Origin of the sequence: Streptomyces sediminimaris (genome assembly GCF_047049295.1) — a bacterium.
In the GTDB taxonomy this organism is placed as follows: Bacteria; Actinomycetota; Actinomycetes; order Streptomycetales; family Streptomycetaceae; genus Streptomyces; species Streptomyces sediminimaris.
In genome coordinates this window covers 3,079,143-3,136,321 of sequence record NZ_JBJWOT010000001.1, presented here as the reverse complement: position 1 = coordinate 3,136,321, position 57,179 = coordinate 3,079,143, and the positions used below count along the sequence as shown (strand labels likewise).

General features: G+C 73.2%; 47 protein-coding genes, 1 tRNA gene and 1 pseudogene (2 of these 49 cut by a window edge). 27 read left to right on the top strand and 22 right to left on the bottom strand.

Going from position 1 to position 57,179, the window contains the following annotated elements:
- Positions 1-1,237: the 3' portion of an SF1B family DNA helicase RecD2 gene (recD2, locus tag ACJ9NR_RS14515; RefSeq protein ID WP_412487976.1), read on the top strand. Its footprint begins 992 nt before the window's first position; the window shows 1,237 of its 2,229 coding nt (coding positions 993-2,229); its start codon lies beyond the left edge, outside the window; its stop codon occupies positions 1,235-1,237.
- Positions 1,238-1,488: 251 nt separating this feature from the next.
- Positions 1,489-2,778, top strand: a complete 1,290-nt coding sequence (locus ACJ9NR_RS14510) for a citrate synthase (RefSeq protein ID WP_412487975.1) — start codon at positions 1,489-1,491, stop codon at positions 2,776-2,778.
- A gap of 806 nt (positions 2,779-3,584) precedes the next feature.
- Here ACJ9NR_RS14510 and ACJ9NR_RS14505 read toward each other — a convergent pair.
- The 3 genes from ACJ9NR_RS14505 to ACJ9NR_RS14495 all read right to left on the bottom strand — a co-directional run bounded on the left by ACJ9NR_RS14505 (position 3,585) and on the right by ACJ9NR_RS14495 (position 7,093).
- Entirely contained in the window at positions 3,585-5,891 is a 2,307-nt protein-coding gene (locus ACJ9NR_RS14505) for a heavy metal translocating P-type ATPase (protein ID WP_412487974.1), read from the bottom strand.
- Between the two features lie 20 nt (positions 5,892-5,911).
- Positions 5,912-6,151: a heavy-metal-associated domain-containing protein gene (locus ACJ9NR_RS14500; protein WP_412487973.1), complete on the bottom strand. Its 240-nt coding sequence runs from the start codon at positions 6,149-6,151 to the stop codon at positions 5,912-5,914.
- A gap of 237 nt (positions 6,152-6,388) precedes the next feature.
- A complete protein-coding gene (locus ACJ9NR_RS14495) occupies positions 6,389-7,093 on the bottom strand; it encodes a TetR/AcrR family transcriptional regulator (protein ID WP_412488830.1) in 705 nt (234 codons plus the stop codon).
- Positions 7,094-7,247: 154 nt separating this feature from the next.
- Here ACJ9NR_RS14495 and ACJ9NR_RS14490 point away from each other — a divergent pair, with 154 nt between their 5' ends.
- On the top strand, positions 7,248-9,530 hold the full coding sequence (locus tag ACJ9NR_RS14490; protein WP_412487972.1) for an MMPL family transporter: 2,283 nt from the start codon (positions 7,248-7,250) through the stop codon (positions 9,528-9,530).
- On the top strand, positions 9,481-10,524 hold the full coding sequence (locus ACJ9NR_RS14485; RefSeq protein WP_412487971.1) for a zinc-dependent alcohol dehydrogenase family protein: 1,044 nt from the start codon (positions 9,481-9,483) through the stop codon (positions 10,522-10,524). Before ACJ9NR_RS14490 ends, ACJ9NR_RS14485 begins: the two co-directional genes overlap by 50 nt.
- On the opposite strand, the gene ACJ9NR_RS14480 is transcribed toward ACJ9NR_RS14485, so the two are convergent.
- The 4 genes from ACJ9NR_RS14480 to ACJ9NR_RS14465 all read right to left on the bottom strand — a co-directional run bounded on the left by ACJ9NR_RS14480 (position 10,505) and on the right by ACJ9NR_RS14465 (position 13,997).
- Entirely contained in the window at positions 10,505-11,071 is a 567-nt protein-coding gene (locus ACJ9NR_RS14480) for a GNAT family N-acetyltransferase (protein WP_412487970.1), read from the bottom strand. The genes ACJ9NR_RS14485 and ACJ9NR_RS14480 overlap by 20 nt on opposite strands.
- 81 nt (positions 11,072-11,152) lie before the next feature.
- Positions 11,153-11,353 carry a helix-turn-helix transcriptional regulator gene (locus ACJ9NR_RS14475; protein WP_412487969.1) on the bottom strand — a complete coding sequence of 67 codons (201 nt, stop codon included), beginning with the start codon at positions 11,351-11,353 and terminating at the stop codon, positions 11,153-11,155.
- Positions 11,354-11,827: 474 nt separating this feature from the next.
- Entirely contained in the window at positions 11,828-12,799 is a 972-nt protein-coding gene (locus tag ACJ9NR_RS14470; RefSeq protein ID WP_412487968.1) for an AraC family transcriptional regulator, read from the bottom strand.
- 271 nt (positions 12,800-13,070) lie between these two features.
- Positions 13,071-13,997, bottom strand: a complete 927-nt coding sequence (locus ACJ9NR_RS14465) for a sugar phosphate isomerase/epimerase family protein (RefSeq protein WP_412487967.1) — start codon at positions 13,995-13,997, stop codon at positions 13,071-13,073.
- A gap of 125 nt (positions 13,998-14,122) precedes the next feature.
- Here ACJ9NR_RS14465 and iolC point away from each other — a divergent pair, with 125 nt between their 5' ends.
- The 5 genes and pseudogenes from iolC (at position 14,123) to mmsA (ending at position 19,826) form a co-directional block, all read left to right on the top strand.
- The gene (gene iolC, locus ACJ9NR_RS14460) at positions 14,123-15,073 is read left to right on the top strand and encodes a 5-dehydro-2-deoxygluconokinase (RefSeq protein WP_412487966.1); all 951 of its coding nucleotides are present in this window, start codon (positions 14,123-14,125) and stop codon (positions 15,071-15,073) included.
- An 80-nt stretch (positions 15,074-15,153) separates the two neighbouring features.
- On the top strand, positions 15,154-16,029 hold the full coding sequence (locus ACJ9NR_RS14455) for a Cgl0159 family (beta/alpha)8-fold protein (RefSeq protein WP_412488829.1): 876 nt from the start codon (positions 15,154-15,156) through the stop codon (positions 16,027-16,029).
- 7 nt (positions 16,030-16,036) lie between these two features.
- Positions 16,037-16,357, top strand: a pseudogene (locus ACJ9NR_RS14450) (5-deoxy-glucuronate isomerase); the annotation flags it as partial.
- Positions 16,358-16,416: 59 nt separating this feature from the next.
- Positions 16,417-18,309 (top strand): 3D-(3,5/4)-trihydroxycyclohexane-1,2-dione acylhydrolase (decyclizing), encoded by a 1,893-nt coding sequence (gene iolD / locus ACJ9NR_RS14445; protein WP_412487965.1) that lies wholly within the window; start codon positions 16,417-16,419, stop codon positions 18,307-18,309.
- A gap of 14 nt (positions 18,310-18,323) precedes the next feature.
- Positions 18,324-19,826, top strand: coding sequence for a CoA-acylating methylmalonate-semialdehyde dehydrogenase (gene mmsA / locus ACJ9NR_RS14440; RefSeq protein ID WP_412487964.1), 1,503 nt, complete (start codon positions 18,324-18,326; stop codon positions 19,824-19,826).
- A gap of 86 nt (positions 19,827-19,912) precedes the next feature.
- Here the strand turns inward: mmsA and ACJ9NR_RS14435 are convergent, their stop codons facing one another.
- Positions 19,913-20,752 (bottom strand): SCO4651 family lipoprotein, encoded by an 840-nt coding sequence (locus ACJ9NR_RS14435; protein WP_412487963.1) that lies wholly within the window; start codon positions 20,750-20,752, stop codon positions 19,913-19,915.
- Positions 20,753-21,021: 269 nt separating this feature from the next.
- Between ACJ9NR_RS14435 and ACJ9NR_RS14430 the strand changes: the two genes are divergently transcribed.
- The 4 genes from ACJ9NR_RS14430 to ACJ9NR_RS14415 all read left to right on the top strand — a co-directional run bounded on the left by ACJ9NR_RS14430 (position 21,022) and on the right by ACJ9NR_RS14415 (position 28,039).
- Positions 21,022-23,808 carry a CocE/NonD family hydrolase gene (locus tag ACJ9NR_RS14430; protein WP_412487962.1) on the top strand — a complete coding sequence of 929 codons (2,787 nt, stop codon included), beginning with the start codon at positions 21,022-21,024 and terminating at the stop codon, positions 23,806-23,808.
- The gene (locus tag ACJ9NR_RS14425) at positions 23,805-24,671 is read left to right on the top strand and encodes an ABC transporter permease (RefSeq protein ID WP_412487961.1); all 867 of its coding nucleotides are present in this window, start codon (positions 23,805-23,807) and stop codon (positions 24,669-24,671) included. Before ACJ9NR_RS14430 ends, ACJ9NR_RS14425 begins: the two co-directional genes overlap by 4 nt.
- Positions 24,672-24,744: 73 nt before the next feature.
- The gene (locus ACJ9NR_RS14420) at positions 24,745-26,688 is read left to right on the top strand and encodes an AMP-dependent synthetase/ligase (RefSeq protein ID WP_412487960.1); all 1,944 of its coding nucleotides are present in this window, start codon (positions 24,745-24,747) and stop codon (positions 26,686-26,688) included.
- 121 nt (positions 26,689-26,809) lie between these two features.
- Positions 26,810-28,039 (top strand): glycoside hydrolase family 26 protein, encoded by a 1,230-nt coding sequence (locus tag ACJ9NR_RS14415; RefSeq protein ID WP_412487959.1) that lies wholly within the window; start codon positions 26,810-26,812, stop codon positions 28,037-28,039.
- A 3-nt stretch (positions 28,040-28,042) separates the two neighbouring features.
- Here the strand turns inward: ACJ9NR_RS14415 and ACJ9NR_RS14410 are convergent, their stop codons facing one another.
- Genes ACJ9NR_RS14410 through ACJ9NR_RS14375 form a run of 8 tightly spaced genes read right to left on the bottom strand, consistent with a single transcriptional unit; the run spans position 28,043 to position 37,359 of the window.
- Entirely contained in the window at positions 28,043-29,152 is a 1,110-nt protein-coding gene (locus tag ACJ9NR_RS14410) for a GNAT family N-acetyltransferase (RefSeq protein WP_412487958.1), read from the bottom strand.
- Entirely contained in the window at positions 29,149-29,817 is a 669-nt protein-coding gene (locus tag ACJ9NR_RS14405) for a YveK family protein (protein WP_412487957.1), read from the bottom strand. Before ACJ9NR_RS14405 ends, ACJ9NR_RS14410 begins: the two co-directional genes overlap by 4 nt.
- Entirely contained in the window at positions 29,814-30,956 is a 1,143-nt protein-coding gene (locus ACJ9NR_RS14400) for a glycosyltransferase (protein ID WP_412487956.1), read from the bottom strand. Before ACJ9NR_RS14400 ends, ACJ9NR_RS14405 begins: the two co-directional genes overlap by 4 nt.
- Positions 30,953-31,744, bottom strand: a complete 792-nt coding sequence (locus ACJ9NR_RS14395; RefSeq protein WP_412487955.1) for a polysaccharide deacetylase family protein — start codon at positions 31,742-31,744, stop codon at positions 30,953-30,955. Before ACJ9NR_RS14395 ends, ACJ9NR_RS14400 begins: the two co-directional genes overlap by 4 nt.
- Entirely contained in the window at positions 31,734-33,425 is a 1,692-nt protein-coding gene (locus tag ACJ9NR_RS14390) for a lipid II flippase MurJ (protein ID WP_412487954.1), read from the bottom strand. Before ACJ9NR_RS14390 ends, ACJ9NR_RS14395 begins: the two co-directional genes overlap by 11 nt.
- The gene (locus tag ACJ9NR_RS14385; RefSeq protein ID WP_412487953.1) at positions 33,422-34,750 is read right to left on the bottom strand and encodes an O-antigen ligase family protein; all 1,329 of its coding nucleotides are present in this window, start codon (positions 34,748-34,750) and stop codon (positions 33,422-33,424) included. The genes ACJ9NR_RS14390 and ACJ9NR_RS14385 overlap by 4 nt, the downstream gene beginning before the upstream one ends.
- Before the next feature lie 6 nt (positions 34,751-34,756).
- A complete protein-coding gene (locus tag ACJ9NR_RS14380; RefSeq protein ID WP_412487952.1) occupies positions 34,757-36,214 on the bottom strand; it encodes an exopolysaccharide biosynthesis polyprenyl glycosylphosphotransferase in 1,458 nt (485 codons plus the stop codon).
- A gap of 20 nt (positions 36,215-36,234) precedes the next feature.
- On the bottom strand, positions 36,235-37,359 hold the full coding sequence (locus ACJ9NR_RS14375) for a glycosyltransferase (RefSeq protein WP_412487951.1): 1,125 nt from the start codon (positions 37,357-37,359) through the stop codon (positions 36,235-36,237).
- Positions 37,360-37,718: 359 nt separating this feature from the next.
- Here ACJ9NR_RS14375 and ACJ9NR_RS14370 point away from each other — a divergent pair, with 359 nt between their 5' ends.
- Positions 37,719-38,048, top strand: coding sequence for a hypothetical protein (locus ACJ9NR_RS14370; RefSeq protein WP_412487950.1), 330 nt, complete (start codon positions 37,719-37,721; stop codon positions 38,046-38,048).
- Positions 38,049-38,479: 431 nt separating this feature from the next.
- On the opposite strand, the gene ACJ9NR_RS14365 is transcribed toward ACJ9NR_RS14370, so the two are convergent.
- The 4 genes from ACJ9NR_RS14365 to ACJ9NR_RS14350 form a co-directional block, all read right to left on the bottom strand.
- On the bottom strand, positions 38,480-38,800 hold the full coding sequence (locus ACJ9NR_RS14365; RefSeq protein WP_412487949.1) for a hypothetical protein: 321 nt from the start codon (positions 38,798-38,800) through the stop codon (positions 38,480-38,482).
- Positions 38,801-38,859: 59 nt separating this feature from the next.
- Entirely contained in the window at positions 38,860-39,177 is a 318-nt protein-coding gene (locus ACJ9NR_RS14360) for a hypothetical protein (RefSeq protein WP_412487948.1), read from the bottom strand.
- A 62-nt stretch (positions 39,178-39,239) separates the two neighbouring features.
- Complete coding sequence (locus tag ACJ9NR_RS14355; RefSeq protein WP_412487947.1) at positions 39,240-39,560, bottom strand: hypothetical protein; 321 nt, start codon at positions 39,558-39,560, stop codon at positions 39,240-39,242.
- A gap of 457 nt (positions 39,561-40,017) precedes the next feature.
- Positions 40,018-40,404 carry a hypothetical protein gene (locus ACJ9NR_RS14350; RefSeq protein WP_412487946.1) on the bottom strand — a complete coding sequence of 129 codons (387 nt, stop codon included), beginning with the start codon at positions 40,402-40,404 and terminating at the stop codon, positions 40,018-40,020.
- Between the two features lie 274 nt (positions 40,405-40,678).
- Here ACJ9NR_RS14350 and ACJ9NR_RS14345 point away from each other — a divergent pair, with 274 nt between their 5' ends.
- The 5 genes from ACJ9NR_RS14345 (at position 40,679) to ACJ9NR_RS14325 (ending at position 44,580) form a co-directional block, all read left to right on the top strand.
- Positions 40,679-41,434, top strand: a complete 756-nt coding sequence (locus ACJ9NR_RS14345; RefSeq protein ID WP_412487945.1) for a glycoside hydrolase family 16 protein — start codon at positions 40,679-40,681, stop codon at positions 41,432-41,434.
- Positions 41,435-41,539: 105 nt separating this feature from the next.
- On the top strand, positions 41,540-42,223 hold the full coding sequence (locus tag ACJ9NR_RS14340; protein ID WP_412487944.1) for a hypothetical protein: 684 nt from the start codon (positions 41,540-41,542) through the stop codon (positions 42,221-42,223).
- A 261-nt stretch (positions 42,224-42,484) separates the two neighbouring features.
- Complete coding sequence (locus tag ACJ9NR_RS14335; RefSeq protein WP_412487943.1) at positions 42,485-42,988, top strand: DUF5949 family protein; 504 nt, start codon at positions 42,485-42,487, stop codon at positions 42,986-42,988.
- A 223-nt stretch (positions 42,989-43,211) separates the two neighbouring features.
- Positions 43,212-43,727, top strand: a complete 516-nt coding sequence (locus tag ACJ9NR_RS14330; protein WP_412487942.1) for a tyrosinase family oxidase copper chaperone — start codon at positions 43,212-43,214, stop codon at positions 43,725-43,727.
- Entirely contained in the window at positions 43,711-44,580 is an 870-nt protein-coding gene (locus tag ACJ9NR_RS14325; protein WP_412487941.1) for a tyrosinase family protein, read from the top strand. The genes ACJ9NR_RS14330 and ACJ9NR_RS14325 overlap by 17 nt, the downstream gene beginning before the upstream one ends.
- A 15-nt stretch (positions 44,581-44,595) precedes the next feature.
- Here the strand turns inward: ACJ9NR_RS14325 and ACJ9NR_RS14320 are convergent, their stop codons facing one another.
- On the bottom strand, positions 44,596-45,555 hold the full coding sequence (locus tag ACJ9NR_RS14320; protein WP_412487940.1) for a D-2-hydroxyacid dehydrogenase family protein: 960 nt from the start codon (positions 45,553-45,555) through the stop codon (positions 44,596-44,598).
- Between the two features lie 369 nt (positions 45,556-45,924).
- On the opposite strand from ACJ9NR_RS14320, the gene ACJ9NR_RS14315 reads away from it, so the two are divergent.
- The 4 genes from ACJ9NR_RS14315 (at position 45,925) to ACJ9NR_RS14300 (ending at position 51,310) form a co-directional block, all read left to right on the top strand.
- Positions 45,925-46,287, top strand: a complete 363-nt coding sequence (locus ACJ9NR_RS14315; RefSeq protein ID WP_412487939.1) for an ArsR/SmtB family transcription factor — start codon at positions 45,925-45,927, stop codon at positions 46,285-46,287.
- Positions 46,280-49,003, top strand: coding sequence for a magnesium-translocating P-type ATPase (gene mgtA, locus ACJ9NR_RS14310; protein ID WP_412487938.1), 2,724 nt, complete (start codon positions 46,280-46,282; stop codon positions 49,001-49,003). The genes ACJ9NR_RS14315 and mgtA overlap by 8 nt, the downstream gene beginning before the upstream one ends.
- Before the next feature lie 84 nt (positions 49,004-49,087).
- On the top strand, positions 49,088-49,288 hold the full coding sequence (gene tatA, locus ACJ9NR_RS14305) for a Sec-independent protein translocase subunit TatA (protein ID WP_412487937.1): 201 nt from the start codon (positions 49,088-49,090) through the stop codon (positions 49,286-49,288).
- Positions 49,289-49,513: 225 nt separating this feature from the next.
- Complete coding sequence (locus ACJ9NR_RS14300; RefSeq protein WP_491074818.1) at positions 49,514-51,310, top strand: LCP family protein; 1,797 nt, start codon at positions 49,514-49,516, stop codon at positions 51,308-51,310.
- A gap of 89 nt (positions 51,311-51,399) precedes the next feature.
- On the opposite strand, the gene ACJ9NR_RS14295 is transcribed toward ACJ9NR_RS14300, so the two are convergent.
- Positions 51,400-51,472, bottom strand: a tRNA-Arg gene (locus ACJ9NR_RS14295).
- 320 nt (positions 51,473-51,792) lie between these two features.
- Between ACJ9NR_RS14295 and ACJ9NR_RS14290 the strand changes: the two genes are divergently transcribed.
- From ACJ9NR_RS14290 to ACJ9NR_RS14275, 4 genes are all read left to right on the top strand, one after another.
- On the top strand, positions 51,793-53,400 hold the full coding sequence (locus ACJ9NR_RS14290; protein WP_412487936.1) for a dynamin family protein: 1,608 nt from the start codon (positions 51,793-51,795) through the stop codon (positions 53,398-53,400).
- 288 nt (positions 53,401-53,688) lie between these two features.
- On the top strand, positions 53,689-55,872 hold the full coding sequence (locus ACJ9NR_RS14285; protein ID WP_412487935.1) for a GTPase: 2,184 nt from the start codon (positions 53,689-53,691) through the stop codon (positions 55,870-55,872).
- A 302-nt stretch (positions 55,873-56,174) separates the two neighbouring features.
- Positions 56,175-56,651 carry a single-stranded DNA-binding protein gene (locus ACJ9NR_RS14280; RefSeq protein WP_412487934.1) on the top strand — a complete coding sequence of 159 codons (477 nt, stop codon included), beginning with the start codon at positions 56,175-56,177 and terminating at the stop codon, positions 56,649-56,651.
- 259 nt (positions 56,652-56,910) lie between these two features.
- Positions 56,911-57,179, top strand: partial view of a Cys-Gln thioester bond-forming surface protein gene (locus ACJ9NR_RS14275; RefSeq protein ID WP_412487933.1) — the beginning only. Its footprint extends 1,147 nt past the window's final position; 269 of the gene's 1,416 nt are visible here — the first part of the coding sequence; the start codon lies at positions 56,911-56,913; its stop codon lies off the right edge, out of view.

Genomic DNA, 57,179 nt, shown 5'->3' with positions numbered 1-57,179 from the left:
CTGGCTGAGGGGCCGGACGGGCGCGGACCTCGCCCCGGAGCAGGAGGCCGCCGTCAAGCTCGCGCTGACCCAGAAGGTCGCCGTGCTGACCGGCGGTCCCGGCTGCGGCAAGTCCTTCACCGTCCGCTCGGTCGTGGAGCTGGCCCGCGCCAAGAAGGCGCGGGTCGTCCTCGCGGCCCCCACCGGCCGCGCCGCCAAGCGCCTCGCCGAGCTCACCGGCGCCGAGGCGTCCACCGTCCACCGCCTGCTGGAGCTCAAGCCCGGCGGTGACGCGGCGTACGACAAGGACCGCCCCCTCCCGGCCGACCTGGTGGTCGTCGACGAGGCCTCCATGCTGGACCTGCTGCTCGCCAACAAGCTGGTCAAGGCGGTGGCGCCGGGCGCCCACCTGCTCTTCGTCGGGGACGTCGACCAGCTGCCCAGCGTCGGCGCCGGCGAGGTCCTGCGCGACCTGCTCGCCGACGGCAGCCCGATTCCCTCCGTGCGCCTCACCCGCGTCTTCCGCCAGGCCCAGCAGTCCGGTGTGGTGACGAACGCGCACCGCATCAACTCCGGCCACCACCCGGTCACCGACGGCATGAAGGACTTCTTCCTCTTCGTCGAGGACGACACCGAGGAGGCCGGGCGGCTCACCGTGGACGTGGCCGCCCGCCGTGTCCCCGCCAGATTCGGCCTCGACCCGCGCCGGGACGTCCAGGTGCTCGCCCCCATGCACCGCGGCCCGGCCGGCGCCGGCACGCTCAACGGCCTGCTCCAGCAGGCGATCACCCCTGGCCGGCCCGACCTTCCCGAGAAGCGGTTCGGCGGCCGTGTCTTCCGCGTCGGCGACAAGGTCACCCAGATTCGCAACAATTACGAGAAGGGCACCAACGGTGTCTTCAACGGCACCGTCGGCGTGGTCACCGCGCTCGACCCGGTCGACCAGCGCCTGACGGTGCTGACCGACGAGGACGAGGAGGTTCCGTACGAATTCGACGAACTGGACGAACTGGCTCACGCGTACGCGGTGACCATTCACCGCTCGCAGGGCAGTGAATATCCGGCGGTGGTGATCCCGGTCACCACGAGCGCCTGGATGATGCTCCAGCGCAACCTGCTCTACACGGCGGTCACCCGGGCCAAGAAGCTGGTCGTCCTCGTCGGCTCGCGCAAGGCGATCGGTCAGGCGGTGCGCACGGTGTCCGCGGGACGGCGCTGTACGGCACTCGACTTCCGGCTCGCTCCCAGGCCCCTGTGAGAGCGCTTGCGGCCCCGGTGGCGCCTCCACGGGACAGCCGTCGCGAGAAATGATCGATCAAATGAGTCACGAAGGTCACAGAGCACTTCCGGATGGGGAATCAAGGGGGCAGGATGGGCAAGTTGGCGGCACTCAGTGCCGCCGATAGGCCCGATGGTCGACCCCGAGTGCACTCTCCTGAGCCAATTGGGGGATGGTAGAGACAGTCAGGGCAACCTCGAAGATGAGGCACTACGTCGGTGAGGGAAGACGTGAGCGACAACTCTGTAGTACTGCGGTACGGCGACGGTGAGTACACCTACCCGGTGATCGACAGCACCGTCGGCGACAAGGGCTTCGACATCGGGAAGCTCCGCGCCCAGACCGGTCTGGTGACGCTGGACAGCGGTTACGGCAACACCGCCGCCTATAAATCCGCGATCACCTACCTCGACGGCGAGGCGGGCATTCTCCGGTACCGCGGCTACCCGATCGAGCAGCTGGCGGAGCGCTCCACCTTCCTGGAGGTCGCCTACCTGCTGATCAACGGCGAGCTGCCGACGGTCGACGAGCTCACCTCGTTCAAGAACGAGATCACGCAGCACACCCTGCTGCACGAGGACGTCAAGAACTTCTACAAGGGCTTCCCGCGCGACGCCCACCCGATGGCCATGCTGTCCTCGGTGGTCTCGGCGCTGTCCACGTTCTACCAGGACAGCCACAACCCCTTCGACGAGCGGCAGCGCAACCTCTCCACCATCCGCCTGCTCGCCAAGCTACCGACGATCGCGGCGTACGCGTACAAGAAGTCGATCGGCCACCCGTTCGTCTACCCGCGCAACGACCTCGGCTACGTCGAGAACTTCCTGCGCATGACCTTCTCGGTCCCGGCCCAGGACTACGACCTCGACCCGGTCGTGGTCTCCGCCCTCGACAAGCTCCTCATCCTGCACGCCGACCACGAGCAGAACTGCTCCACGTCGACGGTGCGCCTGGTGGGCTCGTCGCAGGCCAACATGTTCGCGTCGATCTCGGCCGGCATCAACGCCCTGTGGGGCCCGCTGCACGGCGGTGCCAACCAGTCGGTGCTGGAGATGCTCGAGGGCATCCAGGCCGGCGGCGGCGACGTCGACTCCTTCATCCGCAAGGTGAAGAACAAGGAGGACGGCGTCCGGCTGATGGGCTTCGGCCACCGGGTCTACAAGAACTTCGACCCGCGCGCGAAGATCATCAAGGCGGCGGCGCACGACGTCCTCTCCGCTCTCGGCAAGTCCGACGAGCTGCTGGACATCGCGCTGAAGCTGGAGGAGCACGCGCTCTCCGACGACTACTTCGTCTCGCGCAGCCTCTACCCGAACGTCGACTTCTACACCGGCCTGATCTACCGCGCCATGGGCTTCCCGACCGAGATGTTCACGGTCCTGTTCGCCCTCGGCCGGCTGCCCGGCTGGATCGCCCAGTGGCACGAGATGATCAAGGAGCCCGGCTCCCGCATCGGCCGTCCCCGCCAGATCTACACGGGCGTCGTCGAGCGCGACTTCGTACCGGTGGAGGAGCGCTGACCCCTGCCGGTGGTTCAGCCGCGCTCTTCGTGACCCTGTGTTCAGAGCCCTTCCGTCTGTGCGGCGGGAGGGCTTTGCGCCGGTCGGGGCGCGGCGGAAGGTCCTCGGCGCTTCTCGATCGGGGCGATCGGGGCGATCGGCGCGATCGGCGCGGTGGGGGTGATCGGGGCGGTCGGGACGATCGCGGGCTCGCTGTATGAGGCCGGTCGCGGGCTCGCCGTATCAGGGGCGCGCGGGGGCCCGCCATGAGCGGTCGCGCGGTTCCCCGCGCCCCGGCGGTGCTGCGGCGAGCCGGCTTCGGGAGCGCGCGGACGCAGAAGGCGCCCCGGCGCCGGTCCCCCCACGGGCCGACGTCCAGGGCGCCTTCCCATGTCCCGGTGCGGATTCCCCCCACGGGATCCGGCCGGGCGTCTGCGAGGACAGCGCCTGAATCGCTGTTCTGTGCGGTCTGCCGGGACAGCGCACGCACGGGAGGGCCGCTCAAAGCTCCCCGGTGTACGTGCCCCGGCAACGCACCTCTGAGGAAGTCCCCCAAGACATCCCCAGATGCCAGGAAACGCCCCCCAAGACGCTGCCTGACATCGTCAACTTAGACCTTCGTACCCCTTCAATGGTTACGTTCACATCACTGTGATCTGCGTCTCTTGCATATGTCCGTTAGATGAGCAAGAGCCCCGATACGGCGATCGGGGCTCAAGCGTAAGGAAGATGCGCGAGCCTTGTGAAGAGCTTATGTGAGCCTGGCCCCGGACTCCAGAGGTGCTCTTGCTCCGAGTTCGCCTAACCGCCGGTAACTTTCCGGCGGTTCAGCTGAACGTCCGCAGCCGCAGGCTGTTCGTCACCACGAACACCGAGGAGAAGGCCATCGCGGCTCCCGCGATCATCGGGTTCAGCAGTCCGGCCGCGGCCAGCGGCAGCGCCGCGACGTTGTAGCCGAAGGCCCACAGGAGATTGCCCCTGATCGTGGCCAGCGTCCTGCGTGACAGCCGGATCGCGTCCGCGGCCACCCGCAGATCCCCGCGCACCAGCGTCAGGTCGCCGGCCTCGATCGCCGCGTCCGTACCGGTGCCCATCGCCAGACCCAGATCGGCGGTGGCCAGCGCGGCCGCGTCGTTGACCCCGTCGCCGACCATCGCGACGCACCGGCCCTCGGCCTGCAGCCGCCGTACGGCCTCGACCTTCTCCTCGGGCAGGACCTCCGCGATCACCTGCTCGATCCCGACCGAGTGCGCCACCGCCTCGGCCACCGCCCGGTTGTCCCCGGTCAGCAGCACGGGCGTGAGGCCCAGGGCGCGCAGTTCGCGCACCGCCTCGGCGCTGGTCTCCTTGACCGCGTCGGCGACGGTGACGACACCGCGTGCCACCCCGTCCCAGCCGACCACCACGGCCGTACGTCCGTCGCGCTCGGCCGCGGCCTTGGCGCTGGCCAGCTCCGGCGGCAGTTCCGCGGCGTACTCGGCGAGCCGCCCCACGGACACCTCACGGCCCTCCACGCGACCGCGTACGCCCCGGCCGGGCACGTTCTCGAACTCCGCGACCTCGGGAAGCTGTCCGGCCGTCCCCGAGCCGTCGGCCGGGGTGGCCCCGGTCGCGCTCCGCTCGGCGGCACCCAGGGCGATCGCCCGGGCGACGGGGTGCTCGGAGGCGTGCTCGACGGCGCCCGCGAGCCGCAGCACCTCCGCCTCCTCGGCGCCGTCGGCGACGTACACCTCCTGGAGGGTCATCCGGCCGGTGGTGACCGTGCCGGTCTTGTCGAGCACGACGGTGTCGACGCGGCGCGTGGACTCCAGGACCTCGGGGCCCTTGATGAGGATGCCGAGCTGGGCGCCGCGTCCCGTGCCCACCAGCAGCGCCGTGGGTGTGGCCAGGCCCAGTGCGCACGGGCAGGCGATGATCAGTACGGCGACGGCGGCGGTGAACGCGCCGACCGTGTCGCCGGTGACGCCGAGCCAGGTGCCGAACGTCGCGACGGCGATGAGCATGACGACCGGGACGAAGACCGCCGAGATCCGGTCGGCGAGCCGCTGCACCTCGGCCTTGCCGTTCTGCGCGTCCTCCACCAGCTTCGCCATCCGCGCCAGCTGTGTGTCGGCGCCCACGCGCGTGGCTTCGACGACGAGCCGGCCCCCGGCGTTGACCGTGGCCCCGGTGACGGTGTCACCCACGGTCACGTCCACCGGCACCGACTCGCCGGTCAGCATCGAGGCGTCCACGGCGGAGCTGCCCTCGACGACGGTGCCGTCGGTGGCGATCTTCTCCCCGGGCCGTGCGACGAAACGGTCCCCGACGGCCAGCTGGGAGACGGGGATGCGGGTCTCGCGGCCGTCGCGCAGTACGGCCACGTCCTTGGCGCCCAGCTCCAGCAGCGCGCGCAGCGCCGCCCCCGCCCGTCGCTTGGAGCGGGCCTCCAGATAGCGGCCGAGCAGGATGAAGGAGACCACCCCGGCGGCGACCTCGAGATAGATCGTGGAGGCGCCGTCCGCGCGGGAGACGGTGAAACTGAACTCGTCCCGCATGCCGGGCACGCCCGCGTCACCGAAGAACAGCGCCCACAGCGACCAGCCGAACGCCGCCAGCGTGCCGACGGAGACCAGGGTGTCCATGGTGGCCGCGCCGTGCCGGGCGTTCGTCCAGGCCGCCCGGTGGAAGGGCAGCCCGCCCCAGACGACGACCGGCGACGCGAGGGTGAGCGCCAGCCACTGCCAGTTGTCGAACTGCAGGGCGGGCACCATCGACAGCAGCACCACGGGGAGCGCGAGCAGGACGGAGATGGTGAACCGCTGCCGGTAGGAGGCGAGTTCGGGGTCTTCTTCGGGAGCCTCCTGCGCGGCGGGCTCCTCCTGGGGCGGGGCCGGCTCCTCTGCCGTGTACCCCGTCTTGACGACGGTGGCGATCAGGTCGGCGACCTGCGTGTCCGCGGGGAAGGTGATCCGCGCCTTCTCCGTGGCGTAGTTCACCGTGGCCGTGACGCCGTCCATGCGGTTGAGCTTCTTCTCGACGCGTGCCGCGCAGGAGGCGCAGGTCATCCCGCCGATGAGCAGCTCGACCTCGGAGGCGTCCGCGGCCGCGGGTATCGGTGTCGGTGCCGGTGTCTTGGTCGTGGTGCTGGTCATCTGGGATACCCGGATCGTGGTCAGATCTGGCCGACGAGCTCGTAGCCGGCCTCGTCGACCGCGGCACGTACGGCGGCCTCGTCGAGCGGGGCCGCGGAGACGACGGTGACCTCGCCGGACGAGGCGACGGCCGTCACGGAGGTGACACCGGGAAGTTCGGAGATCTCGCCGGAGACGGCGCCTTCGCAGTGTCCGCAGGTCATTCCGGTCACCTTGTAGACGGTGGTGACGGTACCCGGGGTGCCGGTCTGGGAGCTCATGTCGTTCTCCTCGTCGAGGCGTGTGCGATCTTGCGGTACGTACGGGGTCCATGGGGGCCCCACCACTCTCAGAGTATACCCCTAGGGGGTACTTTTCCATCGAGGCGCCCGCGCGTCGGGAGGCGGCTCGCCGGTCGGGCGGTCGCGGTCGTGGCGGTGCCCGCGGTGGCGTCCGGGGGTGCCCGCCGTGGCGTCCGGTGGTGCCCGCCGTGGTGTCAGGCAGGGTCCTCGGCGGTGTCAGGTGGCGTCCGTGATGGTGTCCGTGGTGCCGAGCCGGTCGCCGACCAGGGGGCCGAGGTAGCCGATCAGGACCTTCTTGATCTCCTCGATGTACGCGTCACGCTCGGCGCCCTCATGGGCGAGGATCAGCTCCAGGCCCGCCTTGTACATCCCGAGGCAGACGTGCGCGGTGCGCGTGACGTCGGCCGGCCGGGCGTCCGGCAGCAGCGAGAAGAGCAGGTCCTCGACCCGGGAGACCAGCGTCGCGTGCAGGGCGTCGTGTTCCTCGGCGATCCGGCCCGGGATGTCGGGTCCGTGCATCAGCGCGAAGAACACCGGGTGGTCGCAGTTGAAGGCGATGAACCGGTCGACGGCCGCTCCGACCGCCTCCTCCAGCGGGGTCGCCGGGTCGACCGGGGCGAGGGCCTCGCCGTACGCCTCCCGCATCTCGTGCATCAGCCGGTCGCCCAGCTCGATCGCGATCGCTTCCTTGTTCGGGAAGAACTGGTAGAGCGTGCCGGGTGAGACGCCCGCCTCGCGGGCGATCGCGTTGGTGCTGGCGGCCGTATAGCCCGTGGTGCAGAAGACCGAGGCCGCGGCGTCGAGGAGCTGGGCGATACGGCGCTCACCCCGGGCCTGGCGGCGGCGGGGCTGCCCCTTCTGCGGGCCGTCCTTCTGCGGGCCGTCCTTCTGCGCGCGGTCCTTCTGCGGGCTGTCCTTCAGTGCGTTGTCCTTCTGTGCGTTGTCGGGCACGCGTTATCCCCAGATCTCCGAACGCCGTTGACAAACGCGAGCGGTCACTCGCATTCTAGGGAAACGCGAGTGATCTCTCGTGTTTCCAGTCTATGGTTTTCCACGGTGAAGGGGACACCGCACGATGACCGAAGTCAACAAGCCACCACACCTGGGCGGCTGGACCCGCTTCGTCACCGCCCGCCCGCGGTTGTCGCTGCTCGCCGCCCTCCTGATCACCGCTCTCGCCGTGCTGGCCGGCAGCGGGGTCGCCGACCGTCTGGGCAGCGGCGGCTGGGAGGACCCGGACGCCCAGTCGACCTACGCGACCAAGGCGCTGGAGCGGGAGTTCCCCGCCTCCCAGCCCAACCTCCTGCTGCTCGTCGACTCCGGCCGTTCGTCGGTGGACGACCCGGCGGTGGCCGCCGAGGCGCGGCGCCTCACCGCACGCCTGGCGGGCGAGAAGGGCGTCACGGGCGTCGGCTCCTACTGGCAGTCCAAGTCGCCCGCGCTGCGTGCCGAGGACGGCCACGAGGCACTGATCGCCGCGCACATCACGGGCGACGAGAACGCGATGGGCAGGACCCTGGACCGCATCGCGCCCTCCTTCCGGGGTGCGCACGGGCCGGTGGAGGTCAAGGTCGGCGGCATCGTCGCCGTGCGGCACGAGATGCAGACGACCATCAAGGAGGACCTGACCCGCGCCGAGCTGATCGCCCTGCCGGTGACCCTCGTGCTGCTGGTGATGGTCTTCGGCAGCGCGATCGCCGCGCTGCTGCCGCTGGGCATCGGCATCGTCGCGATCCTGGGGACGAACGCCGTACTGCGCGGTCTGACGGAGTTCACCGACGTGTCCGTGTTCGCGCTGAACCTCACCACCGCCCTCGGCCTCGGACTCGCCATCGACTACGCCCTGTTCATCGTCCGGCGCTTCCGTGAGGAGCTGTCCGCCGGGGCCGAACCGCTGCCCGCCGTGGCGACCACCCTGCGCACCGCCGGGCGTACGGTCCTCTTCTCGGCGCTCACGGTGGCCGTCTCCCTGGCCGCGATGCTGCTCTTCCCGCAGTACTTCCTGCGGTCCTTCGCCTACGCCGGCATCGCCGTGGTGCTGCTGGCCGCCGCGGCCGCGCTGATCCTGCTCCCCGCGGCGCTGGTCCTGCTGGGAGACCGGGTCAACTCCCTGGATCTACGGCATCTGCTGCGGCGCGGGCGTCCGGTGCGGACCTCCGGCGAGCAGGGCACGGCCTGGGCGCGGGCGGCGGCCCTGGTCATGCGCCGGGCCCCGATCTTCGCCGCGGCGACCACCGCCGTCCTGATCGTCCTCGGGCTGCCCTTCCTGGGCGTGCGGTTCGGCACCGCCGACGACCGCCAGCTGCCCTCGGGCGCCGAGTCGCACGTCGTGCAGCAGCACCTGCGTGACGGCTTCCCGGGCAGCCCCGGCGGTGGCCTGGAGGTGCTCGCGGAGGGAAAGGCGACACCGGCCCGGTACGCGGCCTACAAGGAGCGCGTCGCGGACCTGCCCGGTGTGCTGCGGGTCGACGGCCCGCTGGTGAAGGGCCGGTCGGCCTACTTCACCGTGCAGCCGAAGGGCGAGGCCGTCGGCGACACGGCCCAGCGGCTGGTGGGCGAGCTGCGCGCCACGGACGCCCCGTTCGACACCAAGGTGACCGGCACGGCCGCCGTCCTGGTCGACTCCAAGCACGCGATAGCCGAGCGCCTGCCCTGGGCGGCCGTCTTCATCGCCGTCGTCACCCTGCTCCTGGTCTTCCTGCTGACGGGCAGCGTGCTGATACCGGTCCAGGCGGTGGTGCTGAACGCGCTCAGCCTGAGCGCCATGTTCGGCGCGGTGGTCTGGGTCTTCCAGGACGGCCATCTCTCCGGCCTGCTCGGCTTCACCAGCCCCGGCTCCATCGAGACCACGCTGCCGGTCCTGATGTTCTGCGTCGCCTTCGGCCTCTCCATGGACTACGGCGTCTTCCTGCTCTCGCGCATCAAGGAGGAGCACGACCGGACCGGCGACCACAACGCCGCGGTCCGGCACGGCCTGCAGCGGACCGGAGGGCTGATCACGGCGGCGGCGGTGATCCTGGCCGTGGTGATGGTCGCGATAGGCACCTCGCGGGTGACCAACACCAAGATGCTCGGGCTGGGCATCGCCCTGGCGGTCCTGATGGACGCGATGATCGTACGGAGCCTGCTGGTCCCGGCGGTGATGCGGCTGACGGGCCGTGCGACCTGGTGGGCCCCGGGTCCGCTGCGGCGCTTCCACGAGCGGTTCGGGATGAGCGAGGGGGGCGATGAGCGTCCCGGCGGCGGCGCGGGGGAGCGCGCGGCCGGTCACGATGTACCCGCAGAGTCAGTCGGTGAGGGGAGCGCAGATGCGGGCAGTGGTGTTCGAGCGGTACGGGAACCGGCCCGACGTACGTGAGGTACCCGACCCTCGGCCCGCCGGCCACGGGGTGGTCGTGCGGGTCGAGGCCACCGGCCTCTGCCGCAGCGACTGGCACGGCTGGCAGGGCCACGACCCCGACATCACCCTCCCTCACGTACCGGGCCATGAGCTCGCCGGCGTGGTGGAGACGGTCGGCGCCGGCGTGCACAACTGGCGCCCCGGCGACCGCGTCACCGTCCCCTTCGTCTGCGCCTGCGGGACCTGCGGAGCGTGCGCGGCAGGCGACCGGCAGGTGTGCGAGCGGCAGACGCAGCCCGGCTTCACGCACTGGGGATCGTTCGCCCAGTACGTGGCGCTGGACCACGCCGACGTGAACCTCGTCGCCGTGCCCCGGGAGCTGTCCTTCGCCACGGCGGCGGCGCTGGGCTGCCGGTTCGCCACGGCGTTCCGGGCCGTGGTGCAGCAGGGCCGGGTGGCGGCGGGGGAGTGGGTCGCGGTGCACGGCTGCGGAGGGGTGGGCCTGTCCGCGGTGATGATCGCGGCGGCGGCGGGGGCGCGGGTGGTCGCGGTGGACGTCTCGCCGCGGGCACTGGATCTGGCGCGGACGTTCGGCGCGGCGGAGTGCCTGGACGCCTCCGCGACGCCGGACACGGCCGAGGCGGTCCGCGAACTGACCGGTGGGGGAGCGCAGTTGTCCCTCGACGCCCTGGGATCGCCGGCCACCTGCGCCGCCTCGGTGAACGGCCTGCGCCGCCGGGGCCGGCACGTCCAGGTGGGTCTGCTCCCCTCGCCGACCGGTACGACCCCTGTGCCGATGGCCCGCGCGATCGCCCTGGAACTCGAACTCCTCGGCAGCCACGGCATGGCGGCGCACACCTATCCGCCGATGCTGGAGCTGGTCAGGGCGGGCGTGCTCCGTCCCGATCTGCTGGTCACCTCGACCATCCCCCTGGACGCGACCCCCGCGGCGCTGGCGGCGATGGGGACGGCGCCGGGAGCGGGCGTGACGGTCATCGAGCCGTGGAGCTGAGGGCGGCCCAGTTTCGGTCGAGGATGCCCATGATCACCTCGTCGACCCACCGGCCGTCCCGCAGCCGTACCTCCCGCCGGACGCCCTCGACCACGAAGCCGACCTTCTCGTACACGCGCAGGGCACGGTGATTGTGGCCGTACGCCTCCAACTGGATGCGGTGCAGGGAGAGGTGCTCGAAGCCGTACCCGACGATGAGCCGGGTCGCCTCGGTGCCCAGCCCGCGGCCGCGGCCGCGGGGGCCGAGGAGCGTGCGGAAGTTGCAGCTGCGGGCGCCGGGGTCCCACTCGTTGAGGACCACTTCGCCGAGGAGCTCGCCGGTGGCGGGGTCGGTGACGGCGAGGTCGAGCCGGTCGGGTGCGGTGGCACGGGCGCCGTAGAGGGAGCGCAGGCGTTCCGGGGACAGCTGCGTGGACGGCTCGAACGTGAAGCGGACGACCTCGGGGTCCTGGATGATCTCCCAGATCGCGTCGGCGTCGGCCGCGGTGAAGGGGCGCAGTGCGGTCTTCTGGCCGGTCAGGACGGGTTTCGCGGAGAAGTTGTTCATCGGACGACTGTGCCCCACCGGCCGGGCGGGGCACAGCGGGTTTTCCAGGGACGGTCGGTTGTGCGGGGACTGCCGTGGAGGTCAGTCGTCTCTGCGGCCGCGGTTGCCGGGCCTGGAGGCGACCCACGCGCGGACCGTGTCGGCGAACCAGAAGGGCTTGCCGCCCTCGACGTGGTCGGGCGGGGGCAGCAGCCCGTGCTTGCGGTAGGACCGCACGGTGTCCGGCTGCACCTTGATGTGCGCCGCGATCTCCTTGTACGACCAGAGCCTTCGGTCGGTCATGGGTAGCACCTCCCTGCGCGCGCCGCGGGGTCGGCCTGGGGGCGGCCGTCGGGGGAGCCGGGCGCTGCGCTGGCGATCACAAAGCCTGTGCCCCCGTCAACGAGGGGACCTGAAGGGAGGGCAGGGTCTGTGGGGCGGGTGTGACGCGGGACCCGCGTACACGGGACATGCGTGACACGAGGGGGGCGTTTGTGACACGAGTGCTGCAAAGGCGTGTGCGGGCTCGAAGGCGCGGCGCGTTGACAACGGGGTCGTGGCAATGCCGCGTTGACGGTTCGCGGCGGCCGGGAAGGCGGGGTCGGCGCGGCGAGGTGAACCCGCCGGGCAAGGTGGACCGGACCCGCTGCGCCGGGCCCGGCCCCCTGGCTCCCCCGGCTCCCCCGGTTTCCCGTCCCCGGGACGTGCCGTCGTTCCCGAGGACGTGCCGTCGGTGACTTCCCCCCCGGGATCACCGGCCGGAAGATCAGCGTGCATTCAGCGAACCTCGCCGGTCTTGGAAAAAACCGCACTTCGTGAGGATGTGAGCAACAGGCTCGTCGCCTCGCCGGTCATCCGGTCGGCCGCCGGAACCATCGGCTGCGACACGGGCGGGATCGTCCGCGCCGTCGTGAACTCGCGGGGAGTGCACCCCGTCATCGCCCTGAACTCCCCGCTCAGATGGGCCTGGTCGTAGAAACCGCAGATCGCCGCGGTCTCCGCCTGCCCGTGTCCCTGCGTCAGCAGCCGCCGTGCCCGCTGCAACCGCAGCACCCGGGCGGCGACCTTCGGACCGAGCCCGATCTGCTCCCGGAACCGGTTCTCCAGGTGCCGTACGCTCCAGCCCACCTCGTCGGCCAGCAGCCGTACCGGCACCGAGCCCCAGGTCCGCACCAGCTCCGACCAGGCCCGTACGACCCCCGCGGAGCTCGGTGTCCCGGCCAGCGACCAGCGTGTCAGCTCGTCGTCCAGCAGAGTGAACCGGTCCTGCCAGGTCGGCAGCGCGGCCAGTGCGGCGGACAGTTCACCGATGCTGCGCCGGTGGCCGGCGCCCTTGGGGCCGCCGAGGACGTGCGGCAGGTCGTCGGGGTCGACGGTGCGGTCGGTGAGCTCGTACTGCGGTACGCCGAACAGCGTGAACGCCGCCCACGGCATGAGCAGCACCTCGATGCCGGACAGGCGCCCGCCGTGCTCGCCGACGGCCGGTGTGGTCGTCGGCCCCGAGAACACCGAGACGAGCGTGGCCGGGGGCCTCCCCGGGCGGGTGATGCGCACCGGCTCCTCGAACCCGAGCAGCAGCGTCGCCGCCCCGATCGGCGCCTCCAGCCGACGCCGCGGCCGGTTCAGCGCCAGCCGCACCCCGCGATAACTGATCACGCCGGGCCGCAACCGGGGATGCGGCCGCGCCGCCACGCTCTCCCAGGCCCCCCAGGGCCCGCGCCCGGACCGGACCAGCACCCCGTCCGCCATGCGCTCCTCCCGCGCCCGCCCCAAGAGAGGGCACCCATCGTGCTATGGCGCGTACGGTGCCGCCAGGGGCTCGGCGCCGCGTCGACACGCGGCTCCGCCACGCGGACCCGAACGCCTGGACCGGCCGCAGGCCGCGCCCGCCACACGGCCCGCACCCGCACCCGAGCCGCGCCGGAACCCGCGCCCGAGCCGCGCCCGCCACACGGCCCGCACCGCACCGCACCCGCGCGGGAGGCCGCACCCGCGCACGAGCCGCACCGTCCCGGAAGGGCTACGCCCCGCAGGACCGCAGGAACGCCCGGGTCCGCCGGGCGATGGGCAACGGTGCGTCCGGCTCGCAGGGATACATGTCCTGTTCGACGATCGCGAACAGGTCGACCCCCAGCTTCCGCGCGGCGTCGAGCACCGGCTCCAGCGCGGGCACGCCCGCCGGGGGCTCGCACATGACCCCCTGGGCGACGGCGGGCCCGAACGGCGTCCCCTTGGCCCGCACCTCCGCCAGGATCCCCGGGTCCACCTGCTTGAGGTGCAGGTACCCGATCCGCTCGCCGTAGGTCTCGATCAGCTTGACGCTGTCGCCGCCGCAGTACGCGTAGTGCCCGGTGTCCAGGCACAGCGACACGACGTCGGAGTCGGTGCCGTCGAGGAAGCGGACGACGTTCTCCTCGCTGTCGATGTGCGTGTCGGCGTGCGGGTGCACCACGATCCGCAGCCCGTACTCCTCCCGCACCCGACGCCCCAGCCGCTCCGTCAGGGAGTTGAGGTCGCGCCACTGCCCGGGCGTCAGCGTGTCGGGCTCCAGTACCTCACCGGTCTTGTCGTCCCGCCAGAAGGACGGGATGACCACCAGGTGGGACGCCCCCATCGCCTGCGCGAGGGCGGCGTTGTCGGCGACGTGCGCCCAGGTCTTGTCCCACACGGCCTCGCCGTGGTGCAGGCCGGTGAAGACGGTGCCGGCCGACACCTTCAGGCCGCGCCGGGCCGTCTCCTCGGTGAGGACGGCCGGATCGGTCGGCAGGTACCCGTACGGACCGAGCTCGATCCACTCGTAGCCCGAGTCCGCCACCTCGTCGAGGAAGCGCTGCCACGGGACCTGGCGCGGGTCGTCGGGAAACCAGACGCCCCAGGAGTCGGGCGCCGAACCGACGCGGATTCGGGAAGGACCGGAAGATGGTGATGGAGGTGACAACGGCGTCATGGCCGCCAGCGTGCGGGTCCCGGCGAGGGGTGTCAAGGTCTGGTCCGAATGTCTGGACAAAACATTGACAGGGCTCCGTGCGCGGGGCTAGAAACCGGGGAGAGAGACGCAACGAAGGGAAGCCGATGGCGTACGACCTGATCACCATGGGGCGGATCGGGGTGGACCTCTATCCGCTCCAGACCGGCGTGCCGCTGCCGCAGGTGACGAGCTTCGGCAAGTTCCTCGGCGGCTCGGCGAGCAACGTCGCGGTGGCCGCCGCCCGCCTCGGGCACCGCACCGCGGTGATCACGCGCACCGGTGACGACCCCTTCGGCAGCTATCTGCACGAGGCCCTGCGGGGCTTCGGCGTCGACGACCGCTGGGTCACCCCGGTCCCGGGCCTGCCGACCCCGGTCACCTTCTGCGAGATCTTCCCGCCGGACGACTTCCCGCTGTACTTCTACCGCCGGCCCAAGGCCCCCGACCTGGAGATCGACGCCCACGAGCTCGACCTCGACGCCATCCGCGAGACCCGCGTCTTCTGGATCACCGGCACCGGACTGAGCGAGGAACCGAGTCGTACGGCGACACTGGCGGCCCTCGCCCACCGGGCCAAGTCCGGCACCACGGTCTTCGACCTCGACTGGCGCCCCATGTTCTGGAAGGACCCGGCGGCAGCCCGCCCCTTCTACCAGGAGGCCCTGCGCCACACCACCGTCGCGGTCGGCAACCTCGACGAGGTGGAGGTCGCCACCGGAGTGCGCGAACCACGCGCCGCCGCCCAGGCCCTGCTGGACGCGGGTTGCGAACTCGCCGTCGTCAAGCAGGGCCCCAAGGGCGTCCTCGCCGTCGACAGCGAGGGCGAGTCCGCCGAGGTGCCGCCGCTGCCGGTCAGCGTCCTCAACGGCCTCGGCGCCGGCGACGCCTTCGGCGGCTCGCTCTGCGACGGCCTGCTCGCGGGCCGGGACCTGGAGACGGTCATGCGGCGCGCCAACGCGGCGGGCGCGATCGTCGCCTCCCGCCTGGAGTGCTCCTCCGCGATGCCGACCGCCGACGAGATCGATGCCGCCCTCGAGGCCGGAGCGGTGCTGTGAGGGCCGGCCGGGTCACGGGCGCCCACCACGAAGGCGCCCACGGCGCCCCCCTCGGCGGCGAGGGCGCCGGACACGCCCGCGTGGACATCCGCGAGCTCGTCCGCATCCGTACGCACCACCCCGAGGCCGTGGCCGAGGCGGCCGCCCGCCGCGCCCGCAGGCCGCTCGTGGGCGGCTCGGGGCGGCTGATGATCGTCGCCGCCGATCACCCGGCCCGCGGCGCGCTCGGCGTCGGCGAGCGCGGATTCGCCATGGCCAACCGCGCCGACCTGCTGCGGCGCCTGTGCCTCGCGCTCTCCCGCCCCGGCGTCGACGGCGTCCTCGCCACCGCCGACATCCTCGACGACCTGCTCCTGCTCGGCGCGCTGGAGAACAAGGTCGTCATGGGCTCGATGAACCGAGGAGGCCTGCAGGGCGCGAGCTTCGAACTCGACGACCGCTTCACCGGCCACCGCGCGCAGGACATCGAGCGCCTCGGCTTCGACGCGGGCAAGCTGCTGCTGCGCATCGACTACACCGACCCGGGCTCGCTGACCACGCTGGAGTCCACCGCGCGCGCCATCGACGACATGGCCGCGCGCCGGCTCCCCGTCTTCGTCGAGCCGTTCGTCAGCCACCGCACGCAGGAGGGGAGACTGCGCAACGACCTGTCCGCCGAGGCCGTCACCAAGTCCATCGCCATCGCCTCGGGCCTGGGCGGCACCTCGGCGTACACCTGGCTCAAACTGCCCGTCACCGAGAACCCCGACGACATGGCCGAGGTCATGCAGACCTCCACGCTGCCCGCGGTGCTGCTGGGCGGTGAGGTCGGCGACGACCAGGACGGCGCGTACGAGAAGTGGCGCGGCGCGCTCCAGCTTCCCACCGTCCGGGGGCTGGTGGTCGGCCGCTCGCTGCTGTACCCGCCGGACGGCGACGTGGCCGCCGCCGTCGACACCGCCGTAGGACTGCTGTGAGGGGCTGATGACCGCGGGCGAGCTGTGCGCCGGGAGGAACGTGCTTCCGCCGCGAGGCGGATGTACGGTACAGCCGACCCGTGACATAACGGACGGAGAGTTCCAACTCCCGGGCGGGGGAAGAGTATTCGGGTCGGCCTCCGGCCTCGCGTACGTTCCCCCTGCCGCCCGGGCCCAGATCGCCTCCGGCGCGGAAGGCCGCTTCGCCCTGGCAGGAGCGAAGTGCGAGCGACGACTCCCCGCCCGCTACGGCCCCGCGCCGGAGGTCCCGAACGGTTCCGTCCGCCGGCGCGTATCTCCCTCCCGTGGGGGCGGATCCCGCGTCCGGCGACGGAAGCGGCGGATCCGCCTCCATCCGGCCCACGCACAAGGCACTGGGGGTTACCGATGACTCCGACCACCTCGACGGCGCGGCTGACGGTCGCACAGGCGCTGGTGCGCTTCCTGGCCGTCCAGTACACCGAGCGCGACGGCGTACGGCAGCGGCTGATCGGCGCGACCTGGGGCGTCCTCGGCCACGGCAACGTGGCGGGGATCGGCCAGGCGCTCGTCGAGTACGCGGCCGACATGCCGTACCACCAGGGCCGCAACGAGCAGGCCATGGTGCACGCGGCGGTCGGCTACGCCCGGCAGTCGGGCCGCCTGTCCGCGCACGCCGTGACGACCTCCATCGGCCCGGGCGCGACCAACCTGGTGACGGGCGCCGCCCTCGCCACCGTCAACCACCTCCCGGTCCTGCTGCTGCCCGGCGACGTCTTCGCCACCCGCCCCGCCGACCCGGTCCTGCAGCAGCTGGAGGCCCCCGGCGCGGGCGACGTGTCGGTCAACGACTGCCTGCGCCCGGTGTCGACGTACTTCGACCGCGTCACCCGGCCCGAACAGCTCGTTCCGGCGGCCCTGCAGGCCATGCGGGTCCTCACCGACCCCGTGCAGACCGGCGCGGTGACCCTGGCGCTTCCGCAGGACGTCCAGGCGGAGGCGTACGACTGGCCCGGGGAGTTCTTCGCCGAGCGCACCTGGGTCGTGCGCCGCCCGGGCGCCGACCCGACCGAACTCGCCGAGGCGGTGACCGCGGTCCGCTCCGCGCGCAGGCCGCTGGTCGTCGCCGGTGGCGGGGTGCACCACAGCCGCGCCGAGGAGGCCCTCGCCGAGTTCGCGGCCGGCACCGGCATCCCCGTCGCCTCCACCCAGGCCGGCAAGGGCTCGCTGCGCTGGGACCATCCCCAGGACGTCGGCGGCATCGGCCACACCGGCACGGCCACGGCCGACGAACTCGCCCGCACCGCCGACCTGGTGATCGGCGTCGGCACCCGCTGGACCGACTTCACCACCGCCTCCGGCACCCTCTTCACCGGCGCGGGCGTCCGCTTCCTCAACCTCAACATCGCGCCCTACGACGGGCACAAGCTCGCCGGCCTGCCGCTGATCGCGGACGCCCGCAGCGGGCTGCAGGAGCTGACGGCGGCCCTGGGCACGCACGCGCACCGCGTCCCGGCCTCCTACGTCGCCGAGTACACCGAGGACAAGGAGCGCTGGGAGCAGCGCGTCGACGCCTGCTACGAGGCCGACGAGCCGGACGTGCGCCCGACCCAGCCGCAGGTGCTCGGCGCCCTGGACGCGGTCGTGGACGACACGGACGTGATCGTCAACGCGGCCGGTTCCCTCCCGGGCGACCTGCACAAGCTGTGGCGGGCGCGCTCGCGGGACCAGTACCACCTGGAGTACGGCTACTCCTGCATGGGCTACGAGATACCGGCCGCGATCGGCGTGAAGCTGGCGGCGCCCGACCGTCCGGTGTGGGCGCTGGTCGGCGACGGCACCTATCTGATGATGCCGACGGAGATCGTCACCGCCGTGCAGGAGGGCGTCGCGATCAAGGTCCTGCTGGTCCAGAACCACGGGTACGCGTCCATCGGCGGCCTCTCCGAGTCGGTGGGCGGCGAGCGGTTCGCCACCGCGTACCGGTTCCGCTCGGACGACGGTACGTACACCGGGGCGCCGCTGCCGGTGGACCTCGCCGCCAACGCGGCCAGCCTGGGCATGCGCGTGCTGCGCGCCAGGACCGTCGCCGATCTGCACGAGGCGCTGGCGCGGGCCCGCGCCGCCGACACTCCCACATGTGTCTACGTCGAGACCGAAACGGCCGACACTGTGTCGGGCCCGCCGCCCGCCCAGGCCTGGTGGGATGTACCCGTGGCCGAGACCGCGACCCGACCGTCGGCGGTCAAGGCCCGGGAGCTGTACGAACGGCACGTCTCCACCCGACGCCGCCATCTGTGAAGGAGCAACTGGGCATGACGAAGATCGTCAACCACTGGATCGGCGGCAAGACCGTCGAGGGCGCGTCGGGTACGTACGGGCCGGTCACCGACCCGGCGACCGGCGCGGTCACCACGAAGGTCGCGTTCGCGTCGGCCGACGAGGTGGACGCCGCGGTCGCCGCCGCGAAGGACGCCTTCGCCTCCTGGGGGCAGTCCTCGCTGGCCAGGCGCACCGAGATCCTGTTCAGGTTCCGCGCGCTGCTGGACGCCAACCGGGACGCGATCGCGGAGCTGATCACCGCCGAGCACGGCAAGGTGCACTCCGACGCGCTGGGCGAGGTGGCCCGCGGCCTGGAGATCGTCGACCTGGCCTGCGGCATCAACGTCCAGCTCAAGGGCGAGCTGTCCACGCAGGTCGCCAGCCGGGTGGACGTCGCGTCGATCCGCCAGCCGCTCGGTGTCGTGGCGGGCATCACCCCGTTCAACTTCCCGGCCATGGTGCCGATGTGGATGTTCCCGCTCGCCATCGCGTGCGGCAACACCTTCGTGCTCAAGCCCTCCGAGAAGGACCCGTCGGCGTCCATGAAGGTCGCCGAGCTGCTGGCCGAGGCCGGCCTGCCGGACGGCGTCTTCAACGTCGTGCACGGCGACAAGGCGGCCGTCGACCGGCTGCTGGAGCACCCGGACGTCAAGGCGGTCTCGTTCGTCGGCTCGACCCCGATCGCCCGCCACATCCACACCACCGCCGCCGCGAACGGCAAGCGCGTGCAGGCCCTCGGCGGCGCGAAGAACCACATGCTGGTGCTGCCCGACGCCGACCTGGACGCGGCCGCCGACGCGGCGGTGAGCGCGGCCTACGGCTCCGCCGGCGAGCGCTGCATGGCCATCTCCGCCGTCGTCGCGGTCGGATCGGTCGGCGACACGCTGGTGGAGAAGATCCGCGAGCGCGCCGCGAAGATCAGGATCGGCCCCGGCGACGACCCCGCCTCCGAGATGGGCCCGCTGATCACCGCCGCCCACCGCGACAAGGTCGCCTCCTACGTGCGGGGCGCCGCGGCCGAGGGCTGCGAGGTCGTCCTGGACGGCACCGGCCACACCGTCGAGGGCTACGAGGACGGGCACTGGATCGGCCTCTCCCTGCTCGACCGGGTGCCCACCACCGCCAGGGCCTACCAGGACGAGATCTTCGGCCCGGTGCTGTGCGTGCTGCGCGTGGACACCTACGAGGAGGGCGTCGCGCTGATCAACGCCTCGCCGTTCGGCAACGGCACCGCCGTCTTCACCCGGGACGGCGGCGCCGCCCGCCGCTTCCAGCTGGAGGTCGAGGCCGGCATGGTCGGCGTGAACGTGCCCATCCCGGTCCCGGTCGGCTACCACAGCTTCGGCGGCTGGAAGGACTCCCTCTTCGGCGACCACCACATCTACGGCAACGACGGCACGCACTTCTACACCCGGGGCAAGGTCGTCACCACCCGCTGGCCCGACCCCGCCGACGCCCCCGCCGGCGTCGACCTCGGCTTCCCGCGCAACCACTGAGGCGCGGGCCCCGGGCCCGTAAAGACCGCACGGTGCCCCGCTCCTCCCGCCCGGCCGGTGGGGACGGGGCACCGTCGTGCGGCGGCTCAGCCCTGCTGCTCCTGGGCCTTCTTGACCGCTTCGGTGAGGTCACCGGTCTGCGCGGCCGGCGGAGCCTTCACCGGGGCCGTGGCGCCGAACTTCTGGAAGTCCATGGTGACCTTGACCGTGCCGAGCGTCTGCTTCAGGCGGACCGGGAGGTCCTTGGAGCCGACCCAGATGTCCATGGTCATCGAGTCGGCGCCGCCGGTCATCGAGCCCATCAGGTTGTCGCCGCCGTAGGCGTCCTTGAACTTGCCCATGTGCGCCTTGTCGACGACGGCCCGGTAGTGGGTCGTGCTCTGCCCGTCGACGGTCTCCTCGCCCAGGTCCTTGACGTTGTTCGCGTACTTCAGCCCGCGCATCGCCGCCGCCGGGTTGCTGCCCCCGCCGCTGCCGCTGAAGGCCTGCGCGCCCTTGTCGCCGAAGATCGCCGAGGAGTCGATCCGCATCCACTGCTTGCCCGCCAGCGGGCCCGAGGGCTGCGGGTCGATGTCGTAGTAGTAGGCGCCGTGCACGAACAGCACCCGGGTCTTCGGGCTGTCCTGCAACTGCTGCATGTGCGCGGCAGCGGTGTCCATCTCGGCGTCGAACGCCAGGCCGTCGCCCCAGGAGTACGTCCCGTCCATGGCGATCGGGGTGCCCGTGCCCAGGTCGGTGCTGACCTTGACCTCGGCCGAGCCGAGCTGCTCGGTGCGGTCGGTCGCCCGGGAGAGGGCCGCCATGATCTTGTCGGCGTTGTCCACGGCCCTGGCCGCCGTCTTCGCGGTGTCCGCGCCGCACGCGGACACCGTGAGCGCCGCCGCCGCCGTGAACCCCACCCAGGCGGCGGTGTGCTTCAGCTTCATGAGTCCCCACCCATTACTGTGATTCGGTTGTGCGTTCCTGTGATCGCTGACTCTAGCGGGACACACTGACAGCTCCGGATACCGGACGTCCGCAGGTTTTCCGACGGCCTTCTCTCCACTGGAGGCCGTCAGCCCGTCCCGGGGCGCCCCGAGCCCCCGGCCGTACCGCGACCGCGGTACGCGGAGGCACGCCCGTACTCCCGGGGGAGGGGCACCTGTTCACCCCCGGGGCTGCCCCGGCTGTCGGAGACGCCCCGTACCGTTGAGGCATGGATCTTCGACCCTCCCGCCTGCGAGGGCTGCTGCGAACCCCCCGGAGGCTTCTCGCCGCGGGTGCCGCCGTCGTGGTGCTCGCGGGCGCGGGCACCTGGACGGCCGTGGCCTCGGACGGGCAGCCCCCCGTGCACCGCACGGACCGCCTGATGGCGATGGACGGGGTGAGGATCGACACCTCCTACTTCACCCCCGCCCGGGGCGGCGGGCGCCACCCCGCCGTCCTGCTCGCCCACGGCTTCGGCGGCAGCAAGCAGGACGTGCGCCCGCAGGCGGAGGACCTCGCCAGGGCCGGCTACGCGGTCCTGACCTGGTCCGCGCGCGGCTTCGGCAGGTCCACCGGCAAGATCGGCCTGAACGACCCGAAGGGCGAGGTCGCCGACGTCTCCAGGCTCATCGACTGGCTGGCCCGGCAGCCCCAGGTCCAGCTCGACAAACCCGGTGACCCGCGCGTGGGCGTCGCCGGCGCCTCGTACGGCGGCGCGATCTCGCTGCTGGCCGCCGGTCACGACCACCGGGTGGACGCCATCGCCCCGGCGATCACGTACTGGAACCTCGCCGACGCCCTGTTCCCGAACGGCGTGTTCAAGAAGCTGTGGGCCGGGATCTTCGTCAACTCCGGCGGCGGCTGCGAGAAGTTCGAGCCGCAGCTGTGCCGGATGTACCAGCGGGTCGCGGAGTCGGGCCGGCCGGACGCGCAGGCGCGCGAGCTGCTGGCCGCCCGCTCCCCGTCGGCCGTGGCCGGCCGCATCAAGGTGCCGACCCTGCTGGTGCAGGGCCAGACCGACTCCCTCTTCCCGCTCGGCCAGGCCGACGCCGCGGCGAGGGCCGTCCGCGCCAACGGCGCCCCCGTCGACGTGGACTGGATCGCCGGCGGGCACGACGGCGGCGACCTGGAGGCCGGCCGCGTCCAGGCACGCGTGCGTACGTGGTTCGACCGCTACCTCAAGCAGGACAGGGGCACGGACACCGGCCCGGCCTTCCGCGTCAGCCGCAGCGGCGGCGTCGACTCCACCAGCGGCGCGGCCGTGCTGCGCGGCGCCAGCGCCGGCACCTACCCGGGCCTGGAGAGCGGGCAGCGCCCGCTGCGGCTGCGGGGCACGGGGCAGAGCTTCGCCAACCCGGCCGGCGGCAGCCCGCCCGGCGTCTCCGCCCTGCCCGGCCTGGGCGGCTCCGGCGGACTCGCCCAGCTGTCCTCGCTGGGCGTGGGGGTGTCACTGGACTTCCCCGGCCAGTACGCGCGGTTCGAGTCGGCGCCGCTCTCCCGCGGCCTGCGGATCACCGGATCGCCGACGGTCACCGTGCACGTGAAGTCCACGAGCGACGACGCCGTGCTCTTCGGGAAGGTGTACGACGTCCCTCCCGGCGGCGGCACGCCCCAGCTGCCCGCACAGCTGGTGACGCCCGTCCGCGTCGAGGGCGCGAAGGCGGGCAAGGACGTCACGATCACCCTGCCCGCCGTCGACCACCAGGTCGAGCAGGGCCACCGGCTGCGCCTGGTCCTCGCCTCCACCGACCTGGGCTACGCCTCTCCGGTGACCCCGGCGACGTACACCGTCTCCCTGAGGAGCGATCTGAGGGTGCCGACGGCACCCGGCGTGAGCACCGCGGCCGCGCCGCTGCCGTCCTGGGTGTGGTGGCTCCCGGCGGCGGGCGCGCTGCTCGCCCTGGCCCTGCTGCTGACCGGCCGGCGCCGCAGGTCCGCGGCGCCCCCGGACCCCGCGCTCGCCGGCGTACCGCTGCAGATCACCGGCCTGAGCAAGCGGTACGCCCGGTCGGCGGACCGTTACGCGGTGCGGGAGCTGTCCTTCCGTGTCGAGAAGGGCCAGGTCCTCGGCCTCCTCGGACCGAACGGCGCGGGCAAGACCACCACCCTGCGGATGCTGATGGGCCTGATCAAGCCGGACGGCGGCGAGGTCCGGGTCTTCGGCCACGAGATCCGCCCCGGCGCCCCCGTGCTGTCCCGGGTCGGCGCGTTCGTGGAGGGCGCCGGCTTCCTGCCGCACCTGTCCGGCCGGGAGAACCTCCAGCTGTACTGGCGGGCGACGGGACGCCCGCCCGAGGACGCCCATCTGGACGAGGCCCTGGAGATCGCCGGCCTCGGTGACGCGCTCGCCCGCGCGGTGCGCACCTACTCCCAGGGCATGCGCCAGCGCCTCGCCATCGCCCAGGCCATGCTCGGCCTGCCGGACCTGCTCATCCTCGACGAGCCGACCAACGGGCTCGACCCGCCGCAGATCCGCGAGATGCGCGAGGTGCTCATCCGGTACGCGGCGGCCGGCCGCACGGTGATCGTCTCCAGCCACCTCCTGGCGGAGGTCGAGCAGTCCTGCACCCACCTGGTCGTCATGGACCGCGGCCGTCTGGTCCAGGCGGGCCCGGTGTCCGAGATCATCGGCTCGGGCGACACCCTGCTCGTCGGTCTGGCCGCCGACATCGCCGATCCGCTGGTCGAGAAGGTGGCGGCGCTGCCGGGCGTGGAGTCGGCGGTACGGGTGGACGGCGGCCTGCTGGTCCGGCTGGCACCCGGCTCCGGTCCGGAGGCGCCCCCGGGCGGCGCGGCACCGCGTCCGTCAGCGGCCGTGCCGCGCGGCGCGACCGGCCACGGGGCCGCGGACGGGCAAGGCCCCACCGCGGCACTCACACAACCGGCCCGGGCCGCCCGCACGGGTCCCGCCCAGCTCCTCGTGGACCTCGTCCGCCTGGAGGTCCCGGTCGCCTCGCTCGGCCCCCACCGCCGTCTCGAGGACGCCTTCCTTACCCTGATCGGGGGTTCCGCATGAGCACGCTGACCGAGCGCACCGAACCGGCCGCCTCCGGCTACCGGGCGGGCCGCACGCTGCCCCTGCGGGTCGAGCTGGCCCGCCAGCTCAAGCGGCGCCGGACGCTGATCATGGGCGGGATCCTGGCGCTGCTGCCCTTCGTGCTGCTGATCGCGTTCACGATCGGCGGCGACCCGGGCGGCCGCAACGACAGGGTGACGCTGATGGACACGGCCACCGCCTCGGGAGCCAACTTCGCCGCGGTCAGCCTCTTCGTCTCCGCGGGCTTCCTGCTGGTCATCCCGGTCGCCCTGTTCTGCGGGGACACCGTCGCCTCGGAGGCCGGCTGGTCCTCCCTGCGCTATCTGCTGGCCGCGCCCGTGCCGCGGGCCCGGCTGCTGTGGTCCAAGCTCGTCGTCGCCCTCGGCCTCAGCCTGGCCGCGATGATCCTGCTGCCGGTGGTGGCGCTGGCCGTCGGCACGGCCGCCTACGGCTGGGGGCCGCTGCAGATCCCCACCGGCGGCGCGCTGGACACGGGCACGGCGACCCAGCGCCTGCTGGTGGTCGTGGCGTACATCTTCGTGTCCCAACTGGTCACCGCCGGGCTGGCGTTCTGGCTCTCGACGAAGACCGACGCGCCCCTCGGCGCGGTCGGCGGCGCGGTCGGCCTGACGATCGTCGGCAACGTCCTGGACGCCGTCACCGCCCTCGGCCACTGGCGCGACTTCCTGCCCGCGCACTGGCAGTTCGCCTGGGCGGACGCCGTCCAGCCGCACCCCGAGTGGTCCGGCATGATCCAGGGCACGGCCATCTCGACCACGTACGCCCTCGTGCTGTTCGCCCTGGCCTTCAGGGGTTTCGCCCGCAAGGACGTGGTCTCCTAGGCCGACGTGCGCCATTGACCTTTTCTTACTTGCGAGTAAGTTGACCTCCCAGTCAGAACCGACGGGAGCCGTCATGGGTGTACGCAGGGATCTGAAGAGGGCCAAACGGCGCACCGACCTCGCCGCCCGCACCAGGGTCGAGGTCACCAGGGACGAGGACGGCGTCGTACGGGAGGCCCGCACGCCGGCCCTCGCCCCGCGCCCCGCCTCCGGCAGTACCGCCGACCTCCCCTACACCAACGCGGCCGAGGCCCCCGACGCCGTGGTCCTGCGCCGCAGGGAGGACGGCGGCTGGCGGCCGGTGACCGCGGCGGCCTTCGCCCGGGAGGTCACCGCCGTGGCCAAGGGGCTGATCGCGGCGGGTCTGGAACCGGGCGGCCGGGTCGCCGTGATGTCCCGCACCCGCTACGAGTGGACCGTCCTGGACTTCGCGATCTGGGCGGCGGGCGGGCAGAGCGTCCCCGTCTACCCGACGTCCTCCGCCGACCAGGTGGAGTGGATCGTCCGCGACTCCGGGGCCCGCTTCGTCGTCGCCGAGACCGCCGGGAACGCCGCCACGGTGACGACGGGCACGGCCGGCCACGAACGCCCGCCGCGGATGTGGCAGTTGGCGCGGACGGCGGCCGCCGACGCGGGCGGGGGCGCCCTCGCCGACCTCGCCGCGCTCGGCCGTGACCTCCCCGACGAGGAGGTCACCAAGCGCCGTACGGCCCTCACCCCCGACACGACCGCGACGATCTGCTACACCTCCGGCACCACCGGAAAGCCCAAGGGCTGCGTCCTCACCCACGCCAACCTGCACGCCGAGGCCGCCAACACGGTCGAGCTGCTGCACCCCCTTTTCAAGGAGGTCACGGGCCAGGTCGCCTCGACCCTGCTCTTCCTCCCGCTCGCCCACATCCTCGGCCGCACCCTGCAGATCGCCTGCCTGATGGGCCGCATCGAGATCGGCCACTGCCCGAGCGTCAGGCCCGACGAACTCAGGCCCGCGCTCAAGGAGTTCCGCCCGACCTTCCTCGTGGGCGTCCCGTACCTCTTCGAAAAGATCCACGACACCGGCCGCGCGACCGCGGAGAAGATCGGCCGCGGGGCCTCCTTCGACCGCGCGGACCGCGTCGGCGTCCGCTTCGCGGAGGCCTACCTGAACAAGTTCCTCGGGACGGGCAAGGGGCCCGGACCCGGCCTCTGGGCCGCCTGGGCCCTGTACGACCTGCTGGTCTACCGCCGCGTCCGCAAGGAACTCGGCGGCCGCATGCGCTACGCCATCAGCGGCGGCTCCCCCCTCGACCGCAACCTCAACCTGTTCTTCCACGCCGCCGGGATCATCGTCTACGAGGGCTACGGCCTGACCGAGACCAGCGCCGCGGCCACCATCGTCCCGCCGCTGAGGCCCCGCCCCGGCACCGTCGGCGTCCCGGTCCCCGGCACCGCGGTGCGCATCGCCGAGGACGGGGAGGTGCTGATCAAGGGCGGGGTCGTCTTCCGCGCGTACTGGAACGACCCGGCGGCCACCGACGCGGTGCTCCGGGACGAGTGGTTCGCCACCGGAGACCTCGGCGCCCTCGACGGGGACGGCTATCTCACCATCACCGGCCGCAAGAAGGACATCCTCGTCACCTCGGGCGGCAAGAACGTCTCCCCGGCCGTCCTGGAGGACCGCCTGCGCAGCCGCCCGCCGATCGGCCAGTGCGTCGTCGTGGGCGACAACCGCCCCTTCGTCGCCGCCGTCATCGCCCTCGAACCGGAGGCCGTCGAGCACTGGCTGACGGTCCGTAAGCTGCCGGCGGACACCCCCATGTCCGAGGTGGTGCGCGATCCGCGGATGCGCGCCGACGTCCAGAAGGCCGTGGACTACGCCAACGAGGCCGTCTCCCGGGCCGAGTCGATCCGCGCCTTCACCCTGGTCGAGGGTGAATTCACGGAGGACAACGGCCTGCTCACGCCGTCGCTGAAAATCAGGCGGCACGCGGTGACGGCGGCGTACGCGGAGGAGATCGAGGCGCTCTACGCCCGCTGACCTCCCCGTTTCCGTTCACTCATGCGGGTGATCGGGGCCGAGCCGCCCGACCCAAGTGGGGCAATTAAGTGATATATGACTAAGTGTCACTGAACGTAGGATCTGCGGCGAAGGAGGATGAATGATCCCTCGCCGCCGCCGGTCCGCCCTCGTACGGCTGGCACTCATCACCGCCGGAGCGCTCACGCTGGCCTCACTCGCCTGGGGCCCGGCGTCCTCGCCCGACGACGCACGCAACCCCGACCCGCCGCCGCCGGGAATGCCCACCGCGCCGGGCCCCACCCCCGCGCCACCCGAGGCGCCCTTCCCCGCGGGGGCGGACAGCGAACAGCCCGCGTTCGGGGCCTTCCTCGACTCCGAGGCCGTGGGACTGGAGCGGATGCGGGAGTTCAGCGACTGGCTGGGCGGCACCGAACTGCGCGTCGGGCACACGTACCTGCCGGGCGACGTGTGGAGCAACATCGAGGGCGGGAACCACTTCCTCGACAGCTGGGCCCGGTGGCGGCGGGCCAAGGCCGACCGGATGCTCGTGCTCAACGTCCCGCTGATGGAGCACAACGAGGCGCAGGTCTCCGACACGGCCGTCAGACGGCTGCTGCGGCGGGCCGCGGCCGGCGCCTACGACGAGCACTTCCGGGTCCTCGCGCAGCGGCTGGTCGACCTCGGCGCGACGGACACCGTCCTGGTCCTCGGCTGGGAGATGAACGGCACCACGTACACCCACCGCTGCGGCCCCGACCCGGAGCGCTGGAAGGAGTACTGGAGGCGCATCGTCACCGTCATGCGCTCGGTGCCGGGCCAGAAGTTCCGGTTCGACTTCGCCCCCAGCCGCGGCAGGGACGCGATCCCGTGGCCGGAGTGCTACCCCGGTGACGACGTCGTCGACATCGTCGGCATGGACTCCTACGACCAGCCGCACGGCATGTCCTTCGACGAGCAGGTCTCCGAGCCCTACGGCCTGCAGTTCCACGTGGACTTCGCGCGCGCCCACCACAAGCCCTTCTCGTATCCGGAGTGGGGCCTGTTCCGCAACGGCGACGACCGGACGTACATGCTGCGGATGCTGGCCTGGATGGACGAGCACAAGCCGCTGTACAACACGATCACCGACTACTGCCCGCACGGCGTGTGGCAGTGCGCCGCCAATCGCCGGTCCTCCGCCCTGTACCGGGCGGTGCTCTCCAGCGCCCCCCTGCCCAGGCCGACACCGGGGCCGCCGGTCCCGCCCCCGCTCGCGCCGCCCGCCGTGACGCCCCCGGCACCGAGGCCGACACCGGCACCGAGGCCGGCACCGAGGCCGGCTCCCGTGCCGGCGCCGCCGGCCCCGCCCGCCGTGCGGCCCCCGAAGTGAGCGCTACCCGTGCGCCCGGTCGCCGGCCCTGCCCCGCAGGACCTTCTTGGCCGTGCGCCGGGCCGTGGCGTGCGAGACGGAGGCCGCCAGCAGCGGCGCGGTGAGCGGGCCGGCCATCAGCAGGCGCTCGTTGTGGACCGTCCGCGGACACCAGCGGTACTTGTACGGCTCGTCACCGCGCAGCAGGCTCAGGACCCCGCCCTCGCCGGTGGCCGCGACCTCGCTGGCCGCGCGCAGCAGCATCGTCGCCACGTCCACCTTGCTGTCCCGCAGCCGCGGATGGAAGCCGTACAGGTACTCGCCCGTCAGCCCCCCGGACCGCAGGTGGAGGTTGACCGCCACCACCGTGCCCTCCAGGAGGAACTCGGTCACCGCGGCCTGGCCCGAGCGGGCCATCGGGACCACCGAACGGGCCAGGTGCTCCACGAACCGCGGCCGGGTGTGCTCCGGCGTGACCTTCTTGCCCTCCCACTGCAGCCGGTGCAGCTCGATCAGCCGGCGCACCGAGGTCTCCGTCTCGTCGTGGCCCACCACACGCCACTCGACACCGAGCCGGCCCAGCCGGTTCACCTTGTTGCGGATCCGCTGCGCGCGCGCCGTCGGCAGCCGCTTGATCAGCTCGGCCATGGGCAGGGCGGGCAGCTCCAGGCACGTGGAGTCGCGCAGGCGGCAGCGCGGTCCGCGCCAGTGCCGGTAGACCTGCTCCACCGCGCTGCCCGGCCGGACGTCCCGGAAGTCGACCAGCGAGGTGCGGGCCGCGGCGGCCAGGGCGCCCGCCAGCGCCCGGCCGCCCTCCTCGGCCGCCGTCCCGTCGAGCAGCACGTCACGGAAGTCGGAGATGGCGCCGCCGATCGGCACCAGCCTGGGCACCGGGCGCCGCACGCTCATCAGCGGTGCGGCGCCCACCAGCCGGTCACCCCGGCGGACCAGGAACAGCCGCAGCCCCTCGGGTGTGCCGTACGACAGCCACCAGGAGTGCAGCCAGGCGTGGGTCTGGAACGGCGTCGCCGACGGGCAGGAGGCGTGCAGCCCCTCCCACTCCCCGGCCAGCGCGGCGAACGCCGCCTCGTCGGTGCACAGGTCGACCGAGAGCCCGCGGCCGGCCGCGCTCACCCGAGCTTCCCGTGGGCGTCCACGGCGTGGGTCGGGGCGGGCACCGTCGCCTGCGCCGGGCCGTCCTGCGCCGACCGCCGCGGCCGCGCCAGCAGCGCGAGGCCGCCCAGCAGCCCCCCGGCGCTCGCGCCCACCAGCGCGGTCAGCCGCCAGGACGGCGACGACGGCCCGGTGGGCTCCAGGGCCCGGGAGAGCCGTTCGAGACGGATGCCGGTGGCCTTCTCGGTGTGCCCCGCCTGCGTGACGAGGGCGCCCGACACGGCGTTGGCGATGTCGGCGGCCTGCGCCGGGCTCGACCCGGTGGCCGAGACCGAGACCATCGGCGCGTCCGGGGAGGTCGCGACCTGCACGCTCTCGCGCAGCGCGGCGGCCGGCACGCCCGCCGCCACCTGCGCGTCCCCGACCACCGCGAGCTGCGGGGCCACCCGCCCGTAGGCCTGCGCGAAGCCGAGCGCGTCGGCGCAGTCGACGTCCGAGCGGCCGGCCGCCACGGCGACGACGGAACTCGTCGCCGTGTACTGCGGAGGCTTCGCCAGCCCGTAGGCGCCACCGGCCGCGGCACCGAGCAGCACGCCGGCCGGCAGCAGCCACCACGCGGGCAGCCGCCGCACGCCGACGCGCGCACGGCGCGAGAGCCGGCCGGGCTGAACGGGATTGTCGGTCATGAGGAACTCACTTCCAGGATCGAGCCGGACACAGCGGCCGTGTACACATCCATCAACTGCCGGGCGCTGCACGCGATGTCGTAGCGGCGCACGGCCTCCGGGGCGGTTCGCCCGCCGGGGCCCGCCGCCCGCAGCCGCAGCACTTCCCGCGCGCAGGCTTCCGCGCCGCCGGTGACCCGCCGGGCGCCGGGCGCCGCGTCCGGCGGCAGGTCCTCCAGGGCGGGGCAGCTCGCGTACAGCACGGGCAGCCCGGCCGCCAGCGCCTCCACCACGGCCAGCCCGAAGGCCTCCTCCGGCGACGGCGAGACGAGTACGTCCATCGCGCACAGCAGGTCGGCGACGGACGGCGCGTCGTCGCCGGGGTCCGGCAGATACGGCCGTTCACCGGCCGGCACCAGCCGGTCGGCGACCCCCAGCTCCCGGGCGAGGCGCCGCAGTGGCTCCTGCTGCGGGCCACCCCCGACCAGCAGCAGCCGTACGTCACCGGGCAGTCGGGCCAGCGCGCGTACGAGCACGTCGAACCGCTTGCCGGCAGTGAGCCGCCCCACGCCGCCGACGACGTAGGCGTCCTCCGGCAGCCCGTGGAACGCCCGCGCCTCCTTGCGCCGGACCTCGTCGAAGGCGAACCGGGAGGCGTCGATGCCGTTGGGGACGACATGGACGCGCGAGGCGGGCACGCCCCACCGGCGCAGCCGTTCGGCCACCGCCGGGGAGACGGCGACGGTGGCACGGCCCAGGCGCTCACCGGCCAGGTACAGCGCCCGTACGCCCGCGGTCAGCGGCCGGCCCTCCAGCAGGGTGTCGCCGATGGAGTGCTCGGTGGCGACGACGGCCCGGACGCCCGCGAGGCGTGCGGCGATCCGGCCGTAGAGGCAGGCCCGGTACAGGTGGGTGTGGACGATGTCGTAGCCGCCGGCGCGGACCAGCCGGGTGAGCCGGGGCAGCGCCCCGAGGTCGCGGTTGCCGCCCATCCCGAGGTGGGTGACCCGGACACCGTCGGCGGCCAGGCCCGCCGCGACCGGACCGGGGTTGGTCAGGGTCACCACGTCGCACCGCGCGGGCAGGTGCCGCAGCAGCAGCCGCAGCTGCTGTTCCGCACCCCCGACACCGAGGCCGGTGATGACGTGCAGCACCCTCACGCGGCCCGCACCGCGCGGCCGAAGGGCCGGGCCAGTCGCCGCTTCAGCTCCAGCCGGGGCGCGGTGTCGGCCCGTCCGAGGTGGATGCGGGGCAGCGCGAAGTCGCCGCAGCCCGCCGGGCCGGGGGAGATCGAGCAGGCGTAGCGGTAGCCGGCCCGGCGCACCGCGGTGGCGACGCGCTCGTCCAGGTAGCCGTAGGGGTAGCAGAAGCCCTCCACGTCGCGGCCGGTGATCCCGGTGAGCAGCCGGCGGCTGCCGTCCACCTCGGAGCGCAGCACCTCGTCCGTGGTCCGGGTCAGGTCGAGATGGGTCAGGCCGTGCGAGGCGACCTCCATGCCGGTGGCCGCGACCCGGCGGATGCCGTCCGCGTCGAGCAGCGGCTTGCGCGGCCCGCGGGCCTCCCAGCCGTTGACGCCGCCGAGCCGTCCGGGCAGCACGAACACGGTGGCGGTGCAGCCCCAGCGGCGGAGCACGGGCAGCGCCGTGCTCGCGAAGTCGGCGAACCCGTCGTCGAAGGTGAGCCCGACCAGGCCGCGCTCCGCGCCGCGGGCGCGTGCCGCGAGCAGCTCGCGCATGCTCACCCCGCGCAGGCCGCGCCCGGTCATCCAGGCGAGCTGACGGCCGAGGCGTTCGGGGCTCACGGTGACGTTGTAGGGGTCGTCGGGGCAGTCCGAGACGGAGTGGTACATGGCCACCCAGGCGGCCGGCCCGCGCCGTGCGGTCCTTCGCGCGGGCGGTTTCGTGCCGGACTCAGCCGTGGGCGACGCGGTGGAGATGTCAGCGACCATGGCCGACCTTTCGTGTGACGGAGTGACGGAGGTTGTGCCCGACGGACAGCAGCAGGGACCGGGAGCCGGCCGCGTCGAGGAGGAAGGTCAGCACCAGGAAGACGGTGCTCACGCAGATGCAGCAGGCGGTGAGGGCGGCCGCGGGGGAGGCGAACAGCCCGGCCGAGAACAGGCCCGCCGCGGCGGCGCACACCGCCGCCAGCAGCGGACGGGCCAGATCGGCGAGGAACCGGCGCACCCGCACCGGCACACTGCCCGGGCCCAGCCCGTGCAGCAGGAGCAGCGCGGTGACGGTGATCCCGGCCGCGTTGGCCGCGGCGATGCCGCACGCCCCCCAGGGCCCGACCGCCCAGGTGCCGATGGCGACGGTGGCCAGTGCGCCCACGCCCATCGCGCCCAGCGGGAACCAGTTAGTGCGGCCGGCCGCGAAGTACGACCGCACCAGCGCGCCCACCAGCGTCTGCCCCAGCAGGCCGGTCGCGTACACCCGCATCACCGAGGCGGTCGCGGCGGTGTCCCGGGCGGTGAACGCGCCCCGCTGGAACAGCACCTGGATGATCTGCGGCGCGCAGGCCACCACCACCGCGGCACCGAGCAGGACCAGACAGGCCATCAGCAGCAGGTCCCGCTCGACCCGGTCCCGGGCCCGCCGCGTGTCGCCCTCGGCGATCGCCTGCGCCACCACCGGGAAGGTGACGACGCACACCATCAGCGACAGCGACATCGGCAGCTGGGCGACCTTCTGGGCGTAGTTGAGGTGCGAGATGGCCCCTGCGGGCAGCCCGGAGGCGAGATAGCGCTCGATCAGCACCTGCGACTGCCGGCACAGGGCGAACAGCAGGACCGCGCAGACCAGGCCGGGCGCGAGCGGCCGGGACTCCTCCCCGTCGTAGGCGAGGGCCCGCCGTCCGGGCCGGCCCACGACCCGCCGGGCCAGGGACGGCGCCTGCACGGCGACCATGAGGCATCCGCCGAGGGCGACGCCGAGCGCGGCGGACCGCACGCCCCAGTGCGCGCCGAGGACGAACATCGAGGCGATGATCGCGATGTTGTACGCGATGTAGATCGCCCCGGGCGCCAGATACGAGCGGTGGGCCCGCAGCGCCGCGCTGCAGTACCCCGCCAGCCCGAAGCTCAGCACACAGGTCGCGGTCAGCCGGGTGCAGGCGACGGCGAGGGACGTGTCGCGCAGACCGGGCGCGAGCACGGACACCACCAGCGGAGCCCCTGCCACCAGCGCGGCGGCCGTGGCGGCTAGGGCCAGGCACAGCCGCGGCAGCGAGGCGGCGACCAGCGCGCGCACGGGGTCGGGCACGCCCTTCCCGCGCGCCCGCAGCGCCAGCGCCGCGCTGAACGCGGGCACCAGCACGAACGCCAGCCCGTCCTCGATCAGCAGCGTCGCCGCCAGTTCGGGCACGGTCCAGGCCACCAGGAACGCGTCGGTCTCCGCGCCGGCGCCGAAGAGATGCGCGAGCGCCTGGTCCCGGCCGAGGCCGAGGATCGCTCCGGCGATCGACAGCGCGGCGCTGAGCAGGGCCGCCCGGGCGAGGAAGCGGCCCGAGGGCGCGCCCTGCACCGGACGGGCGGCGGCCGGGCCGGGGCCGCCGCCCGCCGGGGGCGGGCCGTGCGTACCGGTGCCCGCCCCCGGCGCACCCGCGGTCCTCGCGGCCTGTGGCCTCACCGGGCGCCCGATTCCGTGCCCGGACCCGCCGCCGGGGCGCCCGCCAGCGACCACCAGGCGACGAAGCCGAAGCAGACGGCCGTCATGGTGGTGGAGGGCCCGCCGATGTCGGCGTAGAGGAAGTTGACGAGCTGCCACAGCAGCAGGCCCGAGGCCGCCAGGCCGCAGTCCCGGGCGCGTCCGGCGCGCCGCAGCCGGCGCAGCGCCAGGACCAGCAGGGCCAGCCAGCTGCCGGCCACGGTGAGCAGCCCCAGCAGGCCCTGCTCGCTCAGCAGCAGCATGTACATGTTGTGCGGGGAGAGCAGCGGCTGGCGCTTGTAGGCCTGGCCGGCGCCCTCGGTGTCGCTGCCCGACGACAGCGCGAGCGAGGCGTGGGCGTCCCGGTAGGCGGGGAAGGCCTTCAGACCCACCCCGGTCACCGGGTGCTCGCGCCACATGTCGGTGGCCGCCGCCCACATGGTGTACCGGTCGACGACCGACTGGTCCGGCGCGTCGGTGACCTGGGTGATGCTGGTCAGCCGCTCCTGGAGGGCCGCGGCGCCCACCCCGAACCCGCCCACGAGCACCACCGCGGCGGCGGCCGCCGCCGTGAGGACCGCCACCGCCCGCCGCGCCCCGGCCAGCAGCAGCTGCGTCCCGCAGGCAGCGGCCGTGGCGATCCAGGCGCCCCGGCTGAAGGACAGCGCGAGCGGCACGAGCAGCGCCAGCGCGCATCCCGCCGCCGCGATCCGCTGCCGCCGTCCGGGCGTGCCGAGCGCGAGAGCGGTCAGCACCACCACCCCGGCGGCGACGACGCTCGCCATCCCCATCACGTCGGACGGCCCGAAGGTGCCCACCGCCCGGATGTCGGCACCCTGGTAGGAGGCTCCGGTCCCGGTGAGGTACTGGTGCACCCCGACCGCCCCCTGCCACAGCGCGAGTGCGGCCAGGGACCACAGCACCAGCCGTGCGTCGCGCCGGTCGCGCACCAGCAGCACGACGGCCAGCGGTACGAGCACGAACACCTGCAGATAGCGGGCCAGGCCCGTGATCCCGTCGCCGGGCGTCACCGCCCCGGTCGCGGCGGCCGCGATGCCCACCACGGGCAGCCCCAGCACCACCGCGGCGGTCCGCGTCAGCGGGCGCCGGGCCTGCCGAACGGTGCGGACGGCGGCCCAGAGCACGGCGAGGCCGCACGCCGCGTCGGCGGGCGAGGCACCGCTGTCCGACGCGGACGGCAGCCCCATCAGGGCGATCACCGCAACGACGGGCAGCACGGGCGCGACCCGGCCGAGCGCCGCCGGCGACGGCAGGAGCGGTACGGAGGCCGCCGAGGGAGAACTCACCCGCGCTCAGCTCCCCGTCGGCCGCACGAACAGCACCGCCGTGCGCACCAGGATGCAGATGTCCTGCCACAGCGACCAGTTGTCGATGTAGGCGTTGTCGAAGCGGCACCGGTCCTCGATGGAGGTGTCGCCGCGCAGCCCGTGGATCTGGGCGAGCCCGGTGATGCCGGTCCGCATCCGGTGCCGCTCCCGGTAACCCGGGTGGGCCTGGCTGAACACGGCGACGAAATAGGGGCGTTCGGGTCTCGGCCCGACCAGGCTCATGTCGCCGCGGCACACGTTCCACAGCTGCGGCAGCTCGTCCAGCGAGGTGCGGCGCAGGAACTGGCAGAAGCGGCTCATCTCCTGCTCGTTCGCCACGCTCCAGCGGGTCGCCGCCTCGTGCGCGCTGGCGGGCCGGTGGGTGCGGAACTTCAGCAGGGTGAACGGCCGCCCGTCCTTGCCGATCCGTTCCTGCCGGAAGACGACGCCGGGTCCGTCCGTCACCCGCAGCACGACCGCGCACACCAGCAGCACCGGGCAGACGAGCAGCAGCAGCGAGCCCGACAGCACCAGGTCCAGCACCCGCTTGCCCAGGCCGCCGGGCCCGCCGCCCGCCGGCCGCAGCAGCCGGCGCGAGAAGCCCGCGAGCTGCCCGGCACTCTCCGGCCGCCCGCCGAAGCCGTACGACGGCGAATCCGCGTCCAGCTCCCACAGCACGCAGCCGCGGGCGGCCAGCTCCCGCAGCAGGGCCGCCCTCTCCACCCGGGTGGCGGCCCCCACGACCAGCACCGTCCGCACGCCGTTCTGGATGACCGCGCGGTGCGTCTCCTGGTCCGTGGTGAGCACCGGCAGCTCGGGGCCCTCGCCCGGCTCGGCGAGGACGTCCAGCGAGTCCGTGACCAGGCCCACCGGCTGCACGCCGCAGTCCGGCCGGCGCAGCAGCGCCGCCGCGACCGGCCGGGCCGCGGCGACCGGTCCGACGACCAGGGCCGGCTCGGGGCGGCGCCGCGCGGCCCGGCGCCGGTGCGCCGCGCGGCCCGCGCAGGCCGCCGCACCGTGCACGGCGAACGCGCCGGCCAGCACCGAAAGCGGCAGCGGCCGCAGCGGGGAGAGCGCGGCCACCGCCGTCCAGCCGACGGCGATCGGCCCGCAGAGGGCGGGCAGTTCGTCGAGCACGCCGCGCGCGAGGGCGGGGTCGTACAGGCGGGCGCGCCGGTTCAGCGTCAGCACGCCGCACGCCAGCAGAACGATGACCGACGGGTACGCCGGCGCCCCGGGCACGACGAGGGCCCCCAGCAGCGCGGCGGCGCAGTCGATGAGGGGCAGGGCCGCCCGGGAGGGGCGCCGCGGACGTCGGCCCCCGCGTCCGGCGGGCAGCCGGCGTCCGGCCACGGGGCCGCGCTGAGCGAGGACGGGGACAGCGCGCGTCGCCTCCCGCGGCTGCTGCCCCGCGGGAGGGGGAACGGTACTTTCCGCAGTCATCAGGTGATGCACTTCCTGCTCTAGTTGGATACGACGACCGGCGCGACGACGACGCCGAGCAAGGCGCGGTACACGTCGATCACGGCGTCCGTCGCGTGTCGTAGATCGTGGGAGGCGAGCACGTGCCGGCGGCCCGCCCCGCCCAGCGCCGCACGCAGCGGCTCGTCCCGCAGCAGCGCCGTCAGCGCCCGTGCCAGCGCGCCGGGGTCCTCCGGCGGCACCAGACAGTGCGGCACGAAGTCCGGCGGAAGGCTCTCGCGCGCTCCGCCGACGTCCGTGACGACGGCCGGCCGGGCGCACGCCATGGCCTCCAGCGGGGCGAGGGCCATGCCCTCCCAGCGGGACGGCAGCACCACGACGTCGGCGGCGCGGTACCAGGGGGCGGCGTCGGCCGCGGCACCGGCGAACGTCACCGAGCCGGGCGCCGCGGCGCGCAGCCGGTCCGCGTCGGGACCGTCGCCGACCAGCGCCAACCGCGCGCCGGGCAGCCGCCGTACCACCTCGGGCCAGGCCCGCAGAAGCACGTCCTGCCCCTTCTGACGGCACAGCCGGCCCACGCACACGACGAGCGGCCCCGCCGCGGACCCGGCACGGTCCCCCTCCGGGCGGAAGCCGAGCGTGTCGACCCCGTTGGGGATTACCTCCCAGGCCGCGGCGATTCCGCGCCGCTGCCCGGTGCGCCGCTCCGCCTCGCTCACGCACAGCACGCGCGCCGCCCACCGCGCCGCCCACCGCTCCCAGCCCAGCGCCAGGCGCGCCAGGACACCGTCAGCGGCCTCGAACGACCAGGCGTGCGGCTGGAAGACGGTGGGGACACGGCCGCGCACGGCCAGCCGGGCCGCGAGCCCCGCCTTGGCGCTGTGCGCGTGCACCAGGTGCGGCCGCACCGTGCGCAGGATGCGCGCCAACCGCCACACCTCACCGGGAAGCCGGTGCCCCGGGGAGCGGGTCGCGTCCCAGCGCAGCACCGTGCAGCCCCGCGCGCGCAGCGCGTCCGACAGCGTGCCGCCCGGGGGACAGGCGACGGTCACCCGCAGCCCCGCGGCGAGCTGCGCCGCAACCAGGTCCGTCACGACCCGTGCGACTCCGGCCTCGACGGGCTGGGCGACATGCAGGACGTGAGGGAGGCGTGGGGAATTACTCATGAGCGACGCTGCCCTTCCGAACAAAAGAGTCCGAGCCGGGGGCCAAGACGTGCGGCTCGTGTTCTCGATATAAAATCCCGCACCCGTTCGAGAGCGTGCGTTCCGTTGTTCAACCGGCATCGCTGAAATCACGAGGTGAGCCACTCTAGCCGCTCAACCTTATTTATCCGCGAACCCGTCAACTGTGTCGGAATGGTGGCGTTTCCATGGGCTATTTGTCACCTTCGGCCACCCGTTTGGAGCAGTCGCCGCCGCAGGTCCGTTCGTATGAGTTGCTCGAACTGCAGGCGACAGGGTTTCCAGGACGCCCGCCCCTCGTTAGGCGGAGGGAAGCAAGGCTTACAAAAGAAAGGCACACGATGAAGACTCTGAAGGCTGCCGCCGTCGTCGCAGGCTCCCTGGCCGTGGCCGGCGTCGCCGTGCCGGCCGTCGCGCTGGACATGCCGGCGCAGGGCCTGGTGGACAGCGGAAAGACCGTCGCGAGCGGCGTCCCCACGGCAGCCAAGGTGTCGACGAACTACGTGGGCAAGGACGTCGAGCAGGTGGCGCAGAACGTGAAGGACGGCGTGAAGAGCAGCGTGAAGGGCGCCGGGGTGAAGACCCCGGTGGTCGGCGGCGCCCTGCCGCAGTCCGCTCTGCCGGGTTCCGTCGACGGGCAGCTGCTCGGCGGCCTTCCGCTCGGCAAGTAGCGGACGGGGCGGCACCCCCCCGCCCACAGGTTCGACGATCGGGGCCGGCTCCATTCCGGGAGCCGGCCCTTCGGCATTTTCCGCGGGGCGCGATTTCCGTGCGCTGGGCCGAACGACGGACAAGCAGTGACCCCCGGCGGCGTGGCGCCGTTGGTCCCATTGGAACAGCCCGGCGTGGACCGCATCGCGGAGCGCCGGCGGGAATGTCGTGGCGAACGGGCGCCTTTCCTCCTTGTTGGCCGCCCAGGCCGAGCGACACACCCGCCGGACTTCGCCGGCCGCCTCCCGACCGCGGGGCCTGTCGGCGTCACGAAACAGCAGACGCGGACAGGCCCCGCGGTCTTTCCGCGCGCACGGTTTCGCGGCAGGGGAAAAAGCCGATGGCGGCCCGCCGGAGGTTTCCGGCGGGCCGCCATCGGGCGAGACGCAGATCAGAGAAGCAGGCCGCCCGCGTACGGGGCGTTCTGCGACTGGTCGACCTTGGCGGTGTTGCACGCGGCGTAGTGCGAGTTCGGGGCGAGGATGACACCCAGAACGGCACCGTTGGACCACGGAGCGATGCAGCGGCCGTCGACGACCGTGCCGTTGACGACGGCAACGCCCTGCTGGGGGGCGTTCACGACGACCGGCGACGACGAGAAGCCGTTGCCACCGGTGACGTCGGTGTTGTTGTCACTGGCCGCGGCAGCACCACCGGTCGCGAGGACGATGCCGGCGGCGAGGGCGGAAATGGCCGTAACCTTGTTACGCATAAGATGCGCCTTTCGGTGGGCAGTTGGGGATTTCCGTGTTCCGAATGGCTCGGAACAGGTCAGAGGAGCAGACCGCCCCTGTAGGCGGCGTTCTGCGACTGGTCGATGTCCGCCGTGTTGCAGGCGGCGTAGTGCGAGTTCGTGGCGAGGACGCCGCCGAGGACGGCTCCGTTGGACCACGGCGCTACGCAACGCAGGTCGGCAACCGTGCCGTTGACGACGGCGACACCCTGCTGGGGGGCGTTCACGACGACCGGGGACGACGAGAAGCCGCCACCACCCTTGACGGTGGTGCAGTTGTCGGCCGCGGCGGTGCCTGCCGCGGCGAGGACGACGCCCGCGGCGAGGGCGGAAATGGCCGTAACCTTGTTACGCATGAGTTGCGCCTTTCAGGGCTGAATGTGGGTGTTGCACCTGATCCGATGTGCTCGGACAGGGGTCAGAGGAGCAGGCCACCCACGTACGGGGCGTTCTGCGACTGGTCGATGTCCGCCGTGTTGCACGCGGCGTAGTGCGAGTTCGGGGCGAGAACGCCCGCGAGAACCGCTCCGTTGGACCACGGCGCGATGCAACGGCCGTCGACGACCGTGCCGTTGACGACGATGACACCCTGCTGCGGGGCGTTCACGACGACCGGGGACGACGAGAAACCGCCACCACCCTTCAATTCGGTGTTGTTGTCGTGGGCCGAGGCAACGCCGACGCTGCTGACCACAGCGCCGAGGGTGAGGGCAGTGATGACCGCGAACTTCCTGGGCAACTCAGTTCCTTCCTCAATTCACGGTTGCGCACGCTTGCATACCAGGAAACCTTGATATGCGCGCATAAGTCACGGGAAGAGCGGCTAAACAGGTCTGATTCCATCGGATGGCGCAATGACCGGGGGTCCGGCGGTGTCAACGGGGAATGAAGGGGGAATCCCTTGTGGCCCATATGAACGACAATCCGAAAGGCGGGCGCGGCGGCCGCACGGAAAAACGCCGTGGCGCTCGGGGCCGGCACGGGCCGCGCGGCGGCCGTACGGAACGGGGGCCCACGCGTCTCCGGCCCACCGGAAGGGAGAGGGCCGGTGGGCCGGAGGGGGATGCTGCGGTGGGGCCCGGCGGTTTCCTCCCGCCGGGTCCGGGGCGCGGTGTCGGTCCTGGGCCACGGCCGTGAAGGCGTCGTGAAGCCGTGAGGGCTTTCGCCGGTGTTCGCCGACTCCTACGGTTCGAGTCTCACTTGCCGAGCAGGTTGCCGAGGCCCGCGGCCGTCGGCGCCTGCAGCGGGTGGACCTGGACGGAGCCCCGGCCGGCCGGGTTGTGCACCGGGATGGTGGGCTTCTCGGCGGCGTTCGGGTCCATGCCGTCCAGGTAGACGCCGGAGGCGCCGCCCGACGGCTTCTCGTCGAAGGCGCTGCCGTTGGTGATCTTGCCGTCGCGGGCGATGCGCGTGACGACGTCGGCGGCCGGAACGACCGCCGGGGTGACCTTGGTCGGCGACATGACACCGAGCAGACCGGCCGAGGGGGCGGGCGCGGTGGCGGCCGAGGCCGCGGCGGCGGAGCCACCCACGAGGCCCGCGCCGATGGCCAATGCAGCAGTGGTGAAAACTGCCTTCTTCATGATTCACCTCGGTTGAAAGTTACCTCTGATCCGACGGCTGGAGAACATAGCAGCCGACGCACTCCGCAAATCGACGCGTTACTCCATACGCATGAAATCGGCGGGGGAACGGCGTGTGCCCGCGCGCTTTACCGAAGGATTCACATGGTCGGTGAATCGATTGATCGTATGGTGCGCAGGATGCCGGCCACACGGGTAGTCCGGGGAGGGAATTCCAGCAGGGTCTCCGGTACTTCGGCCGGGGCGGCCGCCGAACGGCCCTACCCTCGCCGCCATGACCGCCGAGAGCAGCAATCACACGCCGACCGCGTCCTGTGCCGGGGCCGCCGAGTCCGCCGGATCGGCCCTCGGGAAGTCGCTCGTCTGGTCGGAGGAGTTCGACATCCCGATCGCCTGGGGCACGCGGTGGGTCGGCGACAGGACCAGCGCCTATCGTCACGTCAACCACAACCCGGACGACAACAAGCTCGACTGGCTCGACCCGGGCTGCGTGACCGTGTCGGGCAGTGTGGCCACCTTCACCGCCGTCCCGGCGCATCACATCCTGGAGAACGGCCGGCACGCCTGGCGCACCGGCCTGCTCACCACCGAGTACTCCGACGAGGGCTTCCAGGTGCGTACCGGCGACTACGCCGAGGTCCGCGTCAAGCTGCCGTGCCGGGCGGGTGCCTGGCCGGCGCTGTGGACCTGGAAGGACGGCGGCAACGAGGTCGACACCTTCGAGTACCACCCGGACAACCCGCACCTGCTGGAGCTGTCCAACCACGTCAACGACGCCTGCACCTATCACACCGACGCCGGCACGATCGTCCCGGACGGGTGGGTGACCGTCGGGACTCACTACGGCGAGCGTTCCGTGGACTGGTACGTGGACGCCGAGCCGGTGTTCCGCGACGGGACCGGCGTGGGCGAGCGCTGGTCGGCGTACGTGATGCTCAACCTCTCGCTGTGCGCGGGCGCCTACCACCCGGCTCCCTCCGGCACCGAGCCGGTCACCTTCGCCGTGGACCACCTGCGCGTGTACCGCTGAGGGGCCGCCGGGCGGCCGTTCCCCCAACGGGTGTCAGCGGTTGCGGGCCGTGAGGGGCGATCTCACCGTGGGCTCAGGATCCGACGCATTTCGAAAGGAACACCCATGCGTGGTCTGTCCGCATGGCGTATCGCGGCCCCCGCCCTCTGCGCCACCCTTCTGGTCGGCATCGCCGGCCCGGCCGCCGTCGCGGCCGGCACGGCCCGGGAAAGCACCCCCGCCGCGTCCCGGGGGGCGCCCGTCCCCGGCGCGGACGCGCTGCTGGCCCAGGTCAAGAGCCTCGGCGATCTGGGCAGTGTGCTCACTCCCGTCACCGCCCTGCTCAACGCGGTACTGAAGGCCGACAACGGCCGGCTCCCCGCCGACGAGGCGCAGAAGCTCGTCGCCGCCGTGGACGACGCCATCGCCAAGGTCACCGCGCAGGCCGCGACCTTGCCCGCCGCCGCCACCGCGCCGGTCGCACCGCCCGGTTCCGCGCCGGCCCCGCCGGTGAAGCCGCCCTCCGTGCCGGAGCCGTCTTCGGTGTCGAGGCAGGGCGCGCACGGCACGGTGACGCCTGCGCCCAAGGACCTCAAGGCCGACGCGCTCGCCGGGCTGCGGAAGGCTCTCGACACCCTGCTGGCGGCCGTGACCTCGGGCGATGCGGGCAAGGTCGCCCCGGCGGTCACCGGCGTACTGACCGCGGCGGTCAACTTCCTCGCTGCGACGCTGCTGGACAGCGGCCTGCCCGCGCCGAACCTGCCGGGCCTGCCCGCCCTGCCGTCGCTGCCGTCCCTGCCGACGGGGTGAGGCTCCGGATGCGGTCTCGGTGATCCGGTGGTGAACTGGGGCCCAGTGAAGTGGAACCGTGCACTCCGCCGCCGGGCCGTCCTCGTGACGGTCCGGCGGCGGAGGTTCTTCACGGCCGCGATGGCGCGGGGATCTCATATGTCTTCCCGGAGCGGGGTTTCCGGCCCGGAGGGCACTCGTTGAGTGTGGCGTCTGCTTTTTCCGAGGCGGTGCCGGGCGCCGCGAAAGGAACACGATGACGTTTCTGAAAGAAGATGCGCGGTGACCTCCACTCCCAGCGAGACGCGTCCCTTCGAGCTCGCCCAGCTCGGCACGCTCGTCCTGTTGCCCTGGAGCGGCGCGGCCGCCGACGGTGCCGACATGCCGTATCTGCTGATCTACTCCCTCGGGGACGCCGAGGGCGGTCCGGAGACGACGGCCGCCGCGATCGAGGCGCTGCTGGCGAGCAACGGGCTGACGGCCGGCGGAGAGCTCGTCGACGGCACCGCCGCCGAGCCGGCCCTCTCCATCACCCTCCACGTCGAGGCCGGGGAGGCCGTCGTCGACCTGCCGCAGCTGGGCGCGCGGTGCGCCGCCCCGCCGGCCTGGCTGACGGCGATCGCCGAACGCGGTTACGCCTACCTCGTGTTCACCACCCGGCCCTGGCCGGAGGGCAGGCCGGGCCGGCCGATCGAGGAGGAGACACTGGCCTCCTTCGTCAGCGCCGAGCAGACCCTGCGGGCCGCCGCACACGTCGTCCTGCCGGCACAGGGCCCGCGCGCCTGACACGGCGGGGCCGCCGGCCACCGGGGCCGCGGCGCCCGGGTGCCGCCCGTGCCGTACATCGGCGTCGTGGGCCTGCTGGTCCCGGCGCGCCGGTGGGACATCCGGACGAGCTGACTCCTCAGGGGTGCCAGGACAGGGCCGTATGGCCGTACCGGTGGTGACGGTGCGGCCCGTCCTGTGGTTTACCGCTGCGGACATCAGGATCTGTCCGAAGGAGTGAGCCATGACGGTCGGTGCTGACGACGGTGCGGTGACGGGCGCCGAACCGGGGACCGGGACCCGGGCGGACGACGGGCCGCGGCGGCGGACCCGGCGGGTGACAAGGCGTCGGCTGCTCGCCTCCGCCGCGGCCCTCGCGCTCGGCCCGCTCGTCGGCGCCTCGCGCGCCCCGCGGGCCCTGACCGGCTCCGAGGGCTCCCGGGACGGGCCGGAGCGGGCCTTCGACGAGGTCTACCGCGGCCGTCACATCAAGGGCACGCCGCCGGCCGCCGGTGTGTGCGGGGCCGCGGGGCGCGGGTGGCTGGTCACCGTCGACGGCCACCCCCTGCACCTGATGCGGCGTGCCGACGGCACATGGCTGACCATGGTCGACCACTACAGCTCGTACCGGACCTCGCTGGCGGCGACCCGGGCGGCCGTCGACGAACTCGGTCCCGGGCAGCGGCTGCGCGACCCGGCGCCGGGCCCGCTCGGCGAGAGCGGCGCGCACACGGGGGGACACCATGGCGTACGTGCGTAAGAACGCCGGCAAGCTGACGCGCGAGGAGCGGCGGCGGTTCGTCAACGCGCTGCTCGAGATCAAACGGCGGGGCGTGTACGACGAGTTCGTACGGCTGCATCTGGCGTACTACACCGCGGACGGCGAGGAGGGTCTGCGCGCGGCGCACATGGGGCCCTCCTTCCTGCCCTGGCACCGCCGCTTCCTGCTGGACCTGGAGGCGGCCCTGCAGCGGGTCGACCCGTCGGTGACGGTGCCGTACTGGGACTGGACGCGGGACCGCACGACGACGTCCACGCCCTGGACCGACGACCTTCTCGGCGGCAACGGGCGCAGCCCCGACCGCCAGGTCGTCAGCGGGCCGTTCGCCCACGCGCAGGGCCACTGGCCGATCCGGGTGGGCGTCACCGACGGCGTGTTCCTCACCCGGGACCTCGGGCGCGCCCGGGACCCCATCACGCTGCCGACGAAGAAGGACCTGGACGCGGCGCTCGCCGACAAGGTCTACGACACCTCTCCCTGGGACTCCACCTGCACCACGGGGTTCCGCAACAAGCTGGAGGGGTGGGGGACCGGCAAGGACCACGTCCCCTGGCGCAACCACAACCGCGTGCACCGCTGGGTCGGCGGCGCCATGCTCGGCGGTGCCTCCGTCAACGACCCCGCGTTCTGGCTGCACCACGCCTTCGTCGACCTGCAGTGGACCCGCTGGCAGCGGCGGCACAAGAAGAGCGCGCGCTATCTGCCGGCCGCCGCGCCCGGGCCCGGCGACGAGCAGCGCGGGCGGGTCGTCGCCCGGGACGAGCGCATGCCGCCGTGGGGCGTGACGCCGCGCCAGCTGGAGGACGTGAGCGGGATCTACCGGTACGCCTGACCGGCCGGGCCCGGTTCAGCCCAGGCGCCGTACCGGGGATCCGTCCAGGAACGCCCGGATGTCGTCCACCGCCTCCCGGTAGTACGTCTCGTAGTTCGCCCGCGACACGTAGCCGAGGTGCGGTGTGGCGAGCAGGCGGGGCGCCGTGCGCATCGGGTGGCCGGCGGGGAGCGGTTCGACGTCGAAGACGTCGACGCCCGCACCGGCGATGCGGCCCCCGTGCAGGACGTCGAGCAGGGCGTCCTGGTCGACGATCGCGGCGCGGGAGGTGTTGACCAGGTACGCCGTGGGCTTGAGGAGGGCGAGTTCGGCGGGGCCGAGCAGGCCGCGGGTGCGGTCGCTCAGGGCGAGGTGGACGGAGACGTAGTCGCTGTCCGACAGCAGCTCCTCCTTGGAGGCGGCGAGGTGGACGCCCACCTCGTCGGCGTACTCCTTGGTGAGGTTCTGGCTCCAGGCGCTGACGTGCATGCCGAAGGCGAGGCCCACGTGGGCGACCCGGCTGCCGATCCTGCCGAGGCCGAGCAGACCGAGCCGGCGGCCGTGCAGGTCGGCGCCCACCGTCTGCTGCCAGGGCCCGCCGGAGCGCAGCGAACCGGTCTCCTGGACGATGCCGCGGGCCAGGCCCAGCAGCAGGGCCCAGGTCAGTTCGACGGGCGGCGTCGAGGTGCTCGCGGTGCCGCACACGGTGACACCGTGTGCCTCGGCGGCGGCGTAGTCGATGACGCTGTTGCGCATCCCGGAGGCGACGAGGAGCTTCAGCCGGGGCAGACGGGCGAACAGGGAGGCCGGGAAGGGCACCCGCTCGCGCAGGGTGACGACGATGTCGAAGCCGGCCAGCGCCGCGGCCAGTTCGTCCTCGCCGGCGACGTGTTCGGGGAAGGCGACGGTCTCCACCCGGTCGGCCACGGGCGACCAGTCGGCGATCTCGGTCGCGACCTGCTGGTAGTCGTCGAGCACAGCGCAGCGCAGCCGCACGGCGTATCCCTTCGTCGGTGTCCCGGTGCACGTCATTGATAGCGCCGCGGGCGGCCGGTGGCCCAGTCGGCGCCCTCGGAGAGGGCGACCGCCCGTCGCCGGCGGGCGCCCGCGCGTCACCCGGCGAGGCCACGGGCCCCGGCCCGGACGCGAGCGGCACGGCGGACGGCGAGGACCACCGGGACGACGAAGCCGGCGACCCGGACGGGCGCGGCGGACGCCGGGTGGCCCCTGGCCGACCGGACGCCTGGGGGCGGCCGGCGGCTCGAGCGAGCCGCTGTCCACAGGGCCCCGGGCGAGTCCGTACGGGCACCTAGACTGAACCGGCGCGGTGCGGCGCGCGGACCAGGGCGGGACGGGAGAAGGACTGTGGCGGCAGACACCGGTGGCTTCGAGGACCCCTCCGCCGAGGTGCTCACGGAGGCGGCCGCCGCCTTCGGGCTGCTGGCGTCCTCGGCCCGGCTGCACATCGTGTGGGCGCTGGCCCAGGGCGAGAGCGACGTCACGCATCTCGCGGACCGGGTCGGCGGGGCGCTGCCCGCCGTCAGCCAGCACCTGGCGAAGCTCAAGCTCGCCGGGCTGGTGCGCTCCCGGCGTGAGGGGCGGCGCCAGATCTACTTCGTGGACGACTCCGACGTCGTCACCGTGGTCCGGGTGATGGTGGGCCAGCTCGCGGCGCGCACCGAGGGGTCCCCGGCGTCCGTGCACAGGCTGCGCGGGACCGGTGGCTGACTGCGCCGCCGCCCCGGAGCCGGCTGACGGCGCGTCCGTCGGCCGGGCCGTCGGCGCGCCGGGGGAGCCCGGTGCGGCGACCCTGCTGCAGACGCTGCGGCACCTGGACAGCGGTCCACGCGGCCTGACCGAGGAGCAGGCGGCGCGTCGGCAGGCACGTGCCGGCCCCAACACGCTGCCCGGGCGCCGCGCCTCCACCTGGCCGTCGGCGCTGGCCCGCAGCGTGCGCGACCCGTTCACCGCCGTGCTGCTCTGCCTCGGCCTGGTCTCGGCGGCCGTCGCCTCCTGGGGCACCGCCTGCGTGATCCTCCTGCTGGTCGCGGTGAGCTGTGCGCTGCGGGCGTCCGGGGAGCACCGCGCCGACCGGTCCATGGCCGGGCTGCGCCGCCTGGTCGCCACCACGGTCACCGTCCTGCGCCGGGACGGGGAGGACCTGCCGCCGGAGGTGCGGGAGCTCCCCGTGGACGAGCTGGTGCCCGGGGACGTGATCCGGCTCGGCCCCGGCGACCTGGTCCCGGCCGACGTACGACTGCTGCGCGCGCAGGGCCTGACGGTGCATCAGGCGCCGCTGACGGGCGAGTCGGCGCCGGTCGCCAAGAGCGCCGACGAGACGGCGGGCACGGCCGGCGGCGGGTTCGACCGGCCGCAGCTCTGCTTCCAGGGCAGCAGTGTCGCCTCCGGGAGCGCCACCGCGGTGGTCGTGGCGACCGGCGCGCGGACCCGGTTCGCCGCCGCGCACGGCGGTGCGGGCGGCCGCCGGGAGGCCAGCGCCTTCGACCGGTCGGTGCACGGGATCTCCTGGATCCTCATCCGGTTCATGCTGTTGACCCCGCCGCTGGTCCTGATGGCGGGCGCCGCCCTGCGCGGCCGCGGCCCCGAGACACTGCCGTTCGCCGTCGCGGTCGCCGTGGGACTGACCCCGGAGATGCTGCCGGTCATCGTCACCCTGTGCCTGGCGCGCGGGGCCTCGCTGCTGGCCCGGCGGCACGGAGTGATCGTCAAGCGGCTGCCCGCGCTGCACGACCTCGGCGCCGTCGACGTGCTGTGCCTGGACAAGACCGGCACGCTCACCCAGGACCGGCCGGTCCTGCACCGGGCCCTGGCCCCCGACGGGCGGGACGACCCCGAGGTGCTGCGCTGGGCCGCGGTGAACGCCTGGTGGACCCTCCAGCTCGCCGACCTGCCCGCACCGGACGCCCTCGACGGCGCGGTCCTCGACGCGGCCGACGACGACGGCGTCATGGCGTACGACGGCGTGGCGGCCCTCCCCTTCGATCCGCTGCGGCGCCTGGCGACCGCCGTCGTCCGGACCCCGGGCCGGCCGGGCGTGCACACCCTGGTCGTCAAGGGGGCCGCCGAAGCCGTACTGGAGCGCTGCGTACTGGCGGACGAGGCGCGCGCGGAGCTGCTCGCGTGCGCCGCACGGCTGGCGGACGAAGGGCTGCGGGTGCTGGCGGTCGCCACCGCCGAACGCTCCGCACGCGCGCGTGCCTACACGCCGGCCGACGAACGGGGCCTGCGACTGCGGGGTTTCGTCACCTTCAAGGACGCGCTCGCCCCGACCGCCGCCGAAGCGCTGCGGGGCCTCGCGGACCGGGGCGTCCGTGTCAGGGTGCTCACCGGTGACCATCCGGGCACGGCTCTGCGTGCCTGCCGCGACCTGGGCGTCGAGGTACCGCCGGACGGCGTCCTGACCGGTGAGCGCATGGACGGCCTCACCGATCCCGAACTGGCCGGGGCCGCCGCCCGTACCGTCGTCTTCGCCCGCTGCGTCCCCGAGCACAAGGCACGGGTCGCCACCGCCCTGCGCGCGGGCGGGCACACCGTCGGCCACCTCGGCGACGGGGTCAACGACCTGCCCGCCCTGCGCGCCGCCGACGTCGGCATCGCACCGCGTGAGGCCGTGGACGTCGCACGGGAGGGCGCCGACGTGGTGCTCGCCGAGAAGGACCTCACGGCGATCGCCCACGGCATCGCGGCCGGGCGGTACGCGGGCGGCAACATCGCCACGTATCTGCGCATCACCCTCTCCTCCAACCTCGGCAACGTCATCGCGATGCTCGCGGCCGGCCTCCTGCTGCCCTTCCTGCCGATGCTCCCGGCACAGGTGCTGGCACAGAACCTGTGCTTCGACGTCGCCCAGCTCGCCTTCGCCCACGACCGGCCGCCGCCGTCGGCGCTGCGCCGTCCGACCGTGCTGCGCCCGCGCGGGCTGCTGCGCTTCATCGCCGGCTTCGGCCTGCTCAACGCGGTCGCCGACCTCGCCACCTTCGGTGTGCTGGCGTTCGCCCTGAGCGGGTTCGAGGGGCTGGACGACGCCTCGGCGTTCCACTCGGGCTGGTTCACCGAGAACCTGCTCACGCAGGCGCTGGTGATGGTGCTGCTGCGCGCCGGGCGGCGGCGTGCGGCCCGGGGCGGGCCGGGACCGATCGGCTGGGCGGCGGGCGCGCTGGCCGCCGCGGGGCTGCTGCTGCCGGTGTCCCCGCTGGGCTCGCTGCTCGGCCTGTCGCCGCTGCCGCCGCTGTACTACCTGCTGCTGGCGGCCGTACTCGCGCTGTACGCGGCGGGACTGGTGGCGGTCCGGGCGCGGGAGGAGCGTCGGCGGGAGGCGTGGGAGCGGGCGGAGGGCGAGCGGGAGCAGCAGGAGAGGCGCGAGCGGGAGGGGCGTGAGCAGCAGGAGAGGCGGGAGCGGGAGCGGGAGGAGCGGAGCCCGTAGGGGCGGGGCAGGGGGGAACGCGGCCGTGTTGGTTGTACAGTTGCGCAATATAGCAACCATTGGGCGTGGAGAGGGGTGGGCGGCATGCTCCGCAACGGACTGGAACCGTGGCACCTGCTGGTCCTGGCGATCGTCATCATCGTGCTGTTCGGATCGAAGAAACTGCCGGACACGGCCCGCGCGTTGGGCAAGTCCATGCGGATCCTCAAGAGCGAGGCGAAGGCGATGAAGGACGACGAGGGCGCAGCCGTCCACTCCGCACCCGGCGACGGCGCGGTCCGCTGAGTCACTGACGAGCCACTGAGCCGAGGGGCCGAGGGGCCGAGGAGCGGTGCTGTAACCGTGTTGTCGCAGCCCGTGCGTGTGGTGTGAACCACCTGCGCGCTCAGCCACAGTTGCTATATTGCGCAATCATCCAGTCCGTGGGGTGCGCCCCGACGTGCGGGGCGGTGTCCTGCTCCCGGCCGTCGCGTCGGCGGTTGGCGTCGGCCAGAGCAGAGGGAGTGGGACGTGAGCGACCCCTGGGGTGAAGGCCACGGCCGTGCGGCCACGCGTGACCGCTCGGCCGCACGCGATCGCTCGGCCGCGCGAGGCCGGTCGGCCGCGCGTGACCGCACGGCCGCGGGCGATCACCAGGCCCATGTGCCGCGGCAGCGCCACACGGACGGTGAATCGGTTCCCCCCTCGCACGGAGGCCGGGCGGCCGCCCGGCAGGCGGCACGCGCCCGGGGACGCCGCGCGGGCCGGCGGGCCAAACCCGTCGCCCGGCGCAGAAGGCTGGCCCGGATAGCCCTGTTCACGGTGTCCGCGCTGATCCTGGTCACCGCGGGCGCGGGCGCGTGGCTGTACGAGCACCTGAACGGCAACATCAAGAGCGTCTCGATCGACGACGGCGCCGGCGGCAAGGAGAAGGCGGACGCCTTCGGCCGCACCCCGATCAACATCCTGGTGATCGGCTCGGACGGCCGGAACAACGCCGCCGACTGCAAACTGGGCGGCGGCTGCGGCTCGGCGAGTTCGACCGCCGGGCACAACGCGGACGTGGAGATGGTCGTGCACGTCTCCGCCGACCGCTCCAACGCCACCGTGATGAGCATCCCGCGCGACACCATGACCGAGATCCCCGCCTGCAAGGACCCGGACAGCGGCCAGTCGACGTCCGGCTACCACGGGCAGATCAACAGCGCGCTGCAGTACGGCGCGGCCTGTCAGGTCGCCGCCGTGCACCAGCTCACCGGCATCACCATCGACCACTTCGTGATGCTCGACTTCGCCGGTGTGGTGAAGATGTCCGACGCGGTGGGCGGGGTGTCGGTCTGCGTCAGCGGCAATGTCTACGACACCTACTCGCATCTGAAGCTCGCCAAGGGCACGCACACCCTCAAGGGCAAGGCGGCGCTCGAGTTCGTCCGCTCCCGGCACGGCTTCGGCGACGGCAGCGACCTGGGCCGTACGGTCTCCCAGCACCTCTTCCTCAGCGCCATGATCCGCAAGTTCAAGAGCGCGGGCACGCTGGCCAATCCGGCGAAGGTCTACTCGCTGGCCGACGCCGCCACCAAGGCGCTCACCGTGGACACCGGCCTGGGCAGCGTCAGCAAGCTCGTCGGCCTGGCGAACGACCTGAACAAGGTGCCCTCGAAACGCATGACGTTCACCACGATGCAGACCGCGGCCGACCCGACGAACTCCGACCGCGTCGTGCCCGCGGCCGCCGCGAAGTCGCTCTTCGCGACCATCGCCAACGACCAGTCGCTGACGTCGAGCGACGGCGGGAAGAAGTCGGCGACGTCCGCTTCCCCGTCCCCGTCCCCGTCGGCCACCGTGCCGGCCTCCGAGGTCGCCGTGGAGGTCGAGAACGGCACCACCACCGCCGGACGGGCCTCGGCGGTCGCCCAGGCCCTGACCGCCAAGGGCTTCAGCCGGAACACGACCACGGGCAACGCCCCCGAGCACTCCGCGAAGACGACGATCACCTACGGCCCCGGACAGCAGGCGCAGGCCCGGACGGCGGCCGCGGCGCTCGGTCTGCCCGCCTCGCACCTCACCCGGGGCAGCACCGCCGGCGTGGTCCTCGTCATCGGCAGCGACTGGCTGACCGGCACGACCTACGGCTCCTCGGGCGGCTCCTCCTCGGCGGCCCCCGCCGACACGCACGCGGCGGTCGCCGACGCCCACGCCCAGACCGCCGACAAGGCCAAGGGCTGCGCCAAGGTCAGCCCGTACAGGACGGTGCAGATCAATGGCGTGGCGATGACCCCGGCGCAGGCGTACGCGGCGGCCGACGGAAAGAAGGACTCGGCGCCCTGAGGCACCCGGGCCCGGCCTCCGGGCCGTCCGGCCTCCGGGCCGTCCGGTCCGACAGAAAAGCCCTCCCGAGGGGGAGGGCGGAGACTGGGCGCCCCCGGCAGGACTCGAACCTGCGGCCAAGCGCTTAGAAGGCGCCTGCTCTATCCACTGAGCTACGGGGGCCGGGTGTGTGGCCTCTGTCGTGGTGCCCTGGTGTGGGCTGTTCCGTGACGTTGCCGGGGACAAGGATAGGGCTCCCGCGTCCGTGTCCCTGTTGCTTCCCCTCCGTGGCTCGATGTGGAGGTTCGGTGAAGCGGTCCTGATAATCGCAGGCAGGTACGAATCGTGCATCGCTTTTGGCCTCTGGCGCACCGGGTGTTGTGCACTCGTTATGCCTGGACTGTGCCTGCGTCCCAGTCATCCCTTCCGTCCCTTGTGTCTGGTCGGCGCGCAGACATGCTCATATGCTTCAGAATTCCCCTAAAATTGGGCATTCTTCGCATGTGGTGACCTTGGACGTACGGCCTCAGCTGCTCGACGCACTCTCCGCCCTGCGCGACCGTGTCGCCGCCGCACGCTTCCCGCTGCCCCTGGCGGGGGCTCCACGCGCGCGTGCCAACCGCGACGAACTGCTCGCACAGCTCGACGACTACTTGGTGCCCCGGTTGAGGGAGCCCGAAGCGCCTTTGCTGGCGGTGGTGGGCGGTTCCACCGGTGCCGGCAAGTCGACCCTCGTCAACTCGATCGTGGGGCGGCGGGTCAGCGAGGCGGGCGTGCTGCGGCCGACCACGCGGACACCGGTACTGGTCTGCCATCCGGAGGACCATCACTGGTTCAGTGGGATGAGGGTGCTGCCCGACCTCACGCGCGTGTGGGTGCCCCATCGGGACACCGGGGACGAACTGTTGCTCCCGGGGGAGGACCCCGCGCGCGTACTGCGCGTCGAGACCGCCGACACGATGCCGCGCGGCCTCGCCCTCCTCGACGCCCCCGACATCGACTCCCTCGTCGCCGACAACCGCGTCCTCGCCGCCGAACTCGTCTGTGCTGCCGACATCTGGATCATGGTGACCACGGCCGCCCGGTACGCCGACGCCGTCCCCTGGCATCTGCTGCGTACCGCCAAGGAGTACGACGCCACCCTGGTGACGGTGCTGGACCGGGTGCCGCACCAGGTCGTCTCCGAGGTGTCCCGGCAGTACGGCGCGCTGCTCACCAAGGCCGGTCTCGGCGACGTGCCGCGCTTCACGGTGCCGGAACTGCCCGAGTCCGCCTGGGGGAGCGGGCTGCTGCCGGCCACCGCCGTCGCCTCGCTGCGGACCTGGCTGGTGCACCTGGCGCAGGATCCGGCCGCCCGGCAGCACGCCATGGCCCGTACCGCACAAGGGATGCTCGACTCCCTCAAGGCCCGGATGCCCGAACTCGCCGGTGCCGCCGCCGCCCAGTACGCGGCCGCCCTCCGGCTCACCTCCGCCGTCGACACGGCGTACGACAGCGAGCACGCGCGCGTGCGGGGGCGCCTGCAGGCCGGCGCCGTACTCGCGGGGGACGCGCTCAAGCGCTGGCGCGCGTTCCCGCTGGACTGCTCCGCCAGTGAGCTCCTCGACGCGCTCGTGGAGAGCCTGGCCGCGCTCCTGCTGTGCGCGGTCACCGCCGCCGACGAGCGCGTGGACGACGCCTGGCGACGTGAACCCGCGGCGCGCGCGCCGGAGCTGAGCGAACGTGACCCGTCCCTGGAGAGCGCCGAACACCGCATCGGGCTCGCCGTACGGCGGTGGAGGCGCGAGCTCGAGGAGTACGCCGAGGAGGAGGTGCGCGAGCTTGACCGCAACGTCGCGCCGGACCCCGAGGTCATCGCCGTACTCGTCGCCACCGTGCTGCTGGGCGGCCGCCGGGCGCGCTCCGCCGGCGAAGGGCTCGCCGAACGGATCGGCGCGCACGGCGCACTGCGGCTGCGCGACCGCGGCGGGCGGCTCCTCGCCGAACATCTCGACCGGGTCATGCACACCGAGCGCGAGCGCCGCCTCGCGCCGCTCGACGCCCTCGACGTCCACCCCGAGCCCCAGGCCGAACTCATCGCCGCGCTGTCCGTACTGCAGAAGGAGAGGTGACCGGTGACTGCCGTCACTGACCAGGACCACACGGACCACGCCGATCGAGCGGGGGACGAGGGCGCCACCCGGGACGAGCGCCCCGATGGACGCGCTTCCGGCAGCGAGCAACCCGATGAGAGCGTCTCCGGGGGCGAGCGTGCCGAAGGGTGCGCTTCCGGGGGCGAGCACCCCGATGAGAGCGTCTTCGGGGCCGAGCGTGCCGATGGGCGTGTTTCCGGGGGCCGGCGTCCCGGTGGGCGTGCCTCCGAGGACAACGCGTCCGGGAAGAAGCCCTCCGGGGAGGGCATGCCCGAAAACGGCGCCTCCGGGGAGGGCATTTCCGCAGACGGCACCTCAGGGGAGGGCGCCTTCGGGGAGGCCTCCGGGACGGGGGCTTCGGAGCAGGGCGTCTGCGGGGAGATCTCCGGGACGGGGGCTTCGGAGCAGGACGGCTCCGGGAAGGGAGTCTCCGGGAAGGGCGGCTCCGGGAAGGGGGCTGCCGGAGGGAGTTCCTCAGGGGGTTCGTCGGACCGTCTCTCAGGTGGCTCCTCCGCGAAGGGCGGTCCCGGGAGACGCATCTTCGGGAAGGGCGGGAAGGGGCGCCCGGGGGAAGAGGCGGACGCCGCGGGACGCGAGTCCGACGGCGGCAGGCGTGCCCGCAGGCGTGCGGAGAAGGACGGCGCGCACGACAACGACGGCCACGCGCGCGTGGAGCGCGGGGCCGCCTCCCGTCGCAGGGAGTCGGCCCGGGCGGACGCCCCGCGCGCGGACGTCGCGGACGCGGGCGGAGCCTGGGACGACGGCCTGATCGCGCGGCGCGTGAGCGAGGAGAGCGCGGGGGCCGAGCCCGTCCTCCCCGTGGAGACCAGGGGATACGGCGCCCAGGTCGCGGGCCCGCTCGTGTACGACGCCCCCCTGCGTTCGCGGCTCGAGGCGATGCGGGAACTCGTGGGGCTCTCCCGCACCCGGCTCGACAGCCGGACGCTCGCCGAGGCCGGCCGGGTGCTCGACGAGGCGGCGGCGCGGCGCAGACTCTCCGGGCAGCACACCGTCGTCGCCATCGCGGGCGCGACGGGCAGCGGCAAGTCGCAGCTGTTCAACGCGCTCGCCGGGGTGCCCATTTCGGAGACGGGCGTACGGCGTCCCACCACGGCGACGCCGATCGCGTGCAGCTGGAGCGACGGCGGGGCGAGCCTCATCGAGCGGCTCGGCATCCCGCCCCGGCTGCGCCGGCGTCCGCTGCAGAACCCCGAGGCCGAGGCGCAGTTGCGCGGGCTCGTCCTGGTGGACCTGCCGGACCACGACTCCGCGGCCGTGCAGCACCGTGAGCAGGTGGACCGCGTCCTGGCCCTCGTCGACGCCGTCATCTGGGTCGTCGACCCCGAGAAGTACGCGGACGCGATGCTCCACGAGCGCTATCTGCGCCCCATGGCGGGACACGCGGAGGTCATGTTCGTCGTCCTCAACCAGACCGACCGGCTGCCCGGTGAGGCCACCGAACAGGTCCTCGACGACCTGCGGCGGCTGCTCGACGAGGACGGCATCGCGCTGGGCGAGTACGGCGAACCCGGTGCCACCGTGCTCGCCCTCTCCGCGCTCACCGGAGAGGGCGTCGGGGAACTGCGCGAGGCACTCGGGCAGTTCGTGGCGGAACGGGGGGCGCCCGCGCGCCGCATCTCGGCCGACCTGGACACCGCCGCGGCGGGGCTGCGGCCCCTCTACGCCACGCGGCGGCGGACCGGCCTGAGCGAGGAGGCGCGCGACGAGTTCGCCGCCCGGCTCGCGGACGCGGTGGGTGCCTCCGCCGCGGGCGAGGCGGCCGAACGCGCGTGGCTGCGCAACGCCAACCGCGCCTGCGGGACGCCCTGGCTGCGGCTGTGGCGGTGGTACCAGGACCGGTCCGAACCCGCCACGGGACGGCTGCCGTTGCGTGCCCCGACGGACGAGGAGGCGACGGCACGCCAGCGGGTCGAGCAGGCGGTACGGACGCTGGCCGACCGCGCCTCGACCGGGCTGCCCGCGCCCTGGGCGCAGGCGGTGCGCGAGGCGGCCGTACGGGGCTCGCAGGGGTTGCCCGAGGCGCTGGACGCCCTGGCGACACGGGCCGGACTGCCGCCCGGCCGCCCGCCGCGGCCCGGCTGGTGGCCTGCGGCCGTGCTGGTCCAGGCGTCGATGACCCTTCTCCAAGTCGTGGGCGGGCTCTGGCTGCTGGGGCAGATCATCGGGTTCATGGCGCCGAACCTGGGGGTGCCGGTGCTGTTGATGCTGGCCGGCATCATCGGGGGCCCGATCGTCGAGTGGAGCTGCCGCATGGCGGCACGCGGGCCCGCCCGCCGCTACGGCACCGAGGCGGAACGGCGGCTGCGGGAGGCGGCCGCCGGGTGCGGGAGAGCCCGGGTGCTGGATCCCGTGGCGGCCGAACTGCTGCGGTACCGGGAGGTGCGCGAGCAGTACGGGCGGGTCACGGGGGTGGGGGTCGTCACGCGGTGAGGGGAGCGGACCGGCGGCGGGGAGGCGGCCGGTGACCCGGGCTCCGGGCGCCTGACCTGTGGTGAGGTGGCCGTCCGCGGAGTGTGACGGCCGGTCCCGCGTCACATGATCACTCGTCGGGGTGACGGAGTTGTCCACAGGCGGTGGACGGTCCACAGCGCTCAGCGGGCTCGGCCCGACGGAGGCAGTCTGGGCTTCGCGGCGACCACGGCAGACCGGTCGCCGCGGCAGACGCAGCCGTACGGGACGGGCCCGTAGGCATGTCCGCCCGGCCCGGCGGCCGGGAGAGGGAGGGGTTCGCGATGAACGAGACGATCATCTGCGCCGTGGGGAACGTGGCGACTCAGCCGGTGTTCCGGGAGTCGGCGACCGGGCCGTCGGCGCGCTTCCGGCTGGCCGTGACCTCGCGGTATCTGGACCGGGAGAAGAACGAGTGGACCGACGGCCACACCAACTTCTTCACGGTGTGGGCGAAGCGGCAACTGGCCCTGAACGTGTCGGGGTCGCTCAACGTCGGTGACCCTGTCGTCGTGCAGGGCAGGCTCAAGGTGCGTACGGAGGCGCGGGAGGGGCAGAACTGGACCTCGGCGGATCTCGAGGCGGTGGCGATCGGCCACGATCTCACGCGGGGGACCTCCGCCTTCCGGCGCACGGGCAGGCCGGAGGCGGGTGCGGCCGCCCCGGACCGGCAGCCCCCCGAGCCCAACTGGGAGACTCCGCCTGGTGAGTCGGAGACGGCGGCGCCCCAACACCGTTCCGTTTCAGTGGCGGTGACGTAATGTCAGTCCCTGCCCCGAGGTGACCGTCGTGCGGCTTATCGGCGAATGAGTTCCGAACGATCCGGTGGATTTGTCGATAAGCCCTGCTCATAGGCCGTCTCGGCGATAACGATTCCGATTCGGATCGCTTGTCCGACGATATGACCGGCAGGTGCGATGTCCCGCGTCCCTAGGATGCCGGGCATAGCTCTCGGGGCCTCTGATTCCGCTGGTGGGACCATCTCCCCCACGTCCATGGCCCTGCTCGAAGGGGAATGTGGTGTTTTCTTCTTTCTCCGCGCCGTCCGTGCGCAGGCGAGGGGCCGCCCGTCTCGCCGCCGTGGCCCTGGTGTCCGGTCTCATGGCCGTCGGCGTGTCCGCCGGCGCCGGAACGGCCGTCGCGGACGCGGAGCAGACGACCCAGAGCCAGGGCGGGGCGACCGCCACCATAGGCCCGCTCAAGACGTACGGCGCCGCGGTGGTCCACGACGCCGCCGGGGACCAGCAGGTGTCGGCGGGCCTGTTCGAGATGTCCGTCGACGGCGGTGG

Excerpts from the sequence above, each read along its gene's own strand:
- ACJ9NR_RS14505 (WP_412487974.1), bottom strand. The coding sequence starts at position 5,891 with ATGACCAGCACCACGACCAAGACACCGGCACCGACACCGATACCCGCG.
- ACJ9NR_RS14500 (WP_412487973.1), bottom strand. The coding sequence starts at position 6,151 with ATGAGCTCCCAGACCGGCACCCCGGGTACCGTCACCACCGTCTACAAG.
- ACJ9NR_RS14490 (WP_412487972.1), top strand. The coding sequence starts at position 7,248 with ATGACCGAAGTCAACAAGCCACCACACCTGGGCGGCTGGACCCGCTTC.
- ACJ9NR_RS14485 (WP_412487971.1), top strand. The coding sequence starts at position 9,481 with ATGCGGGCAGTGGTGTTCGAGCGGTACGGGAACCGGCCCGACGTACGT.
- ACJ9NR_RS14480 (WP_412487970.1), bottom strand. The coding sequence starts at position 11,071 with ATGAACAACTTCTCCGCGAAACCCGTCCTGACCGGCCAGAAGACCGCA.
- ACJ9NR_RS14475 (WP_412487969.1), bottom strand. The coding sequence starts at position 11,353 with ATGACCGACCGAAGGCTCTGGTCGTACAAGGAGATCGCGGCGCACATC.
- ACJ9NR_RS14470 (WP_412487968.1), bottom strand. The coding sequence starts at position 12,799 with ATGGCGGACGGGGTGCTGGTCCGGTCCGGGCGCGGGCCCTGGGGGGCC.
- ACJ9NR_RS14465 (WP_412487967.1), bottom strand. The coding sequence starts at position 13,997 with ATGACGCCGTTGTCACCTCCATCACCATCTTCCGGTCCTTCCCGAATC.
- iolC (WP_412487966.1), top strand. The coding sequence starts at position 14,123 with ATGGCGTACGACCTGATCACCATGGGGCGGATCGGGGTGGACCTCTAT.
- iolD (WP_412487965.1), top strand. The coding sequence starts at position 16,417 with ATGACTCCGACCACCTCGACGGCGCGGCTGACGGTCGCACAGGCGCTG.
- mmsA (WP_412487964.1), top strand. The coding sequence starts at position 18,324 with ATGACGAAGATCGTCAACCACTGGATCGGCGGCAAGACCGTCGAGGGC.
- ACJ9NR_RS14435 (WP_412487963.1), bottom strand. The coding sequence starts at position 20,752 with ATGAAGCTGAAGCACACCGCCGCCTGGGTGGGGTTCACGGCGGCGGCG.
- ACJ9NR_RS14430 (WP_412487962.1), top strand. The coding sequence starts at position 21,022 with ATGGATCTTCGACCCTCCCGCCTGCGAGGGCTGCTGCGAACCCCCCGG.
- ACJ9NR_RS14425 (WP_412487961.1), top strand. The coding sequence starts at position 23,805 with ATGAGCACGCTGACCGAGCGCACCGAACCGGCCGCCTCCGGCTACCGG.
- ACJ9NR_RS14420 (WP_412487960.1), top strand. The coding sequence starts at position 24,745 with ATGGGTGTACGCAGGGATCTGAAGAGGGCCAAACGGCGCACCGACCTC.
- ACJ9NR_RS14415 (WP_412487959.1), top strand. The coding sequence starts at position 26,810 with ATGATCCCTCGCCGCCGCCGGTCCGCCCTCGTACGGCTGGCACTCATC.
- ACJ9NR_RS14405 (WP_412487957.1), bottom strand. The coding sequence starts at position 29,817 with ATGACCGACAATCCCGTTCAGCCCGGCCGGCTCTCGCGCCGTGCGCGC.
- ACJ9NR_RS14395 (WP_412487955.1), bottom strand. The coding sequence starts at position 31,744 with ATGGTCGCTGACATCTCCACCGCGTCGCCCACGGCTGAGTCCGGCACG.
- ACJ9NR_RS14380 (WP_412487952.1), bottom strand. The coding sequence starts at position 36,214 with ATGACTGCGGAAAGTACCGTTCCCCCTCCCGCGGGGCAGCAGCCGCGG.
- ACJ9NR_RS14375 (WP_412487951.1), bottom strand. The coding sequence starts at position 37,359 with ATGAGTAATTCCCCACGCCTCCCTCACGTCCTGCATGTCGCCCAGCCC.
- ACJ9NR_RS14370 (WP_412487950.1), top strand. The coding sequence starts at position 37,719 with ATGAAGACTCTGAAGGCTGCCGCCGTCGTCGCAGGCTCCCTGGCCGTG.
- ACJ9NR_RS14365 (WP_412487949.1), bottom strand. The coding sequence starts at position 38,800 with ATGCGTAACAAGGTTACGGCCATTTCCGCCCTCGCCGCCGGCATCGTC.
- ACJ9NR_RS14360 (WP_412487948.1), bottom strand. The coding sequence starts at position 39,177 with ATGCGTAACAAGGTTACGGCCATTTCCGCCCTCGCCGCGGGCGTCGTC.
- ACJ9NR_RS14350 (WP_412487946.1), bottom strand. The coding sequence starts at position 40,404 with ATGAAGAAGGCAGTTTTCACCACTGCTGCATTGGCCATCGGCGCGGGC.
- ACJ9NR_RS14345 (WP_412487945.1), top strand. The coding sequence starts at position 40,679 with ATGACCGCCGAGAGCAGCAATCACACGCCGACCGCGTCCTGTGCCGGG.
- ACJ9NR_RS14340 (WP_412487944.1), top strand. The coding sequence starts at position 41,540 with ATGCGTGGTCTGTCCGCATGGCGTATCGCGGCCCCCGCCCTCTGCGCC.
- ACJ9NR_RS14330 (WP_412487942.1), top strand. The coding sequence starts at position 43,212 with ATGACGGTCGGTGCTGACGACGGTGCGGTGACGGGCGCCGAACCGGGG.
- ACJ9NR_RS14325 (WP_412487941.1), top strand. The coding sequence starts at position 43,711 with ATGGCGTACGTGCGTAAGAACGCCGGCAAGCTGACGCGCGAGGAGCGG.
- tatA (WP_412487937.1), top strand. The coding sequence starts at position 49,088 with ATGCTCCGCAACGGACTGGAACCGTGGCACCTGCTGGTCCTGGCGATC.
- ACJ9NR_RS14285 (WP_412487935.1), top strand. The coding sequence starts at position 53,689 with ATGCCCGAAAACGGCGCCTCCGGGGAGGGCATTTCCGCAGACGGCACC.
- ACJ9NR_RS14280 (WP_412487934.1), top strand. The coding sequence starts at position 56,175 with ATGAACGAGACGATCATCTGCGCCGTGGGGAACGTGGCGACTCAGCCG.